Annotated in this window: 40 protein-coding genes and 5 pseudogenes (1 of these 45 running past the window's edge); 27 read left to right on the top strand and 18 right to left on the bottom strand. The window is 69.4% G+C overall.

Going from position 1 to position 48,964, the window contains the following annotated elements; genetic code table 11:
- Positions 1-255: 255 nt before the first annotated feature.
- Entirely contained in the window at positions 256-2,115 is a 1,860-nt protein-coding gene (locus CRP56_RS42970; protein WP_179851273.1) for a right-handed parallel beta-helix repeat-containing protein, read from the bottom strand.
- Positions 2,116-2,284: 169 nt separating this feature from the next.
- Between CRP56_RS42970 and CRP56_RS42965 the strand changes: the two genes are divergently transcribed.
- Both CRP56_RS42965 and CRP56_RS42960 read left to right on the top strand, forming a co-directional pair.
- The gene (locus tag CRP56_RS42965) at positions 2,285-3,058 is read left to right on the top strand and encodes a FadR/GntR family transcriptional regulator (RefSeq protein WP_179851272.1); all 774 of its coding nucleotides are present in this window, start codon (positions 2,285-2,287) and stop codon (positions 3,056-3,058) included.
- A gap of 389 nt (positions 3,059-3,447) precedes the next feature.
- A pseudogene (locus CRP56_RS42960) lies at positions 3,448-3,675 on the top strand (VOC family protein); the annotation flags it as partial.
- Between the two features lie 264 nt (positions 3,676-3,939).
- On the opposite strand, the pseudogene CRP56_RS42955 reads toward CRP56_RS42960, so the two are convergent.
- Positions 3,940-4,164, bottom strand: a pseudogene (locus CRP56_RS42955) (MFS transporter); the annotation flags it as partial.
- Between the two features lie 68 nt (positions 4,165-4,232).
- Between CRP56_RS42955 and CRP56_RS42950 the strand changes: the two are divergent.
- Positions 4,233-5,058: pseudogene (locus CRP56_RS42950) on the top strand (IS5 family transposase).
- A gap of 312 nt (positions 5,059-5,370) precedes the next feature.
- Here the strand turns inward: CRP56_RS42950 and CRP56_RS42940 are convergent.
- Positions 5,371-5,679: pseudogene (locus tag CRP56_RS42940) on the bottom strand (transposase); the annotation flags it as partial.
- Between the two features lie 135 nt (positions 5,680-5,814).
- Positions 5,815-6,747 carry a LysR family transcriptional regulator gene (locus tag CRP56_RS42935; RefSeq protein WP_097273523.1) on the bottom strand — a complete coding sequence of 311 codons (933 nt, stop codon included), beginning with the start codon at positions 6,745-6,747 and terminating at the stop codon, positions 5,815-5,817.
- Positions 6,748-6,852: 105 nt separating this feature from the next.
- On the opposite strand from CRP56_RS42935, the gene mdlC reads away from it, so the two are divergent.
- The 3 genes from mdlC to CRP56_RS42920 all read left to right on the top strand — a co-directional run bounded on the left by mdlC (position 6,853) and on the right by CRP56_RS42920 (position 11,309).
- Entirely contained in the window at positions 6,853-8,433 is a 1,581-nt protein-coding gene (gene mdlC / locus CRP56_RS42930; protein ID WP_097273521.1) for a benzoylformate decarboxylase, read from the top strand.
- An 80-nt stretch (positions 8,434-8,513) separates the two neighbouring features.
- Positions 8,514-9,968, top strand: a complete 1,455-nt coding sequence (locus CRP56_RS42925) for a benzaldehyde dehydrogenase (RefSeq protein ID WP_097273519.1) — start codon at positions 8,514-8,516, stop codon at positions 9,966-9,968.
- A gap of 57 nt (positions 9,969-10,025) precedes the next feature.
- Complete coding sequence (locus CRP56_RS42920; RefSeq protein ID WP_097273517.1) at positions 10,026-11,309, top strand: MFS transporter; 1,284 nt, start codon at positions 10,026-10,028, stop codon at positions 11,307-11,309.
- A gap of 4 nt (positions 11,310-11,313) precedes the next feature.
- Here the strand turns inward: CRP56_RS42920 and CRP56_RS48800 are convergent, their stop codons facing one another.
- Both CRP56_RS48800 and CRP56_RS42905 read right to left on the bottom strand, forming a co-directional pair.
- Entirely contained in the window at positions 11,314-12,093 is a 780-nt protein-coding gene (locus CRP56_RS48800) for a transposase family protein (protein ID WP_257041856.1), read from the bottom strand.
- Positions 12,094-12,157: 64 nt separating this feature from the next.
- The gene (locus CRP56_RS42905) at positions 12,158-12,430 is read right to left on the bottom strand and encodes a hypothetical protein (protein ID WP_257041855.1); all 273 of its coding nucleotides are present in this window, start codon (positions 12,428-12,430) and stop codon (positions 12,158-12,160) included.
- A gap of 1,160 nt (positions 12,431-13,590) precedes the next feature.
- Here CRP56_RS42905 and CRP56_RS42900 point away from each other — a divergent pair.
- Together CRP56_RS42900 and CRP56_RS42895 are read left to right on the top strand one after the other, a co-directional pair.
- Positions 13,591-15,810, top strand: a complete 2,220-nt coding sequence (locus tag CRP56_RS42900) for an alpha-L-fucosidase (RefSeq protein WP_097273513.1) — start codon at positions 13,591-13,593, stop codon at positions 15,808-15,810.
- 128 nt (positions 15,811-15,938) lie between these two features.
- Entirely contained in the window at positions 15,939-16,091 is a 153-nt protein-coding gene (locus CRP56_RS42895; RefSeq protein ID WP_257041854.1) for a DUF4177 domain-containing protein, read from the top strand.
- On the opposite strand, the pseudogene CRP56_RS42890 reads toward CRP56_RS42895, so the two are convergent.
- Both CRP56_RS42890 and CRP56_RS42885 read right to left on the bottom strand, forming a co-directional pair.
- Positions 16,072-16,433 (bottom strand): annotated as a pseudogene (locus CRP56_RS42890) (transposase); the annotation flags it as partial. The gene CRP56_RS42895 and the pseudogene CRP56_RS42890 sit on opposite strands and share 20 nt — an antisense overlap.
- Before the next feature lie 150 nt (positions 16,434-16,583).
- Entirely contained in the window at positions 16,584-17,462 is an 879-nt protein-coding gene (locus CRP56_RS42885) for a 3-hydroxyacyl-CoA dehydrogenase family protein (RefSeq protein WP_179851271.1), read from the bottom strand.
- Positions 17,463-17,564: 102 nt separating this feature from the next.
- Here CRP56_RS42885 and CRP56_RS42880 point away from each other — a divergent pair, with 102 nt between their 5' ends.
- The 3 genes from CRP56_RS42880 to CRP56_RS42870 all read left to right on the top strand — a co-directional run bounded on the left by CRP56_RS42880 (position 17,565) and on the right by CRP56_RS42870 (position 20,428).
- Complete coding sequence (locus tag CRP56_RS42880) at positions 17,565-18,362, top strand: acetoacetate decarboxylase (RefSeq protein ID WP_097273510.1); 798 nt, start codon at positions 17,565-17,567, stop codon at positions 18,360-18,362.
- On the top strand, positions 18,359-18,988 hold the full coding sequence (locus tag CRP56_RS42875) for a TetR/AcrR family transcriptional regulator (RefSeq protein WP_007379932.1): 630 nt from the start codon (positions 18,359-18,361) through the stop codon (positions 18,986-18,988). Before CRP56_RS42880 ends, CRP56_RS42875 begins: the two co-directional genes overlap by 4 nt.
- Before the next feature lie 279 nt (positions 18,989-19,267).
- Complete coding sequence (locus CRP56_RS42870) at positions 19,268-20,428, top strand: serine hydrolase domain-containing protein (RefSeq protein WP_097273509.1); 1,161 nt, start codon at positions 19,268-19,270, stop codon at positions 20,426-20,428.
- 483 nt (positions 20,429-20,911) lie between these two features.
- On the opposite strand, the gene CRP56_RS42865 is transcribed toward CRP56_RS42870, so the two are convergent.
- Complete coding sequence (locus CRP56_RS42865; protein ID WP_097273508.1) at positions 20,912-22,132, bottom strand: PucR family transcriptional regulator; 1,221 nt, start codon at positions 22,130-22,132, stop codon at positions 20,912-20,914.
- 292 nt (positions 22,133-22,424) lie between these two features.
- Between CRP56_RS42865 and CRP56_RS42860 the strand changes: the two genes are divergently transcribed.
- Genes CRP56_RS42860 through CRP56_RS42850 form a run of 3 tightly spaced genes read left to right on the top strand, consistent with a single transcriptional unit; the run spans position 22,425 to position 25,110 of the window.
- Positions 22,425-22,631, top strand: coding sequence for a hypothetical protein (locus tag CRP56_RS42860; RefSeq protein ID WP_097273506.1), 207 nt, complete (start codon positions 22,425-22,427; stop codon positions 22,629-22,631).
- Entirely contained in the window at positions 22,628-24,100 is a 1,473-nt protein-coding gene (locus CRP56_RS42855) for an aldehyde dehydrogenase family protein (RefSeq protein WP_257041850.1), read from the top strand. Before CRP56_RS42860 ends, CRP56_RS42855 begins: the two co-directional genes overlap by 4 nt.
- 47 nt (positions 24,101-24,147) lie before the next feature.
- Positions 24,148-25,110 (top strand): oxygenase MpaB family protein, encoded by a 963-nt coding sequence (locus CRP56_RS42850; protein WP_179851270.1) that lies wholly within the window; start codon positions 24,148-24,150, stop codon positions 25,108-25,110.
- Positions 25,111-25,376: 266 nt separating this feature from the next.
- On the opposite strand, the gene CRP56_RS42845 is transcribed toward CRP56_RS42850, so the two are convergent.
- Both CRP56_RS42845 and CRP56_RS42840 read right to left on the bottom strand, forming a co-directional pair.
- A complete protein-coding gene (locus CRP56_RS42845) occupies positions 25,377-25,946 on the bottom strand; it encodes a MarR family winged helix-turn-helix transcriptional regulator (RefSeq protein ID WP_097273502.1) in 570 nt (189 codons plus the stop codon).
- Positions 25,947-26,026: 80 nt separating this feature from the next.
- Complete coding sequence (locus CRP56_RS42840; protein ID WP_097273501.1) at positions 26,027-26,782, bottom strand: SDR family oxidoreductase; 756 nt, start codon at positions 26,780-26,782, stop codon at positions 26,027-26,029.
- Between the two features lie 108 nt (positions 26,783-26,890).
- On the opposite strand from CRP56_RS42840, the gene CRP56_RS42835 reads away from it, so the two are divergent.
- From CRP56_RS42835 to CRP56_RS42800, 8 genes are all read left to right on the top strand, one after another.
- Positions 26,891-27,514, top strand: a complete 624-nt coding sequence (locus CRP56_RS42835) for a hypothetical protein (protein WP_030944704.1) — start codon at positions 26,891-26,893, stop codon at positions 27,512-27,514.
- Positions 27,515-27,594: 80 nt separating this feature from the next.
- A complete protein-coding gene (locus CRP56_RS42830; RefSeq protein ID WP_257041844.1) occupies positions 27,595-29,205 on the top strand; it encodes an FAD-binding oxidoreductase in 1,611 nt (536 codons plus the stop codon).
- Positions 29,206-29,311: 106 nt separating this feature from the next.
- Positions 29,312-30,610 carry an ABC transporter substrate-binding protein gene (locus tag CRP56_RS42825; RefSeq protein ID WP_143664995.1) on the top strand — a complete coding sequence of 433 codons (1,299 nt, stop codon included), beginning with the start codon at positions 29,312-29,314 and terminating at the stop codon, positions 30,608-30,610.
- Between the two features lie 33 nt (positions 30,611-30,643).
- Entirely contained in the window at positions 30,644-31,513 is an 870-nt protein-coding gene (locus CRP56_RS42820) for a branched-chain amino acid ABC transporter permease (RefSeq protein ID WP_093629418.1), read from the top strand.
- A gap of 3 nt (positions 31,514-31,516) precedes the next feature.
- On the top strand, positions 31,517-32,587 hold the full coding sequence (locus CRP56_RS42815) for a branched-chain amino acid ABC transporter permease (protein ID WP_097273496.1): 1,071 nt from the start codon (positions 31,517-31,519) through the stop codon (positions 32,585-32,587).
- Positions 32,584-33,300: an ABC transporter ATP-binding protein gene (locus CRP56_RS42810; protein ID WP_097273495.1), complete on the top strand. Its 717-nt coding sequence runs from the start codon at positions 32,584-32,586 to the stop codon at positions 33,298-33,300. The genes CRP56_RS42815 and CRP56_RS42810 overlap by 4 nt, the downstream gene beginning before the upstream one ends.
- A complete protein-coding gene (locus CRP56_RS42805; protein WP_097273494.1) occupies positions 33,297-34,046 on the top strand; it encodes an ABC transporter ATP-binding protein in 750 nt (249 codons plus the stop codon). Before CRP56_RS42810 ends, CRP56_RS42805 begins: the two co-directional genes overlap by 4 nt.
- A complete protein-coding gene (locus CRP56_RS42800; RefSeq protein WP_257041834.1) occupies positions 34,043-35,653 on the top strand; it encodes an FAD-binding oxidoreductase in 1,611 nt (536 codons plus the stop codon). Before CRP56_RS42805 ends, CRP56_RS42800 begins: the two co-directional genes overlap by 4 nt.
- Before the next feature lie 154 nt (positions 35,654-35,807).
- Here the strand turns inward: CRP56_RS42800 and CRP56_RS42795 are convergent, their stop codons facing one another.
- The 6 genes from CRP56_RS42795 to CRP56_RS42770 form a co-directional block, all read right to left on the bottom strand.
- On the bottom strand, positions 35,808-37,268 hold the full coding sequence (locus CRP56_RS42795; RefSeq protein WP_097273492.1) for an aldehyde dehydrogenase family protein: 1,461 nt from the start codon (positions 37,266-37,268) through the stop codon (positions 35,808-35,810).
- 59 nt (positions 37,269-37,327) lie between these two features.
- Positions 37,328-38,269, bottom strand: coding sequence for a malate dehydrogenase (locus CRP56_RS42790; RefSeq protein ID WP_097273491.1), 942 nt, complete (start codon positions 38,267-38,269; stop codon positions 37,328-37,330).
- Between the two features lie 39 nt (positions 38,270-38,308).
- Complete coding sequence (locus tag CRP56_RS42785; protein WP_097273489.1) at positions 38,309-39,937, bottom strand: thiamine pyrophosphate-dependent enzyme; 1,629 nt, start codon at positions 39,935-39,937, stop codon at positions 38,309-38,311.
- A gap of 105 nt (positions 39,938-40,042) precedes the next feature.
- Positions 40,043-40,777, bottom strand: a complete 735-nt coding sequence (locus CRP56_RS42780; protein WP_097273487.1) for an IclR family transcriptional regulator — start codon at positions 40,775-40,777, stop codon at positions 40,043-40,045.
- Between the two features lie 2 nt (positions 40,778-40,779).
- The gene (locus CRP56_RS42775) at positions 40,780-41,784 is read right to left on the bottom strand and encodes a carbon-nitrogen hydrolase family protein (RefSeq protein WP_079658489.1); all 1,005 of its coding nucleotides are present in this window, start codon (positions 41,782-41,784) and stop codon (positions 40,780-40,782) included.
- Between the two features lie 20 nt (positions 41,785-41,804).
- On the bottom strand, positions 41,805-43,172 hold the full coding sequence (locus CRP56_RS42770; RefSeq protein WP_097273485.1) for an amidase family protein: 1,368 nt from the start codon (positions 43,170-43,172) through the stop codon (positions 41,805-41,807).
- Between the two features lie 286 nt (positions 43,173-43,458).
- Between CRP56_RS42770 and CRP56_RS42765 the strand changes: the two genes are divergently transcribed.
- Genes CRP56_RS42765 through CRP56_RS42745 form a run of 5 tightly spaced genes read left to right on the top strand, consistent with a single transcriptional unit; the run spans position 43,459 to position 48,110 of the window.
- The gene (locus CRP56_RS42765; RefSeq protein WP_159424346.1) at positions 43,459-44,781 is read left to right on the top strand and encodes an ABC transporter substrate-binding protein; all 1,323 of its coding nucleotides are present in this window, start codon (positions 43,459-43,461) and stop codon (positions 44,779-44,781) included.
- Positions 44,778-45,506: an ABC transporter ATP-binding protein gene (locus CRP56_RS42760; protein WP_079658486.1), complete on the top strand. Its 729-nt coding sequence runs from the start codon at positions 44,778-44,780 to the stop codon at positions 45,504-45,506. Before CRP56_RS42765 ends, CRP56_RS42760 begins: the two co-directional genes overlap by 4 nt.
- Positions 45,503-46,231, top strand: coding sequence for an ABC transporter ATP-binding protein (locus CRP56_RS42755; RefSeq protein ID WP_079658485.1), 729 nt, complete (start codon positions 45,503-45,505; stop codon positions 46,229-46,231). The genes CRP56_RS42760 and CRP56_RS42755 overlap by 4 nt, the downstream gene beginning before the upstream one ends.
- Positions 46,228-47,100 carry a branched-chain amino acid ABC transporter permease gene (locus tag CRP56_RS42750; RefSeq protein ID WP_079658484.1) on the top strand — a complete coding sequence of 291 codons (873 nt, stop codon included), beginning with the start codon at positions 46,228-46,230 and terminating at the stop codon, positions 47,098-47,100. Before CRP56_RS42755 ends, CRP56_RS42750 begins: the two co-directional genes overlap by 4 nt.
- Complete coding sequence (locus CRP56_RS42745) at positions 47,097-48,110, top strand: branched-chain amino acid ABC transporter permease (RefSeq protein ID WP_097273483.1); 1,014 nt, start codon at positions 47,097-47,099, stop codon at positions 48,108-48,110. Before CRP56_RS42750 ends, CRP56_RS42745 begins: the two co-directional genes overlap by 4 nt.
- A 416-nt stretch (positions 48,111-48,526) precedes the next feature.
- On the opposite strand, the gene ptsP is transcribed toward CRP56_RS42745, so the two are convergent.
- A protein-coding gene (ptsP, locus tag CRP56_RS42735; RefSeq protein WP_218878030.1) for a phosphoenolpyruvate--protein phosphotransferase crosses the window boundary here: on the bottom strand, positions 48,527-48,964 show its 3' end. Its footprint extends 1,239 nt past the window's final position; 438 of the gene's 1,677 nt are visible here — the last part of the coding sequence; the start codon falls outside the window, past its right edge — the gene reads right to left on this strand; its stop codon occupies positions 48,527-48,529.

The raw sequence follows: 48,964 nt of genomic DNA, 5'->3' as shown, positions 1-48,964 counted from the left end.
GCGTCGGTGACGGTGAAGAAGCCGCGGTCTGTCCGGTGGCGGCGGGGGTGGAGGAGTAGGCGCTGTAGGGGCTGGTGACGGCGCCGGTGGTCACGGCCGGTACTGCGGCTCGATGCCGGCGTTGTTCATGACGGTCTGCGCGCCGGACGGCCAGTTGCCGTTGGTGACAACGACCGGTGCCGCTGACGGTGTCACCGTGGCCGTCGGTGCTGTTGATGTTGGCGTTGTCGTTGTTTGTCCAGTTGTCGGTGGCGGTCAGGGCGCCGGTGTTGTGCGTTGAGCTGACGTGGGCGAAGAGCCACTGGTTGGTGTAGCGCACGACGTTGTTGGTGTCGGTGAAGTTCCGGGAGCCCTCGTCGTGGTAGAGGCCGTAGTAGTTGTTGGTGTGTGGCAGTAGTTCCCCGTGACCGTGCTGCCGGGCGAGGCCGACAGGGTGTACACGCAGCCGCCGTCGGCCATCTGCTGCATGATGTCGTGGATGTGGTGCCCGTGATGGTGTTGTTCTGGGCCGTGGTGGGCGTCGAGTAGATGGGCTGGTAGTCGTACAGGCCGCGGTTCGCGTAGTCCGGGCTGCCGCCGGGTCGTTGACGCCCCAGCCGTAGCCGATGGCGAGGCGGAGTAGGGCAGGTTGTACACCTCGTTGTGCGAGACACTCGCGCCGTTGACGTAGGTGACGAGGAGGCCCGTCATGTCGCGGTAGTCGATCGCCACGTCGTGGATGACGTTGTCGTTCAGGGTGATGTTCTTGTTGGTCATCCGGCTGTCACTGGGGTGGTGCGCGTCCGCTTGGAGCCCGCCGACGACGATGCCGCCGCCCGCGTCCTGGGCGAAGACGTTCCCGGTGGCGGTGATGGTGTCGGCACCGAGTCCGACACCGGTGGCGTGTGCGTTGGCGTCCTGGCCGATGCCGAGGGCGAGCTGGCCGAGGTCGGTGAACCGGTTGCCGGTGAAGGCGATGTGGTCGGCGGCCGAGACCTGGACGGCGGCCGGCATCTGGTTCCAGTGCGGGCGGGTCGCCTCGAACAACTTGCAGCCGTGACCATTGCAGGAGGTCAGCCAGTCCGACGGGGTGGACCAGGTGCCGGCCAGGTAGGTCCCGGTCTGCTGGGCGGCGTACCCGTTGCTGCCGCTCGGACCCGTCCAGCTGGTGCCCGAGAACTGCAGTCCGGAGAACGTGATGTGGGTGGCGGGAGAGGCGTAGCTTCCCCCGACGTCGACGAGCGAGTCGAGCTTCGGCACCTCGACGTCCGCGGTGCTCATGCTCTGCCCCGGCAGCGGCTTGTAGTACAGGGTGCCGGTGGTGGTGTCGAGGTACCACTCACCGGCGGTGTCGAGGAATTCGTAGGCGTTCTCGATGTAGAGCGGGCCGACCCGGAGCGGCTGGGGCAGGGTGTCCCAGCCGAATGTGTTGTTGGTCCATGAGGGCTCGGTCATGGTGATGGTGCCGTTGCTGATGCCGGACACCGGGGCGTAGCGGTCGGTCCAGGACCCTATGCCGTGGATCTCGGTCCGGCCGGGGTTCGCAAGGCTGTTGAGGTAGCTCAGCGAGCTGCTGGTGAACGTGTAGCCGCTCGTGGTCATTGTCAGGTCCGAGCGGGTGACCGTGGAGCGGGCCCGCTGCGCCAGGACACCGTCGACGTACAGTTGCCGGGTGTCGAACCCGGTGCCGACGTTGGCCTTCCAGATGTTCTTCGCCGAGTCCTGCACGGTCCAGCCCGTGGCCCGCTGCGCGCCGGTGATGACGGGATGCGCGCCCAGCGCGGCCTTCCAGATCACCGTGTGGCCGCCGGTGCCGGAGTCGGCGGCGGTGAAGGTGAGCGGAGCGGAGAGTCGGTAGGTGCCGTCCGCCAGCTGCACGACGATGTCGCCGGTCATGCCGGAGTTGATCGCACGCACCGAGGTCTTCGCCTGGGTGATCGAACACGGCTGGCTCACGGAGCATGCGGTGCCGGTGCCCGAGGGGGACGCGTAGAGCGTCGTCATGGTCGCGGCCTGCGCCCATCCGGCGGAGGCAACCGTGGAGAGCAGGGCGCCGACGAGCGCCGTCGCCGCGGCCGCGGCACGTATCCGCAGCCCGGGGCGGTGTGAGGGGATTGTTCTTCGGAGTGACAGCACGAGGGCTCCTTCGGTGATGCGACACCGTGCCTGGTCCCATCCCGGTCGCGACCCGGCGGACTTCGGCCATGTTTCACCGGCGTTTCGCCGGGCGGACGAACTTCATCATACGAATGACATAATCCACAAGGTGTACGCTGTGGTATTTACCGATCACAAGGAGCCGCACGTGCCCCGGACCCCGGCCAACCATCAACGCCTGGCGCCTGCACCCTCGGAGGGGTCGCTGGGAGCCGTTCCCCGACGGCAGAGCGGCCGGCTCAGCGACACCGTGGTCACCTATCTCGTCGACCGGATCGTGGGCGGGGCCTACCCGCCGGACTCCGCGCTGCCCATCGAGGCGGTGCTGTGCGAGGAGTTCGGCGTCAGCCGGACCGTCGTGCGCGAGTCGGTGAAGGTGCTCGAAGAAAAGGGGCTGATCAGGGCGGCGCCCGGGCGCGGTACACGGGTGCGCGAGCCACAGGAGTGGAATCTTCTGGACCCTGTCGTCCTGGAGGCTCAGGTCCGTCACGACCGGACGCTGACGATCCTCGACCAGCTGGTCAGTGTGCGGATCGCCCTGGAGGCCGAGATGGCCGCCGACGCGGCCGGCCGCATCACCGACCTCGAACTCGCCCAACTCGAGGAGCAGGCCACCGCGCTGCGGGAGGCACTGGACGACCCGGTGCGCTACGCCGAGGAAGACGCCGCCTTCCACGAGATCATCATGAAGGCTTCCGGGAACCACCTGGGCCAGGCGATCATCCGCAGCGTTCACGGTAAGGCCCGCCTGTCACGCCTCTACAACGGTCACTCGACCCGCGACGGCTTGACCATGTCACTGGGCGAGCACCTGGCAATACTCGAACTGCTCCGCCATCGTGACGCCGACGGAGCCGCCCGCGCGATGCGCGAGCACATCGCCCGGGCATGGGCGAGCCGCCGACCGACCCCGCAGCCCTGACGGCACCGACGGGCCCCACGCCCGCCCGCACCGGCACGTTGGACACATCCGGTCATGCCGCCGGCCGACCCCTACACTGCGGCGTCAGCCCGCGCGAGTACCGCAAAGACCACTGCACTCCTCTGCAGGCCCGCCTCACAAACCTCACGGTGGCAGGTGCAGACGGGAAGACGGCGTGCCGCTTTCTCGTCGTCCTCAAGGTTTCGTCCCCGCGGGGCCCAAATCGTCGCAGGCGGGCCACCGAAGCCCCCTCTCCCAGAGGGTGCGTCGCGGCCCGCAGGCCCTCCAGCATCCTGAGCCGGGATCGCGCCGCACCACCCCCCACTCTCCATGGGAACGACGGCAGCAGCGGGCACTGACTCAAGATCGGCCTCGGCTCGCCCCGCTCGCTGACCACTGGTTTCCAAAGGGTCGACGACTACCGGGCTCCGAGCTGGCCCGACCAGATCGTTCCCCAGCAACTTCACCTCTGCTTCAAGGTCGATGAGGACTTGACCGTGGCCAAGGCCCGGCTGCTGGAGCTGGGGGCGGGCAAGCCGGATCTCCAGCCGCACGGGGACAAGGCGCGGGTCCTCACCGATCCGGTTGGGCATCCCTTCTGCATCAGCCTGCGCTGATCGGCGCCCTGCCTGGGACGCGTTGGCCGGGCTGTCCCGCTGGGGCGAGGTTCGGCATGTGCCGGCGAGGAGCCGGGGTCAGCAGAGACGCCCTTGACGAGCCAGGATCTGGATTCCGCGTCTCACTCAACTCCGGGCAAGTGCGCCTGGTTCTCATTGACTTGGGCTGTGGGTTCCTTGATCTCGGCGGACTTGATGGCCAGTTCGACGCGCCATGCGGTCATGATCATCTCGGTGAGAAACCAGTGCCTTGCGGTGGTGCGAAGAGAGCGTTCTTGGGGCCGCACCGAACAGGCCCTGCAGGGCGCGGGCTCCGAACATCGTCGCGCCGGTGGTGGCCACGCCCCCAAGTGCGGAGGCGGAGCCGAAGCCGATGAGGCCGATGAGGAAGGCGCGCCTGCGGCACCACAGGTCGGCGATCCGGCCGCCGAACAGGAGCAGACCGCCGAAGGCCAGGGCGTAGGCGCTGACGACCCTCCCCCACTGCCTTAGTACTTCAAACAGAATGCGACAACTCGCCTTGGAATGTTGGTGTCTGATGGGTTGTTAGCCTGCGCATGAGAAAGGGTGAGCAGCCGCCGTGGATCGTGCCGGATGGGCTGTGGGCGCGCATCGAGCCGTTGCTGCCGGTTGTGCCGCGCCTGAACGGATCACCCCGGCCGTAAGCGTCTGGACGACCGGTAGGTGCTGTCAGGCATCCTGTGCGTGCTGTACACCGGCATTCCGTGGGACTTCCTGCCTCAGGAGCTGGGCTTCGGCTCCGGCATGACCTGCTGGCGGCGTCTGCGTGACTGGAACGACGCGGGAGTCTGGCAGCATCTGCACGAGTCATTCCTGGCCGAGCTGAACGCCGCCGGCGCGCTGAACTGGTCGAGGGCGGTGATCGACGGCTCGCACGTCAGGGCGCGTGAAGGCGGCCCAAAACAGGACCGAGCCCGGTCGACCGTGCCCGAACAGGCTCCGAGCACGATCTGATCACCGACGGGCACGGCATCCCGCTGGCGGTATCGCTGACCGGCGGAAACCGCAACGACGTCACCCAGCTCATCCCCCTGCTCCAGGCCGTCCCGCCCGTACGCGGCCGACGCGGACGGCCCCGACAACGACCGGTCGCGCTCTACGCCGACCGCGGCCGACCACGACAAGTACCGCAAGCAGGTGCGGGCCCTGGGGATCACCCCGGTCATCGCGCGGCGCGGAGTCGAGCACGGTTCCGGACTGGGCGTGCACCGCTGGGTGGACGAGCAGAGTTTTGCACTGCTGCGCTGGTTCCGCAGACTGCGCATCCGCTGGGAGATCCGCGACGACATCCACGAAGGCTTGCTCAGCCTGGCCTGCAGCATCATCTGCTGGCGCCGACTGGTCAACCTGTCACTCTGTTAGGAGTTCTCAGGCAGGGCTGCGAGCGTTCGACGTGCCCAACGAACCATTCGTCGACGCAGCCCGGGCGCTCATCAGCGGCGAGCGGTTTCCGCCCCTCATCCTCGTCGGCGAAAGGCAGGACAACCTGGTCTGCCTTGAGGGCCATCTGCGTCTGACCGCCTACGCCCTCGTCGGCTTCCCGACCGGCATCGAGTCAGCGGTGTGCATCGTGAAGCCGCAGGTCAAGTGTCTGGTGTGCGCGGGGTTCGGGGTGCTCGGGCTGGTCGTGGGCGGATGACTACGGCGAAGATCATCGGTCACCGGGAGACTTCGCCGCGCGGTGGTGGAGTCGACGCTGACCAGGGACAGATCGATCTCGCCCCGCTTCGCGGCTTCCGCGATCAGGCCCTCCAGCAGGGCCCCGAAGACACCGGCGTCACGCCACTGTCGGAAGCGGTGGTGGACGGTCGGCCAGGCACCGAACTCCTGCGGCATCTCCCGCCACTGGCCGCCAGCCTTGAACCGCCAGATCACCCCCTCGAACTGCTGCCGCAGCCGCTCGGGATACGGGCCGTACTCACCGATCGGCAGGTACGGCTCGATGAACTCCCATTCCTCGTCCGTCAGTTGCACGCGTGTCACACAGGAAGGTCTACCGCTCCAGGCCCCGCCACGACGGCGAATCCCGCAGATAGATCACGACTCAATACGCGCCCTAGGCCGCCCGGCAAAGCACGACCGGCGCGTTTTGCGCATGGCGAGAGCGCGGCCGACCGCTCAGCCAGCACTCGGCGGCAGCTGTGCAGGGCTGACCAGCTCCCCCAGAACATCAGCCATGAACTGCACCAGCCACCGCTGGGACGGACTGCGTGATGCCTCGTGCCCGGCGTAGAGCGCCACTTCGATCGGTTCCGTGTCGAACGGGAGCCTCACGAGGCGCAGGCGGTGGGAGGAGGTGAACACCTCGCCGACGTATTCGGGGACGATCGCGATGAGGTCGGTGTGTTCCAGCAGGTAGGGCAGCACCGTGAAGCGCGTGGCGTCGACGGCGACGCGCTCCAGGAGGCCGTGCGTGGCGAGGAGCAAGCGGGGCACGTCGTGGCCGTGGGGGCCGTACACCGTCGCGTGGTGTTCGGCCGCGAGGTCCGCCAGCGTGACGGAGGCGCCGCGGATGCGGGGGTGGTCGGCGGCGACCATACCGACGTAGCGCTCGTGGAAGAGCGGGATGCGGACGGTGCGGTGGGACGTGAGGACCGGCGTGGCGACGAAGGCGTCGAGTTCACCGCGGCGTAGCTGGCTCTCGACGGAGTCCACGTCCAACGGGCGGACAGTGAAGGACACTCCGGGAGCCCGCTCGCGGGCCGCGGCGGCCAGCCGGGGCAGCAGGGTGACCTGGCCCAGGTCGGAGAGAGCGATGGTGAAACGCCCTGACATGGCGGTCAGGTCGAAGTCGTTTTCCTGGCGGATCACGGCGTCCATGCCGGCCAGCGCACGCTGCAAGGGCTCGTAGAGGCGCTGGGCGCCGGCGGTCGGGGTCAGGCCGCGGCCGGTGCGCCGGAAGAGCTCGTCGTCGAAGTGCCGGCGCAACTTGGCCAGGCTGTAGCTCACCGTGGGCTGAGTGACGTGCAGCGTCTCCGCCGTCGCCGTGACGCTGCCGGTCTCGTAGAGCAGCACGAAGACGCGGGCGAGGTTGAGATCGAAGCTGCTCATATCGAACAAGTCTATATCGCAGCCAGCCAACATCTATTAGTCCGAAAGTCGTGCGGTGCCTAGCGTGGCCTGCATCACTTCGGCGTCGCCGCGAAAGGAACGTCTGTGCCATCCGTGCGCCGTGTCTGCCATGAGTTCCTCCAACGGCAGGAGCTCACCACCGTCTTCGGGAATCCCGGCTCCAACGAGCTGCCCTTCCTCGCCGACCTGCCGGACGGCTTCCGGTACGTCCTGGGGCTGCACGAGGGCGCCGTGGCGGGCATGGCGGACGGCTACGCACAGGCCACGGGACGTCCGGTGCTCGTCAACCTGCATGCCGCGTCCGGCTCCGGCAACGCGATGGGCGCGCTCACCAACGCCGTGGCCTCGCGCACTCCGCTGGTCGTCGTGGCCGGCCAGCAGGTGCGGCCGGCCATCGGACCGGAGGCCAACCTCGCCAACGTCGACGCCCCGTCGCTGATGAAGCCGCTCGTCGGCTGGGCCGCCGAACCGGCCTGCGCCCAGGACGTGCCCCGGGCCCTCGCCCAGGCCGTCTTCGAGGCGCGGTTGCAGCGCCGGCCCACCTACCTCTCCGTCCCCTATGACGACTGGGCGGTGGACGCGGGCGAGAACGCGTCAGCCGTGCTGGACCGGCAGGTGCACCGCGCCGGAATGCCCGGCGCGGAGCAGGGACGCCGGCTGACCGATGCGGTGACCGCCGCGCGCAGGCCCGCGCTGGTGCTGGGCGGTGACATCGACTCCGACGGTCTCTTCGACGACGCGGTGCGGCTCGCGGAGCGGCTCGGCGCTCCGGTGTGGGCGGCACCGTCGCTGTTCCGGCTGCCCTTCCCCAACCGCCACCCGCAGTTCCGCGGGGTGCTGCCGGCGGGGATCGAACCAGTCTCCCAGGCTTTCGAGGGTCATGACCTCGTGCTGGTGCTCGGGGCACCGGTCTTCCGCTATCACGAGTACCTGCCCGGCCGGTATCTGCCCGAGGGCACCCGGTTGATCCAGGTCACCGAGGACGCCTCCGCCGCCGCCCGCGCGCCGATGGGCGAGGCTCTGGTCGCCGACCCGGCCGCCGTCATCGACCTGCTGCTCAAGGAGCTCGACGCGGCGACGGAGCCGACGGGCGACTACCGGCCCACCCCCACGCCGGCCACCGGGCAGGGGACGCGGCTGCATCCCGAGGAGGTCTTCGCCTCCCTCCGGGACGAACTGCCCGACGACACGGCGTACGTGGTGGAGTCGACCTCGACGACCTCCTCGTGGTGGCGCCAGATGGACCTGCGGCGGCCCGGCTCCTACTACTTCCCGGCAGCGGGCGGACTCGGCTTCGGCCTGCCCGGCGCCGTCGGGGTCGCCATGGCCCAGCCCGACCGGCCGGTCGTCGGCGTGATCGGGGACGGCTCGGCCAACTACGGCATCACCGCCCTGTGGACGGCCGCCCAGCACCGCCTGCCCGTGACCGTGGTGCTGCTGCGCAACGGAACCTACGGCGCGCTGCGCTGGTTCAGCGGCCTGCTGGGTGTCCCGGACGCACCGGGCATGGACATCCCGGGCCTGGACTTCACCCGCATCGCGGAGGGCTACGGCGTCTCCGCCCAACACGTCGAGAGCGTGGACGAACTACGGGCGGTGCTGTCCCAACGCTCGGACGGCCCCCGGCTCGTCCAGGTCGACACAGCGCTCACGACACCGTCCTGACCACGACGCCCACCCAACGAACACACCTCACGAACACACCTCACAGAAGTCATCCCCCTCAGACAACGCAAGGAAGACCGATGACACTCCTGGACAACGACGTCTGGAGCAAGAAATTCCTCAGCAACGGCTGGCAGGACGCCACCCGCGAGCACCAGGTCACCGAGCCGGCGACCGGCGCGCAGCTCGGCACCGCCGGCCTTGCCACACCCGAGGACGTGCGCCGCGCCGCTACCCGGGCCGCCGAGGCGCAGCGGTCCTGGGCGGCCACGCCCCCGCAGCAGCGGGCGGCCGTACTGCGCCGCGCGGGCGAGCTGTTCACCGAGCACGCCGCCGAGATCGAGGACTGGCTGATACGCGAGGCGGGCTCGGTACGGGCCAAGGCCGCGTTCGAGGTGCAGCTTGCGATCGGCGAGTCATTCGAGTGCGCGGCACTGCCCACGCACCCTCAGGGAGAAGTACTGACGTCCGAGGAGGTTCGCTGGTCGTTCGCCCGGCGCCGCCCCGCCGGCGTCGTGAGCGTGATCGCGCCGTTCAACTTCCCGCTCGCCCTCGGCCTGCGTTCGGTGGCACCCGCGCTGGCGCTCGGCAACGCGGTCCTGCTGAAGCCCGATCCGCGTACGGCGGTGAGCGGTGGCGTGGTCATCGCCCGGATCTTCGAGGAGGCCGGGCTGCCCTCCGGACTGCTGCACCTGCTGCCGGGCGACAGCGCGGTCGGCCAGGCGGTCGTCGAAGCACCCGAGGTACGGGTCATCTCCTTCACCGGCTCCACTCCGGTCGGCCGTGCGATCGGTGCGCAGGCGGGCCGTCTGCTCAAGCGCGCCCACCTCGAACTCGGCGGGAACAACGCGCTGGTGGTGCTGCCGGGCGCGGACGTGCAGAAGGCGGCCTCCGCCGGTGCGTTCGGCTCGTATCTGCATCAAGGACAGATCTGCATGACCACCGGCCGCCACATCGTGCACGAGTCGCTGCTCGACGAGTACAGCGCCGCGCTGGCCTCGAAGGCCCGGGCGCTGCCCGTCGGCGACCCCGCCCGCGAGGACGTGGCGCTCGGCCCGATCATCGACCGGCGGCAGCTGGAGCGGGTGCACCGCATCGTCACCGACAGCGTCGCTGCGGGCGCGACGCTGGCCGCGGGCGGCGAGATCGACGGCGCCGGCTACCCGGCCACCGTCCTGACCGGCCTCACCACCGACATGCGGGCATGGCGCGAGGAGATCTTCGGCCCCGTCGCACCCGTCATCGGCTTCACCACGCTCGAGGAAGCCGCCCGGATCGTCAACGACTGCGAGTACGGCCTGTCCGTCGGCATCCTCGGCGACGTCGGTACGGCGATGAAGCTCGCCGACCAGATCGACTCCGGCAAGATCCACATCAACGAGCAGACCGTCAACGACGAGCCCAACGCCCCGTTCGGCGGAGTCAAGGCATCCGGCACCGGGTCCCGCTTCGGTGGAGCCGCCGCCAACGTCGAGGCCTTCACCGAGGCCCAGTGGCTCACCGTCCGCCCGGACATCGCCGACTACCCGTTCTGATCCCCGCTCCCCCGTCCCCATCCTGTCCCCCGTAGCCGCTACAAAGGGAACCCAGCCATGACACCCATCACCTCACCGAACACCACCGACGCCGCCTCGAGAACAGGCACGTCCGACCGCAACGTCTGGACCGTGGTCCTGTGCTGGATCACCGTCATGCTCGAGGGGTACGACCTCGTCGTCCTCGGCGCCATCATCCCCACCCTGCTCAAGACCCATCACCTGGGCATGACAGCCGCGGACGCCACCACGGTCGCCACGCTTTCACTCGTAGGCGTCGCCATCGGCGCCATCCTGGTCGGCCCGCTCGCCGACCGCTTCGGACGACGCCTGCTGCTCATCGGCTCGGTGGTGGAGTTCTCCGTCTTCACCCTCCTGTTGCCCCAGGCCACCTCCGTCGGGATGTTCGCCGCGCTCAGGCTCGTCGCCGGTATCGGTCTCGGCGCCTGCATGCCGGCGTCGCTGACCATGATGGCCGAGCACATGCCCGCCGCACGCCGGGCTCGCGCCAGCACCCTGACCATGACCGGCTACCACACCGGTGCCGTGATCACGTCCCTGCTGGCCCTGCAGGTCACCGACAACTGGCAGGTCCTCTTCTACGTCCTCGGCATCGCCGGACTCGTCATCGCGGTCATCCAGTGGTTCCGCCTGCCGGAGTCCGAGGCGTTCGTCCGCACCAAGGAAGCGCCCGCCTCCCAGCGCGTCGCATTCGGCGAACTCCTCAAGCCGGCCTACCTCCGCGCCGGCATCGGCATCTGGGTCGCATCCTTCATGGGCCTGCTCCTGGTCTACGGCCTCAACACCTGGCTGCCCAAGCTCATGAACGAGGCCGGCTACCCCATCCCCACGGCGGTCACCCAACTGCTCATCCTCAACGTCGGCGGGGTCGCCGGCCTGGTGCTGGGCGGCTTCGTTGCCGACCGGCGCGGCATCAAGCCCACCACGCTCGGCTGGTTCGCGATATCGGTGGCCATGCTGGCCTGCCTCAGCATCAGGATGCACAGCAATCTGCTCCTCGACACCGTCGTCTTCCTCACCGGCGTGTTCGTCTTCTCCGCCCAGGTGCTGATCTACGCGTACGTGACGAACTACTATCCGGCCTCGGTCCGCAGCACCGCCCTCGGCTCGGCCTCGGGCATCGGCCGTATCGGCTCCATCGTCGGCCCGACGATCACCGGTGCCCTCGTGGCGGCAGGCATCGGCCACCCCTGGGGCTTCTACTTCTTCGCCGCCGTGGCGGTCGCCGGATTCCTGGCCGTGCTCACCCTGCCCGGCCGGGCCGCCGCGCCACAGGCGGAGGCAACCGCGGCCGCGCCGGCCGCCGAACCCGCCGTCTGACCCATCACGGAAGGGCGGTACGGCACCGAACGGGCCGTACCGCCCTGTGCTCGATGCGGTGAAGAACCCCGACAGCCACACTGAACCCATGGAACACGTCGGCCGGATACCCGCTCCGCCGCTCGACCAGTTCATCGACGACATCTACTGTCTGACCGGGGTGCCGCCCCACCGGCTGATGAACGTCCCGCCGATGCCGTCGGCGCACTTCTTCCTGCACCTGAGCAAACCCGTCCGGCTGGGGGACTCCGACCGTGCGTGGTTCATGGGTGTGTGGACGGAGGCGCTTCCTCTTCGAGTACCCCCCGCATGCGCGGCTCGTCGGCGTGCACTTCAAAAGCGCGATCACGAGCAGGCCGTGGCATTTGTTCCTGCCCGAGTGGTTCTTGCGGTTCTCGACCCCGGTGCGCCGCACGGTACGTATCACCGAGCCGTCCAGCAGCACCACACCGCCACCCTTTCGGGCGATCTTCTTCAGGGCCCGGTTCAGGCGCGGGGCGCGGGCGGCCAGCAGCCCGACGACCTCCCGCATCCAGCGAGTGACGGTGGTGCGATGGATGCCGTTGCCGCCTGCCAGGTCGCCGGGCCGCTGGTCACAACGCAGTACCGCCAGCACGATGCCGGCGATCTTCCCCGCGGGCAGGGCCCGCCACCTGGAGCCGATCTTCTTGAAGTGGCCGCGTAACAGGTCGGCGAGCCAGTTCAGGGTGGCACTCGACAGCGGCAGGCGGGCGATGTGGACAAGACCGTCAGAGCCCTCGACGGGATGGTTGTTTTTCTTCACACCAAACTCAACTGCCGTCGGGGGCCCGCCGGTTACGCCCTCTTGTCGCCCCGGTCCGCAGCTACTACAGGCGTGCGGTGAACTTCCCGTCAGGCCGCTTGTGCAGCCGGCCCCGATCGGCGAGCTTGGTCATCTCCGCCCGCAGCGGCTCCAGCCTCCCGCGCACCCCCACCTCAAGCCCCAGCTCCTCACCCACCCCCTTGACCTGCACCGGACCGCCAGCGGCCCGCACGATCGCCAGGATCCGGCGGTAGTCGGCGGGCAGCGCGGCCTCGTCGCCAGTCTCACCGCGGTGCGGGATCAGCAGCACCGCACGCCCCGCCACCTGCGCTTTCACCGGAACCGCCGCCCACCCTCCCCACGATCCCCGGCGTATCGACACGGTGACGGATCATAGGCGGCCCGCTCACGCAGGCGCAGCAGAACCAGAGAACCCTCCCGACCGACCGGTCAGACGATCTTCACCATGGTCACCCGCCGCCCACCAGCCCGAGCACCCCCGACCCCGCGCACACCAGCCCGCCCGACCTGCACCTTTCACGATGCACACTACTCAGTGCCTGATCGGCACCGCGCCGACCATGGGACGCTGGGCGCAATAGACCAGTCACCTCGGGCTACGTGGCCTGATGGTGCTGCGTGGCGGAGTTGCGCGGGCGAGCGCCTTTCTCTTCCCGCGCTGCTCAGTAGACCCTCTCGAGCAGCGCCTACTGCTGAAGTCTCCTCGACTGCAACCGACGGACTCGAACAGGCCCGCCGGCGCGCGTCGACGCCGGCCAACTCAGCAGCCCCGAAGGGCCGGTCTGAATGTCAGGGCGCACCAAAGAGCAGATGTCCTGCCCGGCGCAAGACGATCCCACAGCCGCGACGAGGTCGAGCACAGTGAGCCGCGCGTACGTCGCTCCCCCACGTCGCCGTCCATCGCTCGTACTGCCGGGTCGCGTTGGGCCATGCCGGGGCTGACCGGCGTCCTCCCGGCACCGCAACCGGTCTGGGACCACTAACTCCTGACGGTTAAACATACCATGTCTATCGAGGGATAGATCAGCAGAATCTCAAATAAAAGGAACAAAAGCCCAGTTGGCGAGGTGCTTTCATCCCTGCACGACCATTGACATAGGCAGGGTGAGTGCCGCAATTTCATGCGTGACATCCGGCACCACGCGGCTCAGGGGTCCCCAAGAAGTCCCGGAGCCGAAACGGTCACGCGGCGCTGCTGCCGTACGGGAACGGAGTGAGGACATGTCGTCAGGAACCTGCTCTGCCACGAGCTCCCTGGAGTCCGCACAGTCCGTTGCCGTTCGCAGCCGGTGAAGCGCTCCATCCACCCGCTTGTGCCGCGGACTTCGTCGCCCGTAGGCCGGGGCGCCGAGTCAGTCACCTGCCGACCGTGTCCGGTCCGGGGTGCGTCGCGCACGTCGTGCTCCCGCCACCGGAAGTGCTCGCAACTGACCACCGGCCCTGGCCTCCCACCACTGCTCTGACGGAGGTACCACCATGATCAACAGACGCCAGTTCCTGGCGAGTGCCACGGGTGTCGCGGCGATTGCGGTCGCAGGCAACGTCCTCGCCGCCGGCACCGCCCGGGCCGCGACCCCGTACACCCCCACGTGGGCCTCGGTCGACCAGCACACCGCGGCTCCCGAGTGGTTCAAGGACGCCAAGTTCGGCATCTACTACCACTGGGGTGTGTTCAGCGTTCCGGCCTATGGGAACGAGTGGTATCCGCGCCGCATGTACATCAGCGGCGATACGTGCAACCAGCACCACATCGCCACGTTCGGCGACCCGTCGGCGTGGCCGTACCACAACTTCATCAACGGCGCGAAGGACCTGAACGGCAACTTCAACAAGTTCGCCCCGAAACTGAAGTCCGCGGGCGGGAACTTCGACCCGGACGAGTGGGCGCAGCTCTTCGTCGACGCCGGCGCCCGGTTCGCCGGCCCGGTCGCCGAGCACCACGACGGATTCTCCATGTGGAACAGCTCGGTCAACGAGTGGAACTCGGCCGCCAAGGGCCCCCAGCTCAACCTGCTCCAGTTGTTCACCGACTCCATCCGCGCCAAGGGGCTGAAGCTCCTTGTGGCCATGCACCACGCGTTCAACTTCAACGGCTACTACGACCACGTGCCCGCGCAGTCCGACCCGAGCCTGCAGAAGCTGTACGGGCAGTTGGGCACCACGGCCGAGAACCAGCTGTGGTACGACAAGCTCAAGGAGGTCATCGACCTCGCCAAGCCCGACATCATCTGGCAGGACTTCGACCTCAACAAGGTCGACCAGACGCAACTCCTGAACTTCCTGTCGTACTACTACAACCAGGCCCAGGCGTGGGGCCGCGAAGTCGTCGCCACCTACAAGGACGGCCTGAACGGCCACGGCGAGGTCTTCGACTACGAGCGCGGCGGCCCCGGGGACATCACCGCCCCCTACTGGCTCACCGACGACAGCATCTCCAGCTCAAGCTGGTGCTACACGAACGGCATCGGCTACTACAGCACCCAGCAGATGCTGCACTCACTGATCGACCGGGTCAGCAAGAACGGCAACATGCTGCTCAACATCGCCCCGATGGCGGACGGCACCATCCCCCAGGCTCAGAAGGACGTCCTCCTCGGCATCGGCGACTACCTGCGCCGCTTCGGCGAGTCGGTCTACTCGACCCGGGCCTGGACCACGTACGGCGAAGGCCCCACACATATGGGCGGCGGCGCCTTCACCGCCCCGCAGGTCGGAACGGCACAGGACATCCGCTTCACCCGGAACAAGAACAACACCGTCCTGTACGCCACGGTCCTCGGCTGGCCGGGAAGCACGCTGACCATATCGACGCTCAACTCGGCCCGGATCAACGTCAGTTCCCTGACCTCGGCGAAGCTGCTGAACTCCACCGCCGGCACCTACACGGACCTGCCCACGCCGACGCAGGACTCGACCGGGCTGCACGTGACCCTGCCGTCGTCGGCGCCGTTCTCCGCCCTGGCCTACGTCGTGAAGCTGACCTTCTCCGGCCAGATCCCCGCCGTGCAGCCGCTGTCCGGGGCCGTGGTCTACCAGGACGTCAACTACTCGGGCGGCTCCTCGCGGCTCCAGATCGGCTCCTACACCGCCGACCAGTTGTCGCTCGCCGGCCTGCCCAGCCGCAGCCTGTCCTCGCTGAAGCCGGCCCCCGGCTACCAGATCATCGGCTACTCCGGTGACAACTTCACCGGCACCGCCTGGACCTTCGACGCCGACAACGCCGACCTGCGCGTCACCGGCAACAACGACACCGTCGTATCGATGAAGGTGCAGCTCGCCCCCTCGGCATGGTTCAGGATCACCAACGTCACCGACGGGCTGGTGCTGGACAGCGGCGGGAACGTCCCCAGCGGCTCCAACCTCAAGCAGTGGACCTGGAACGGCAGCACCAACCTGCAGTGGCAGGCCGTAGAACTCGGCAACGGCTACTACAAGCTGGTCAACCGCGCCAACGGCATGGTCGCCGACGGCGGGGGCGCCACCACGAACGGCTCCCCAGCCCTGGAGGCGACCTGGACCGGTGGCAACAGCCAGCAGTGGCAGCTCAAGTACCAGGGCGGCAACAGGTACTGGATCGTCAACCGCACCACCGGCCTCGTCCTCGACGGCGGCGGCGACGTGCCCTCGGGCTCCGTGACCAAGCAGTGGTCCGGAAACAGCAGTACCAACGTGCAGTGGACCTTCACCAAGGTCTGAGCGGGTGGACGGGTGGAGGCCGGAGCAGCCGCTCCGGCCCCCGCTGGCGCGCACGCAGGTGTGACCTGCCTCGCAGCATGATTGGCCGGCCCTGGGCAGTGCAACAACACACCGGAGGGCACGCAGGCATGAGCAACGGCCACACCTACGAGTACAAGGTCGTCAGTTTCAGGGAGTCGCTGATCGGTGACGCACTGGACAGCGACAAACTGGAGAAGGTTCTCAACAAGCATGCCGAGGACGGCTGGGGCCTGAGAACTCTTAACAAAGTGACAGGTTGACCAGTCGGCGCCAGCAGATGATGCTGCAGGCCAGGCTGAGGAAGGCTTCGTGGATGTCGTCGCGGATCTCCCAGCGGATGCGCAGTCTGCGGAACCAGCGCAGCAGTGCAAAACTCTGCTCGACCACCCAGCGGTGCACGCCCAGTCCGGGACCGTGCTCGACTCTGCGCCGCGCGATGACCGGGGTGATCCCCAGGGCCCGCACCTGCTTGCGGTACTTGTCGTGGTCGTAGCCGCGGTCGGCGTAGAGCGCGACCGGTCGTTGTCGGGGCCGTCCGCGTCGGCCACGTACGGGCGGGACGGCCTGGAGCAGGGGATGAGCTGGGTGACGTCGTTGCGGTTTCCGCGGTGCTTGAAGAACTGGTTGAAAAGGGACTCACAGCTGCCGGTTCGGTCGAGCGTCGCGACCTCGCCCACGGCTACGTCGCACCCGAAGCCGCATGAGGTGTCACGGGTGCGAGTAGTGAGGCCCGACGTGATGCGGACGGTGCGTCAGGCGTCGCTCGCCGCGGTGGCGTAGTCGTCGTAGAAGCCGCGGCCGGTCTTCACGCCGAGGCGGCCGGTGTCGACGTACTCGTGCAGCAGTCGGCGGGGTCCCTCGGGCAGGTGCGGATTCTCCGCGGCGTAGTGGTTTTCGATGTCGAGGACGACGTCCAGGCCGACCTGGTCCATCATCCGGAACACCCCGAGCTTCACGCCGGTGTTCACCTGGAACATCGCGTCGAAATCCTCCGGCGTGGTCACCCCTTCGGCCACGACCTCCAGTGCCTCGCGCTTGATCGCGGCCCAGACCCGGTTGAAGATGAAGCCGGTGCTCTCCCGGTGGGCCTCGAAGGGGTGCACTCCGTAGCGCGGCAGCTCGGCCTTGAGCCGCTCGATGATCGCGGGGTCGGTGGCCCCGTCGCTCATCAGGTCGACCGCGTTCTGCGCCGGCGGCATGTAGAAGTGCATGTTCAGTACCCGCTCCTTGTGCTCCACCTGGTCGACGAACAGGCGGGAGGCGTAGGAGGAGGAGTTGCTGGCCAGGATGGTGTCGGCCGGGGCGATCCGGTCCAGATCGGCGAACAGGCTGCGCTTGAGGTCGAGCCGCTCGGGCACCGCCTCGATGACCAGCCACGCGTCGTCCAGCGCGGCTTCCAGTGTGTCGACGCCGACCACGTGGCCCTCGGTGGCGCCGGGCCGGGAGGCGACCACCTCCGGCAGCTCTGCTGCGACGTAGTCCAGGGCCGCGGTCCGGACGTCGGCTGACAGGTCGTACAGGCGTACCAGCCCACCGTCGGAGGCGAACATCATCGCGATGCGGCGGCCGAGGGTGCCTGCGCCGATCACCGCGACCGGGCGGGCAGCGAGCTGACGAGAAGTGTGGGTCATCACGGGACTCCTTTGTGCACGTTCGGTCCGGCTGGTTGCCCGACACGCGAACTCGATGCAAACTGTACTCAATACGTTTTGTATCGCAAGGAGAGTGGAGCAGTGCGCGAGTCCGAGGTGGCGCGTCAGGCGCTCACGCCGCTGGGGGTACCGGTTTATCCGGTGCGCGCGACCCGGTTCACCGACCGGGAGTACTTCAACATCGTCTACCGCACCGACCCCGATGCCCTGCGCGCAGTCGTGCCCGAGCCGCTGACCGTGCCCGAGCCGCTGGTGCGGTTCGAAGTGATGAAAATGGGTGACGTCGAGGGCTTCGGCCCCTACCTGGAGAGCGGGCAGGCGATCGCCGTGGAGTTCGACGGCGAGGTGGGCGAGTACCTGCACGCCATGTATCTGGACAGCTTCGCCGCCACGGCTGCGGGCCGCGAGCTGAGTGCCTACCCGAAGGTGGCCGGCAGCCCGGCACTGTTCACCGACACCGGTGCGCTGGTCGGCACCCTGGACCGCGGCGGCCAGCGGGTGGCCACCGCGACCATGCCCTACAAGTGGCAGCCCCTCGACCTCGATGCGGCCCGGCAGCAGATCACCGTGCCCACCTTCGCGCTCAAGCAGGTGCCCAACGTGTTCACCGGGCAGTTGCGCGCCTCGGACCTGGTCCGCACCGAGATCACCGACATCGTGGTCAAGGAGGCCTGGACCGGGCCCGCCCGCCTGCAGCTGTTCGAGCACGCGATGGCCCCCCTGGCCGATCTGCCGGTGCTCGAGGTCGTCTCCGCCAGCCACATCCTCACCGACCTGACCCTCAGCCCGGTCACCTCCGTGCACGACTATCTGAACAGCGGCTCGCCCCTCAGCCAGGAGGCAGGCTCGCAGCTGCCGACGGAGAGGATGGCCCGATGAATCACCCGACCACCCCCGCGCCCGCACGTCCACCCCGCCAGCGCAAGGCGACCCGCGCGCAGCTGATCGCCGCGGCCGCCGACCTGTTCGCCGAGCATGGCACCACCAACGTCAGCATCGGGGCGATCTGTGAGCGCGCCGGGTTCACCCGCGGCGCGTTCTACTCCAACTTCAAGACCGTCGACGACGTCTTCTTCGCCCTGTACGAACAGCGCAACGACGAGGTTCAGCAGCGACTGGAGGCGCTCGCCGCCGACGCACCGTTTTCTGAGCAGGCTCACTGTTCCCTGGAGTCCGTCGTGGCCACGATATTGCGGGCGCTGCCGATGGATCCGCAGTGGGTTGCTATCCGCACCAGTTTCGCGGGGCAGGCCCAGCACCGGCCAGAGGTCGCGGCCGCACTGCGCGAGCATGCCGAGCAGCTCCGTCGGCATCTCCAGCCGCTGCTGTTGCATGTCCTGGAGCTCACCGGCCGTCGACCGCTGGACTCCGTAGAGGATTTCACCCGAGCCGTCATCACCGCGCACGTCGGCGCGATCACTCAGTCACCACTCCACGACGACCCCGAAGCCGTCCGCGAAGCCGTCGTCCGCGGCATCATTCTCGGCCTGACCACCGAGCAGTGAGCAAGAGCACCTCCGCTCAGCTCAGCAGTCCTGGCTGTGGACGTGAGGGCGGGCCACGCTGCGCGGGTCGCGGACGACGCACGCGACAGCCTCTCGATCCGATCGTTCACACGGGCCGGGGGCGCTTCAAAACCCGTTCCACTCCAGCGGCTCAGCCGCCAAGGCGACCGTGCCTGCACGACGCGAGGCCCGTTCAGCCCTTTTAGTAAGCATCAGTCGTTTCGTTCTTCTGGGCTCAGCGCTGCTGAGACATTCAAAACACGAAGGGAAAAGCTCAGGATGAAAGAGATCTCGGGTCAGTGCGACGACCGGTTCGCCGCAGTGAGGAAAGCCTTCGAGCAGGCCCTGGACGAGAGCCAGGGCGGGGCATCGACGGCGGTGTTCCTGGACGGCGAGCCGGTGGTCGATTTGTGGGGCGGCTACGCCGACCGTGCGCAGACCCGGCCCTGGACCCGCGACACCCTGGTCAACGTCTGGTCGGTCACCAAGACCATGACCAACCTCTGCGCGCTGGTGCTTGCCGACCGCGGGGAGCTGGACCTGTACGCACCCGTGGCGCGGTACTGGCCGGAGTTCGCCGCCGAGGGAAAGGACTCGGTCGAGGTCAGGCATCTGCTGTCCCACACCGCCGGACTGGCGGGCTGGGACGTGCCGCTGGCGGCTCCCGACGAGCTGTATGACTGGGACAGGTGCACCGACCTGCTCGCCGCGCAGAAGCCCTGGTGGCAACCAGGCACCGCCTCCGGCTACCATGCCGTGACCCAGGGCTATCTCGTCGGTGAGGTGGTTCGCCGGATCACCGGGCAGAGCGTGGGGCAGTTCTTCGCCGAGCAGGTGGCCACCCCGCTGGGCGCCGACTTCCACATCGGCCTGCCCGCCGAGGCCGACGATCGTGTCTCGAATGTCTTCAACATCGATGGCCTCCCCTTCCCGCCCGAGCTGGAGGAAACGGCTGCCAAGGTGTTCGGGCGCCCCAACGTGCTGGCCGACCCCGAGTCGTTCGCGGCCACGCGCGCCTGGCGGGCTGCGGAGATCCCTGCCGCCAACGGCCAGGGCAATGCGCGCTCGGTGGCCGCCGTGCACTCGGTGATCGCCTGCGGCGGCGAGGCACGCGGTGTGCGAGTGCTGTCCGAGAAGGGCGTCCAGGCCCTCTTCGATCAGCAGTCGGACGGCGCCGACCTGCTCCTGGGAAAGCACGTGAAGTTCGGTATGGGCTGGGGGCTGGGCAACGACGATCTGCCCATGGCCGGACCTCGTACCTGCTACTGGGGCGGCGCTGGGGGCGGCATGGTCATCGCGGACTGCGACAACCGCCTGACCGTGGCGTTCACCATGAACCACATGAAGATGGGCGGCAGTGACGGCAGCATCAACACCGGCGGCGACGAGCGGTTCCACCGCATCGCAGAAGCCGTCTATCAGAGCCTCGGCCGCCCGTAAACGCCCGCACCGACCACAGCAAGCGTGCTCGACGGATCCGTCGAGCACGCTCCAGACCTAGGACCAACGCACAGCGTGATCTTGAGCTGTGTGCCTCGAACGGGAGCCTCGATCGGGAGATCACCGCAGGCCGTGAGCATGAAGCAAAGCCGCTCCGCGATGTCCAGCATCGCGGATGGCGCTCTTCCTGTCTTGCGACCGACACTGCGCAGTAGTTGCGGCCAGGCCGAGGCCCCACCTCTGGCCTGGCCCGCTGAACTGCGAGCGGACGGCGGAGGGATGGACGGGCCAACGGCACGAGCGCACGCCGTTCCGCCCGGATTCCCTTCGGTACGCCGGGCGAGGTCGTCGGCCAACGTTCCGGCTTCCGCGTCGACGAAGCCCGGACTGCTGGGGCGTTGGCGCTTGTGCCCTTTGACCATCTCCCGCAGCGGGCGGACCGCTGGAGAGTGTGGCGTCCCCGGCCCGGATGATGGGCTGCATCTACTCGTCCTGGAGGTTCAGCCAGTGCATCGCGTCCAGGGCGATGCCGACATTGGTGCCGTGCCGGTCCAGAGTGACGGGCAGGCGTTCTTCGGCGCGGCGAATGCGTTGCAGGATGGTGTTTCGGTGGGTGAACAGCAGCTCTGCTGTCCGGGATGCGTTGTACCGCTGGTGGATAAACATGCGCAGCGTGTCACGTAGGTCCTGTGGGCCTGTGGCCAACGGGCCGAGAGTCGCGTAGATGAATTCGCGTAGCCGGGCTTCATCTCGGGCCAGCAATATGACGGCGGCGACGTCGTCATAGAAGGCGACCCGGTGCGCGTTGTTGCTCTGCACCAGCCGTTGGGTCTCCACCGCGCGGTCGTGGGTGCGTCGGAACCCGTCCACTCCCTCGTCCAATGAACCGATCGCAAGCCTGACGTCGCGGTGCGGGGCTAGAGCGGTCTCGAGCGCCTCGGCCGAAACTGGGATTCCGGGCGTCAGCCACAGCCACAGCGACGAAGCGCTGGCATGAACGAGCAGCCGGCTTCTGGACTCCGCGATCCGGCTGAGCGCGCTCGCCACCTGCACGAGTGCCGCGCGATCGGCGAACTGTGGTGGTGCCCAGAGGATTACCCCCAGATGTCTGGCTGAGAGCGGGTATCCGAGACTCTGATCAACACCGGTCACAGGAACCGGTGTTCCACCCAGGACGAGATTGACCAGCTCGAGGCGTCTTACGTGCTCGTCGCCCGACAGAGCTGCGCGCTCCTGCTCCAGAATGTCGATCACGGCAGTGACTGTGCGGTCGACCCAGAGCGACAGTGAGCGCGAGGCCCGGTCAAGCGCGGGCTGCAGGACGGCGGTTTCATCGCACAGTGAAAATGCGATCCGCATCAAGATGGACCACATCGCCTGTTGAGCGGCGTAGTTGGAAGCGCGGAAGGTGTCCTCCTCACCCCAGCGATACCCGTCGCGCGAGATGTTGACGATCTGGCTCGTCAGGAGGGGCTCCACGTCCCGCCACGGGTCCTCGTACATCGAGCGTGCCCAATGATGCGAGTAGGCCCGGGTCGCCTCACCGATCGCCTCAGAAATGGAGGGGTCCGATCCGAAGCGGGCATCGATTGCGTTGACAAGTGCGTCCTGGATCGGACCCAAGACGGAGGGATCGGCCAGGAATTCCTTGCACATGGTGCGTAGCAATTTTTCGGAGTCGCCCCGCAAACCGGCGCCATGCATAGCGCTCACACTACCCCTCCTTCCTGCGCCTTGTGCTGTGCACTGTGCACTGTTCTCTCGGTCAATGCTGTGCACCACAACATTGAGTGGCGCCTGTCACAGGTCGACCATGAGTGCGTCGGTGCGCTCGCCGACCCCGCGATCGGACAAAGGCGAACGGCGATGGGAGCGTCAGGTGACTCGTGTGTCAGGGCCCCGGACTGAAGCGCGATTCAGGTCCGGTGATGGCGAGTGTGAAGCAACGATCTTCCGTCCCGCCGTTTCCCACGATCGAGGGGCCCTACCGATCATCGTGCTCACGCACGGAATCTCCGGGGTCAAGAGCCACCCGCGAGTCGAGACCCCCGCGCTGCTCTCGCTCTACCAGGCCGGCCGGTTGAACCTCGACGAGCTGATCACCACCACGTACCGGTTCGAAGACATCAATGAGGGGTGCCAGGACATGAAAGAAGCCAAGAACATTCGCGGCATGGTGATCTACACGGACGCCGACCGTTGAGCGCCCCGGCCTACACCGGCACCCCCGCAGGCGGCCAGGTGCTGGACCGGACGTCCCTGTACATCGACGGTGAGTGGGTGGCCTCGGCCGGGACCGACCGGATCGAGGTGCTGAACCCGGCCACCGAGGAAGTGATCGCCCAGGTCGCGGCCGGGACACCGGCGGACGTGGATCGCGCGGTGGCCGCTGCGCGCCGGGCGCTGCCGGCCTGGTCGGCCCGGCCCCCGGGCGAGCGGGCGGACTACCTGGAGAAAGCCCACGAGGCGCTGGTGGCCCGGACCGACGAGATCGCGGCGCTGATCTCCCGGGACATGGGGATGCCGCTGCAGGCCGCCGCGTCCATACAGGTCGGTCTGCCTGCCTTCAACCTGGCGAACTTCGCCCGGCTGGCCCGGAGCTTCACGTTCGACGGCCCCGAGGTCGGCAACTCCCTGATCGTGCGGGAACCGATCGGTGTGGTCGGCTGCATCACCCCCTGGAACTTCCCGCTGCACCAGATCGTGCTGAAGGTGGCGGCTGCGCTCGCGGCCGGCTGCACGGTGGTCGTCAAGCCGACCGAGGTGGCTCCGCTCGCGGGTCATGCGATGGCCGCGATCTTCGACGACGTCGGCCTGCCTGCCGGGGTTTTCAACCTGCTCAGCGGGTTCGGCCCGGTGGTCGGCGAGACGCTGGCGGCGCATCCGGGGGTCGACATGGTGTCGTTCACCGGCTCCACCCGAGCCGGCAAGCGGGTCGCGGTGGTGGCGGCCGAGACGGTCAAGCGGGTCGCTCTGGAACTCGGCGGGAAGTCCGCCAACGTGCTGCTCGACGATGCCGACTTCGAGCGGGCGGTAGCCGACGGCCTGGCCAAGTGTTACGTCAATTCCGGTCAGACCTGCTCGGCGCTGACCCGGATGCTGGTGCCGGTCGACCGGCTGGCCGAGGCGGAGCAGATCGCCGCCCGGGTGGCCGGCGAATACCAGCACGGCGATCCGTCCGCCCCGGGGACCCGGCTGGGGCCGCTGGTCAGCTCGGTCCAGCTGGAGCGAGTCCGGTCGTACATCCAGAAGGGCATTGACGAGGGCGCAACCCTGGTCGTCGGCGGGGTGGAGAGCGGGCGCGACCCTGCCGACCCGGGCCGCGGGTACTACGTGCCGGCCACCGTGTTCTCCGGCGTCACCCCGGAGATGACGATCGCCCGCGAGGAGATCTTCGGCCCGGTCCTGTCGATCATGCCGTACCAGGATGAGGACGACGCCGTCCGGATCGCCAACGACACCGAGTACGGCCTGGCCGGCGGGGTCTGGTCGGCCGATCCGGAACGAGCGCTGCGGGTGGCCCGGCGTCTGCGGGCAGGTCAGATCGAGGTGAACGGGGGCGCGTACAACCCGGGCGCGCCGTTCGGCGGGTACAAGCAGTCCGGCGTGGGCCGTGAGGGCGGCGTCCAGGGGCTGGAGGAGTTTCTGGAGACCAAGGCGATCCAGCGCTGATGCGTGACGACATCACCAGACCCGATTCAGGAACCCGAGGAGGACACGTGACCACCAGGGAGAAACCGCGCAAGTGGATCAACGCCGAGATCGAGGCGCTCGACCCGGACGTCGACCACGCCCGGATCTGGCAGCTCGGCAACGCCTACCGGACCAGCCCGATGATCCTCAACATGGCGGTGTGCCAGGGCTTCCTGCGGCTCGTCGGGCCGGGCAGCGGCGCACGCACACTCGTCCGCGGCGGCAAGGGCAAGGTCGTCCTGCACCAGCAGCGTCGTATAGAGGGCACAATGCACGCGGTGTGGACCTGGTACCTCGGCGAGGGTGCGCACGACCCGACCGTGCGTGAGTCCGTCGAACGGGTCAACCGGCAGCACGACGCCTGGGCGGGGAAGTACCCCGACGCGATCCTGGACGTACGCCAGTACACGTACACGATCTGCATCCTCGCCGCCGAGCCGCACCGGGTGATGCAGCGGCTCGGTCTGCCCGGCTTCAGCGCCAACGAGCAGCGGGCCGCCTACCGGCACTGGTCGCAGATCGCCGGGCTGTTCCGTATCGGTTCGGACCAGGGTGTTCCGTTGCCGGCGGACTTCGACGGGATGCTCGCCTTCCTCGCCGACTTCGAGCGCAACGACTACTCGACCGCTCCGGAGAGCAACGTCGTCGCCGAGGCGATGCTGCAGCAGTTCTGCGACCGCTGGTTCCCCCGCCCGTTGCACGGGCTCGGTCGTGCCCTCGTGCTGTCCCTTGCCACCCCGGACCTGCTCGCCGTCCACGGGCTCAAGGGCCCGCGGCCGCTCGTGGTCCGGACCCTGCGGCGGACACTGCGCACGCTCATCACCGTCCAGGTCCGGTGGGCGCCCGACCCGGTCGAGGTGGCGCCGATCCGCGCCGCGTTCGCTGAGCCCCGCCCGGAGACCCCGATGGGCGGCCGGCTGAAGGCCGCTCTGTCCGGCATGAGGGAACAACGGCCCGTGCCGGACGGGTCGACGAGTACGGACGTCTGACCTGTCGGCGGGGACCGGTACACGGTCGTCGGGATCCTCGCCCCGTCCGCACCGGGTCCCGAACTCGACCCCGCGGCGGTCGTCGGCCGGCTACCGTCCCCAGCCGGGCGGGTCGCGGGCGGCCTCGCCTCGACCCTTGTGAGGGGCCGCGGCCGGCCTCTACCCGGCGGTCCGTGCTGCCGGGGTCGCTCCGACCGAGGCGCCGGCGACGCCGTCAGCCGACACCGCGCGGCCCGCCGCCTCACCCACCGGTTCGTTGCGAAGGCTCACGGCGTGCCGACGTCACCGTTCACCACTCGGGTGGCGTCCGTGATGGTGCTGACCTCATGCCGACGGATCTTCTGCAGCAGCCGGATCAGGGTGCCGCGCTCGCGGGCGGTCAGGGCTCGGGCCCATTCGGCCTCGCGGGCGTTGTTGCGTGCGAAGAGCTCACCGACCACGTCGTGTCCGTAGTCGGTGAGCTGGATGGTGACGGACCGGCCGTCCTTGTCCGACCTGCTGCGCTGGATGAGTCCCTTGCGTTCCAGGGTGTTGAGCACCGCCGAAACGCTGGCCTGGGAGACGTTGGTCAGCCGGGCGAGCTGCAGCGGGGTCAGTTCGCCGACCGTCTTGACCGCGAACAGGGCACGAAAGCCCGCCCAGGTGAGGCCGGCCGGGCGCTGGACGCTGACCTCGAAGTCCTGCTGGAGTCGTTCAGCCGCTCTTACCAGTCCGAAGATCATGAGCATGGCGTCGATGTCCGCGTCCGGCGCGAAGGATCGTGCGGCCTCGGCGGCCTGGGCGTCGGCCTCGGCCGGATCGCCGGGGATCGGGAGCTGGGACTGGCTCGGCTGCATGAAGGGACTCTGTCCTCACCATTAGGAGAAGTTACTGAGAGGTCTCAGCATATCGCCGGCTCACCGCACATCCTGCCCGGTTACGACGCGGTGGCCCCGGCGTCCACAGGCAGAGCGGTCCCCGTCACGAAGGAGCACGCGTCGGAGCAGAGCCAGAGCACGGCATCGGCGATCTCCTCCGGTTCGGCGAACCGCTTGATCACCTGGGGGGCTACGGCCTGCGCCTGGAGTTCGGGCGGCAGGGCGGCGGTCATGTCGGTGCGGACCGCCGCCGGGCAGACCGCGTTGACCCGGATGTTGCGGTCCGCGCACTCGACGGCGGCGGTCTTGGTCAGACCGATGACGGCATGCTTGCTCGCGGAGTAGGCGGCGCCCTGCGGAAGGCCGATGAGCCCGGCGAGCGACGCGGTGTTGACGATCGCACCGCCACCCGACGCGGCCATGAGGGGGATCTGCGCCCGCAGACCGTGCCAGACCCCTTTCAGGTTCACGGCGAGGCAACGGTCGAAGGCCGCCTCGTCGGTGTCGGTGACGCTGCCCTGCACGGCGATACCCGCGTTGTTGTGCGCGAAGTCCAGCCGCCCGTACGTCTCTGCCACGGCCGCCGCGAGTGCGGTGCACTCGTCGGCCTCGGTGACGTCGCACGCGACGAACAGTGCCCGCCCGCCGGCCTGCTCGACCAGCCGCACGGTCTCCAGTCCGGCGGCGCGTCGGCTGCCCAGATCGGCGACGACGACCGCTGCCCCGGCGCGCCCGAAGGCCACGGCGGCGGCTCGTCCGATGCCGCCTGCCGCGCCGGTGACCAGCCCGGCCTTGCCCTTCATAGTGATCTCCATGCCTCCGAGACTAGCTCGATGTCTCAGTAATTCACACCCGCGCAGTACCTAGACCTCTAATTAATTGGTTGCTACGTTGAGGCCGCTTCAGAGTGAGAGGAGCGCACCGTGCGCCTCATTCCGGCCGTCGTGCCGCGACTGGACGTCCTGAACGTCCCGCGCGAGGCAGAGCGCCAGCTCGGCCTCGCGACCGATCCCCGTCAACGGGCGATCCTGACCAACTTCCGCCGCCACGCCATGCTGGAGGTGTCCGGCCGGTGGCCGGAGATCCTCGACCCGGATCTGACCGTGCCCCACCCCGTCTACCGCATCGCCGAAGGCGACAACACCGCCGTCTTCGACGGCCATGACGCCGTCGCCGACTTCTACCGCACGATGACCGAAGCCGGACTGAACGTGCTCGTCCCGCTCACCGAGCGCATCGCGGTCGCGGACTGGGGACTGGCCATCGAGTCACTACTGGGGCAGATCGTCCCGGGTGCGCTGATGAAGCCCGCGATGGGCGAGGACGTCGACGACCTCGACGCCCACTACCTCGTCACCCACAAAGTGGCAAACATCTGGCCCTATGACGAGGCCGTCAAGCTGCTCGGCGAACACGTCTACATCGACCGCGCCTCACGCGAGGTCCACCGCATGGATCCAGCGGACGTCGTCACGCCGCAGCAGGCCGCTGACCTGCTGGCGCCGTTGCTCGACCCACCTATTGACGTGGGTGTGACCCCGGCGTAGCTTCCAGAAATCGGTTAGATCTCTCAGTATTTTTCTGCATCCGCGGGTCCGAGCCGGCCCGCATGTACGGGAGGCCCGACGTGCCTTTCCAACCACCCTCCAACACCACCGCCCGTCCGCTCCCCGACGCCGCCGCCAACGCCTTCGTCGCGGCGCTCGGCACGGACGCGGTCCTCACCGCCCCCGAAACCGTCGACGACTACCGGGACCCCTTCTCCCACCCGGGCTGGAGCGACCACACCGCGGCCGCCGTCGTCATGCCGGCCACCGTCGAAGAGGTCCAGGCGGTCGTCCGCATCGCCGGCGAGCACCGCGTCCCGCTGTGGACCTTCTCCCAGGGCCGCAACAACGCCTACGGCGGACCCGCCCCCCGCGTCCCCGGATCAGTGCAGGTCAGCCTGCGCCGCATGAACCGAGTCCTCGAAGTGAACGAGGAACTGGCCTACGCGGTCGTCGAGCCCGGTGTGCGCTTCTTCGACCTGTACGACCACCTGCGCGCCGGCGGTCACAAGGTCTGGTCCTCCGCCCCCGACCTCGGCTGGGGCAGCGTCATCGGCAACGCCCTCGACCACGGGATCGGCTACACCGTCGACGGCGACCACGCCGCCCGGCTGTGCGGCCTGGAGGTCGTCCTGCCCGACGGGAGTCTGCTGCGCACCGGCATGGGCGCGATGTCCGGCAACCGTGCCTGGCACGCCTACCCCCGTGGCTTCGGTCCCACGGCCGACGGTCTGTTCAAGCAGTCCGGACTCTCCATCGTCACCCGGGCGGGAGTGTGGTTGATGCCCGAGCCGGAGTGCTATCTCTCCGGCGGCGTCCAAGTGCCCCGCAAGGAGGACCTGCCCGTCCTCATCGACGCACTTCGCCCCCTCCTGCTGGACCGCACCATCCAGAACCACCCCGCCATCGGCCATCCGCTCTTCATCGCCTCCGTCATGGACGGCGCACCCACCCGTGCCGAGGTGTACGACGGTCCCGGCCCCGTACCCGAGGAGGCGGTTCTCCGGCTCGCCCGGCAGATGGGCCTCGGCCGCTGGAACATGCGCTTCGCGCTGTACGGCACCGAGGGCATCGTCGACGCCCGCCTCGCCCGGATCAGAAAGGCACTGTCGGTCATCCCCGGCATCCACGTCGTCGGCGAGAAGTTCGCCGGACACGCCGTACACGACACCGCCCGCGATCAGAACGCCCAGGTCCAGGCGGGCATCCCCAGCCTGGACCTGATGCGGGCACTGTCCTGGTACAGCGGCGAGGGAGGCGGCCATCTCGACTTCTCCACCGTCTCACCCCTGCGCGGGGAGGACGTCGTACGGGTGCACGCCCTGCTGGACGACCATCTGAGCGGCAGCGGGCTCGACTACGACCCCGCCATGATCCTTGGCCAGCGGCACGTCACCAACGTCGCCCAGCTCTACTTCAACCCCTGCGACGAGAAGCAGACCGGCGACGCCTACCGGCTCTACCCCGAACTGGTCCGCGCCTTCGCCGGGGTCGGCTACGGCGTCTACCGCACACACGTCGACTTCATGGACGCCGTCGCCGACACCTTCGACTTCGGCGATCACGCGCTGCGCCGCTTCAACGAGCGGCTCAAGGACGCGCTCGACCCACACGGCATTCTCTCCCCCGGCAAGCAGGGTGTCTGGCCTTCCGCACTGCGCCACCTGCGCGACGTGTCGCCCAGCCGCTGACCCGCTTCCGCCCGCGCGCCCTGTCTCCCTTCCCCTTTGCCCGAGCCGACCACTGTGAGCAACGGAGCCCATTGTGAAGATCAACGGCAATCGCCCGCACAAATCCATGAGCGCCCGTGTGCTCACCGTCGCCGCCTGCGCACCCCTCCTGGCCCTGCTGGCCACCGGCTGCGCCTCCACCGACACCGGCGCCGCCGCGGCCTCCTCCGCGAAGCCGTCCAAGGCCTCCAAGTGCGGCCTCGGCAACGGCAAGACGGCCACCGGGCCGGCCATCAAGCTCGGTGCCATCGTCTCCGACACCCCCGGGCTGAGCTTCACCGACGTCACCGACATGGCGAACGCGTACTTCTCCTGCGTCAACGCCAACGGCGGCATCAACGGCCGCCCCGTGAAACTCGTCGTGGAAAAGGACGCCCTCGACCCGCAGTTGACCGCGTCCCTGGCGACCAAGCTGATCGACACCGAGAAGATCGTCGGCTTCACCGCCAGCAGCAGCGTCCTGGACTGCTCGGTCAACGCCAAGACCTACGAGAAGAAGGCCATCTACGGCATCGACGCGGGCCTGGCCCTCGACTGCTTCAACTCCCCCGCCATAGCGCCGATCAACGTCGGCGCCAGTTACAGCGCGCTGGCCACCGCCCAGTACCTGCTCGACAAGGGCGCCAAGAAGCTGGTCATCTTCACCAGCAACACACCCGGCTCCAACGCCATCAACGCCAGCATCAAGGAGCTCGGCAAGAAGGCCGGCGTCCCGGTCACCGCCTGGGTGGAGAACGTCCCGGTCGCCGACGCCAACGGGCTCGCGCTCAAGGCCGCCCAGGCCGCGGGCACCGGCGGCGGTGTCGTGGTGAACCTCAACGCCGGTGAGGCACTGAAGGTGTTCAAGGCCATCGAGCAGCAGGGCCTGATCGACCAGGCCACATGGGGCTGCCCGGCGGGCTGCAACGACCAGTCCATGCTCCAGCAACTGGGCAGCGCCTGGGACGGCAAGCTCGGCGTCAACGCCGAAATGAACCTGGCCAGCTCGCCCGGTCCGGACAACCAGCTCTATCTCCAGCTACGCAAGAAGTACGCCCCGAAGACCCAGCTCGGAAACTTCGGCCAGCTCGGCTTCACCGCCGCACGGATCACCGTCCAGGCGCTGCTGAGCATCAAGTCCGGCGACTACACCACCGCCACCGTGGGCGCGGCGTTCAAGGGTGTCAAGGACTACCGGTCCGACCTGTACTGCAAGCCCTGGTACTTCGGCACCCAGGCGTTCCACACCGCCAACAACACCACCCGGACCATCACTCCGAAGAGCGGTCAGTGGACGCAGACCCAGGACTGCTCCGAGATGCCCGCCCTCCCGAACAACAACTTCGCCAAGATCCGCGCATACGAGAAGCAGATCGGTCTCGGCTGACCGCCGGCGGCTGATCGGAACCGGACGTCTCCCATGCCAAGCCTTCTGCCCTTCCTCGTTCTCGGACTGGCTCTCGGTGGTGTGTTCTCGCTCTCCGGCGTCGGCATCGTGGTCCTGTACCGCACCACCGGAGTGCTCTATCTGGCGGGCGGAGCGGTCGGCGCCGTCGGTGCCTTCACCGCCTGCTCCCTGGCCACCACCGCGGGCCTGTCCGTCTGGCCCGCGGCCGCACTCGGCGTGGCGCTGTCGGCGGCGATCACCCTGCTGTACGGCCTGCTCCTCGGTCCCCGCCTCGCCCAGCGCGAACCGCTGGTCAAGGCCGCGGCCACGCTCGGACTGACGCTCGGCCTGCTGGGCACCATGTCCTGGATCTGGGGCGCGCAGACCTACTCCCTCTCCCTGCCCACGACCGCCTGGGGCATCGTCCTCGGCACCGTCCACGTCAACGGCACCCAGCTGATCAGCCTGGCGCTCGGCCTGCTGCTCACCGCCGTCACCGCGGTGTTCCTGGACCGCACGGCGCTGGGCACGGCGATGCGCGCGCTGGCCGACGACCGGGAGAGCAGCGCGCTGCTGGGCGTACCGGTGCGCCGGGTGGAGGCGGCCGCCTGGCTGGGTTCCGGCGTCGTCTTCGGCGTGGCGGGGATCGTGCTGTCCAACCTGGTCGGCCTCGACATCAACGGTCTGACGTTCCTGATCATCTCCGGGCTGGCCGCCGCCCTCGTCGGACGGCTGGAGTCGCTGTGGACCACGCTGGCTGCCGGCCTCGTCATCGGGGTCGCCCAGTCCCTGCTCACTCCCGTGGCGAGCCTGTCCTCCTACCGATCCATGACGCCGTTCCTGGTGGCGATAGCGGTCGTGCTGGTCATGGCCGTCCGCCGCCCGTCACAGACAAGGGTCTGACGAATGAACGTCCTCGAAGACGCGCACCGCACCACCGCACCGGACCATGCGCGGCACCCGACGGCGGCCATCGGGCACAGGCTGCGGCAGCCCCTGTCGGCGGCGGCCTGGCCGGCCGCTGTGGCGGCGGCCGCGCTCATGCTGCCGCTGTTCACCAGCCCGTACTGGATCCAGGTTCTCACCGCCGCGGCGGTGTTCTCGGTCGCGGCCCTGGGTCTGAGCGTGCTGTACGGGCGGGTCGGGCTGATCTCACTGGGCCAGATCGCGATGCTCGCAGTCGGCGGCTGGACCGCGGAACGGCTGGGCCAGACCGGTGCGTTGCCGTTCTGGCTGGTACTGCTGGCCACCGGTGTGGTGACCGGACTGATCGGAATCGTCATCGGGCTCCCCGCCCTGCGGCTGTCCGGCCTGTACCTGGCCCTGATCACCCTCATGCTGGCCGCTGCGGTCACCATCGTGCTGACCAACACCAACTTCCCCAACGGCGGACCCGGCTTCCTCGGCTACGACCCCGTGAAATCCGGCACCGTGCCGCTGACCCGGCCCGCCGTCGCCGCCGGCGACACCGCGTACTTCCGCTACACGGTCGTGGTCTGTGCCCTGATGTTCCTGCTGGCCATCGCCCATACCCGGGGCAGGCCGGGCAGGGCCTGGGCGGCGATCCGACAGAGTGAGCACGCGGCGGTGGCCGCCGGGATCAACGTCACCCTGTACAAGCTGTGGGCCTTCGCCCTGGCGTGCTTCATGACCGGTGTGGCCGGGGCCCTGCTGGCGGCCAGCGCGGGCGGGCTGACGGTCTACCAGTTCCCCCCACAGGAGTCGATCACTCTGCTGGCCGCCCTGCTGATGGCGGGCATGTACCACTTCGCCGGAGCCGTCGTGACCGGGCTGATGCTGAAGGCGATGCCCGCCCTGCTCGACACCTGGGGGGTCAGCGGCAACGTCCTGCTGATCGTCTTCGGGGTCGGCCTCGTGCAAACGCTGGTCGCCTCGCCGGAGGGAATCGCCGGCCAGATGAGCCGGGACCTGGCCCGGCTGGGCGCCCGGGTCCGGATGCGGAGGACCACGTCATGATCGAGATCAGGGAGCTGACCGTACGCTTCGGCGGCGTCACCCCCATCCAGGCCATGGATCTGACGCTGCCCGGCGGCGCCTGCGGCCTGATCGGCCCCAACGGCGCCGGCAAGACCACCTTCTTCAACGTACTCAGCGGCTTCGTCACCCCGGCGACCGGTCGCGTCCTGGCATTCGGTGACGACCTGCTGGCCCTGCCGGGCCACCGCCGAGCCCGCTGGGGGCTGCGCCGCACCTTCCAGACCGAGCAGGCGATCGAGCAACTGTCGGTGTACGACAACGTGGCCATGGTCCACGAGCACACCGGTGGCCACCGCCGCGACCGCCACCGCGACGTGCTCACCGCCCTGGACTTCGTCGGCCTTTCCGTCAGCCCCACGGGCCCGGTCGCCGCCCTGGGCGCGGGGGAACGACGGCTGGTCGAGCTCGCCCGTGCGGTCGTCGGCCGCCCCCGCGTGGTCCTGCTCGACGAGCCCGCCGCGGGGCTGCCGGACGAGGAGACGGGCCGGATCGGTGCCGTGATCCGCCGCATCCCGGCGGAGCTGGACGCCATGACCGTACTGGTCGACCACGACATGAGCCTGGTGTCTGCCTGCTGCGACGTCACCGCCGTGCTCGACTTCGGCCGGCTCATCGCCGCCGGTCCCACCCAGGAGGTCCTGCGCGACGAGCATGTCGTGCGGGCCTACCTCGGTACCGAGGAGGTCGCATGACCGTCACCACCGCGCCCGGGCTGCACGTCGAAGAGCTCCGTGTCGCACGCGGCACCCGCACCGTGCTGCACGACGTACGTCTCGACATCCCCGCCGGAGAGGTCACCGCTCTCCTCGGCCCCAACGGCGCGGGCAAGTCCACCCTGGTCCTCGCGCTCGGCGGCATCCTGCGCCCCACCGGCGGGCGCCTCCTGCTCGGCGAACACGAGCTGACGGGACGCCGACCCGAGAAGGTGCGGGCGGCCGGGGTGGCAGTCGTACCCGAAGGACGGCGGCTGCTGCCCAGCCTGACCGTCCGTGACAACCTGCACGCCGCGGTCTACTCCCTCGGCCGCGAGGCCCGCCGGACCGGAGTCGAGTACACGCTGGAGCTCTTCCCCGAGCTGAGGCAGCGCTGGCACACCCCCGCCCGTGCCCTGTCCGGCGGGCAGCAGCAGATGGTCGTCCTGGCCCAGGCACTCGCCTCCCGACCGTCCGCGCTGGTCGTGGACGAGCTGTCGCTGGGCCTGGCGCCGGTCGTGGTCAAGCGTCTGATGCCGGTCCTGGCCGACGTCGCCGCCGCCGGAACGGCCGTCCTGCTCATCGAGCAGTTCGCACACGTCGCCCTCGCCCTGGCCACCACCGCCCACATCCTGGAAGGCGGCCGCATCCGCTTCAGCGGCACGGCACAGGACCTCAAGGACAACCCCGACAAGCTGAGCGCCGCGTACCTGCTGCGCACGAACGCCGAGGACTCCCCGTCATGACCCGACCTCCCCTCTCCGCCGACGCTCTGGCCGCTCTCTCCGCCGCCCTCGGCCCCGAGCACGTCCTGCACCGCCCCGAGGACCTGCTGCCGTACCGCGATCCCTACGCCCACGCCTCCTGGCAGGAGCACATCCCCTCCGCGGTCGTCTCGCCCGCCACCGTCGAGGAGGTCCAGGCCGTCGTCCGGATCGCCGGCGAACACAGCCTGCCGCTGTGGACGTTCTCCCAGGGCCGCAACAACGGATACGGCGGTCCGGCCCCGGCCACCACCGGCTCGGTCTCGGTCAGCCTGCGTCGCATGAACCGCATCCTGGAACTGGACGAAGACCTCGCGTACTGCGTGGTCGAGCCCGGTGTGCGCTTCTTCGACCTCTTCGAGGAGATCCGGCGGCGCGACCTCGCCCTGTGGCCCTCCATCCCCGACCTCGGCTGGGGCAGCGTCATCGGCAACTGCCTCGACCACGGCGTCGGCTTCACCCCGCTCGGCGACCACCCCGGCCGCCAGAGCGGCATGGAGGTCGTCCTCGCCGACGGCACCCTGCTGCGTACCGGCATGGGCGCCATGAAGGGCAACACGTCCTGGCCCGTCCGCAAGCCCGGCTTCGGTCCGTCGGCCGACGGGATGTTCATGCAGTCCAACTACGGCATCGTCACCAAGATGGGCTGCTGGCTCGTACCGCAGCCCGAGGTGTACATGTCCTGCGACGTGCGGGTCGAGCGCGAGGAGGACATCGTCGCCCTCGTCGACACCGTCCGCCCGCTACTCCTGGACCGCACCATCCCCAACTACCCCATCGCGTACAACACGATGCTCGTCGGCGGCGCGCTCAGCGGTGTCCCCCGCGAGTACTGGTACCGGGGAGAGGGCGCGCTTCCGGAGGAGGCCATCGACCGTATAGCCCGCGAGACGGACACGGGCCGCTGGTACATGCGCTTCGCCCTGTACGGCCACGCGGAAATCGTGGAGCAGCAGTACGAGATCTGCCGCCGCGCCTTCGAGGCCATCCCCGGCGCCCGCCTCACCGCTCGCGCATACGACGGCGCCACCGCCGTCGACCGGCTCACAGCGCCCGCCGAACCGGTCCCGGACAGGCCGGCCGCCGCCCTGCCACGCATCCGGCACCAGTCCGACACCACCCAGGCCGGCATCCCCACGCTCGACCTACTGGACAACCTGAGCTGGGACGAACACGGCGTGGGCGGCCACCTCGACTACTCCCCCGTCGCCCCGCTCACCGGTGAGGAGGCGCTGGAGCAGAGCCGCTGGCTGCGCTCCGCCCTCGCGGCCGAAGGCCTCGACTACGCCACCTCTCTGATGCTCACCCCGCGCGCCTTCGTCAACATCACCTCGTTGTGGTTCAACACGGCCGACGCGGCGCAGACCCGGCACGCGTACGACGTGATCGGCCGGCTCATCCCGGAAGGCGCCCGCCGCGGCTACGGCGTCTACCGCACGCACCTGCGCCACATGGACGCCGTCGCCGACACCTTCGACTTCGGCGGCCACGCCCAGCGACGCTTCAACGAAGCCGTCAAGGACTGCCTCGACCCGCAGGGCATCTTCTCGCCCGGCAAGCAGGGGATCAGGGCGCGGGCGCTGCGCTGAGCTTAAGTCATCCTTCCCAGCCCGCTCCAGCACCCCTCTGCGCAGGAAGTCACCGCCGGACAGGTCGTTCGTGAAAGTCTCTGGATCGGCGACGACTCCCAGTGCGCAGGGGAACGTTTCCCCAGGCCTACCACAAAGTGACCGACAAGTCGGTTCAGAAGGGGTAGTGCGCTTGCTGGGTGGCGATGGTCACCCAGCGGGTGTTGGAGAACGCCTCGATTCCCCAACGACCGCCGAAGCGCCCGTACCCGGAGGCTTTCGCCCCACCGAACGGGGCTTGCGGCTCGTCGGCCACGGACTGGTCGTTGATGTGCACGATGCCCGTACGGATCCGGCGCGCCACCGTCAGTCCGTGGGTGGCGTTCTCCGTGATGATGCCGCAGGTCAGGCCGTTGTCGGTGTCGTTGGCGAGGGTCACCGCGGTGTCGTCGTCGGTGAAGGTCTCAATGACGCAGACCGGGCCGAACGCCTCCGCGTGGTACAGGTCCGCGTCCCTCGGGACATCGGTGAGGACGGTCGCCGGGTGGACCGCGCCGTCCGGTTCACCACCGCCGACCAGGATCTTCGCACCCTTGGCCACGGCGTCCGCGACCAGGTCGGCCACCCGCTGTGCGGCCTGTGCGCTCACCAGCGGGCCCACGACCGTGTACGGCTCCCCTGGGTCACCGGCCGCCAGCGAGTCCGCCTTCGCGGTGAACTTCCGGGTGAACTCCTCCGCCAGGGACTCGTGGACGAGGATCCGGTCGCCGGACATGCAGATCTGCCCTGCGTTCATGAACACGCTGAACGTCACGGCGTCCACGGCGTAGTCCACATCGGCGTCGTCGAGGACGAGCACCGCGTTCTTGCCGCCCAACTCCAGTACCGCGGGCTTGAGATGGCGGGCCGCCAGTTCGCCGATGACGCGGCCCACACGCGTGGAGCCGGTGAAGTTCACCGCTCGTATCCGCTCGTCGGCGATCAGTGTCTCGGCGACCTCGGCGGCGTCCTCACGGGCGTTCGTGAGGACGTTGAGCACGCCGTCCGGCAGTCCGGCCTCCCGCAGTACGTCGGCGACCAGCAGTCCGCAGGCGATCGGCGCGTCCTCGCTGGCCTTGACGACGACCGTGTTGCCGGCGGCCAAGGGCGCCGCCACGGCGCGCACGCCGAGGATGACGGGTGCGTTCCAGGGCGCGAACGCGGCGACCACGCCCAGCGGTTCACGCACGGCCAGACCCAGCGCGCCACGTTCCTGGGCGCTCAGGACCTCGCCGCGCGGCGCGGTGACGGCCGCGGCCGCCTCGCGCAGGATGTTCGCCGCCAGAGCAACGTTGAAGTACGCCCACGGCCGGGTGCCGCCCGCCTCCTGCGCCATCAGGTCGGCGACGTCGTCACCTCGTCCGTCCAGCAGGTCGGCCGCCTTGAGGAAGACGGCCCGCCGCGCGAAGGGGGTCGTCGACGCCCATGCCTCGAACGCCGCGTGGGCCGCGTCCACGGCCCGCCGCACGTCCTCGGGGCCCGCGGCGGCCACAGTGGCGTACACCTCCCCGGTGTAGGGGTTGATGTCGTCGGTGGTGCGGCCGGAGGCGGCGGGTACGTCTCTGCCGGCGACGTACAGGTCTCGGGTGATGGCCATGGGGTCGTTCTCCTTGCTACGTAGCTTCGTTGATACGTGGTGGTGCGTGGTGAGCGGTGTCAGGACTGCCGGGCCACGGCCTGGTCGGTCAGTTCGGAGGCGCTCGCCTCGACACGGGCCGCGGCCCGGACCATGCCGTCCGCTTCCTCCGCCGGCAGGTCCCAGGCCGCTATGCGGCGTACGCCTTCGGGCCCGAGTTCGACGGGCACGGTGAGGCTGGTGCCGTGCACGCCGTACTCGCCGTCCAGCACGACAGAGGCGGGAACAAGGGTTCCGGAACCGGTGGCGATCGCCTCGATGAGGCGGGCGGTGCCCAGGCCGGTGGTCCAGGTGGAGGTGCGGCCGGAGTCCAGGGCGACGTGCTTGGAGTACCAGGTGTCCACGTACTCCTCGGCGGCCGACCGCTGTTCGTCGCTGAGCACGACGGGTTCCCCGCCGACCGTGACCCGGCTGTACAGCGGGACCTGGCCCTCGCCGTGCTCGCCGAGCATCCAGGCGTCGACGTCTCTCGGCGGCACGCCGAGTGCGAACGCGATCCCGGTGCGCAGCCGGAGGCTGTCGTTGAGGGTGTAGCCGATCAGCCGCTCGCGGGGCAGCCAGCGCTGCCGCTGCACCCAGGTCAGCAGCGGGTCGACGGGGTTGGTGAGCAGGAGCACCAGTCCGCCGAAGTCCGCTCCCGCCTCCCGCAGGGGACGCAGGCACTCGTTCACGATCCGCGCGTTGTCGGCGAGGAAGACGGAACGGGAGGAGTTCAGCCGCAGGGGGACGGCGGCGCTCAGCACGACCACGTCCGCGTCGAGCGCGTCCTCCGGGGTGCCGCCCCGGACGGTGTCGGCGGTGGCGCCGAGGCCGAGGGCGTTCTCCAGGTCCATGGTGTGGCTGGTGATCATGTTCGGGCGGGTGTCGACGAGCACGATCTCGTACGTCCCCTGCGCGGAGAGCAGATTGAACGCGGCGGAGGAGCCGATGCCGCCGGCGCCTCCGATGATGACGACCTTCACGTGTTGTGCCTTCCGTGCTCAGCGGGTCAGTTCAACGGGTCAGGAGGAGTAGTGGGCGTCGGCCTCGACGGTGACCTCGAGCACAAGCGGTTCATGCCGGTCCGCCAGCTTTGGCAGGACCTTGTCCAGGACGGACAGCAACGCGGCGTGGTCCTCGACCCGTTCGGCCGGGCAGCCCAGCCCCCGGGCGAGGGTCGACACGCTCAGCTCGGTGAACGCGGGCCAGGCCGGGGCCGCCGACCCCTCACGCTCGGAGAGGCGGTCCATGATCGCGTAGCGGCCGTTGGCGAGGACGACGAACAGGACGCCGATGCCGTAGTGGGCGGCGCTCCACAGGGCCTGGATCGAGTAGAGGGAGGAGCCGTCGCCGAGCACGGCCACCACGGGCCGGTCCGGGGCGCCGTGGCGGACTCCGATCGCGGCCGGCATGGCGAAGCCCAGCCCGCCCATGGCCGCGCTGAGGAAGCCGAGCGGCGCGCGGGCGGGCAGCAGCCGGTGCAGGTCCGGGCGGCTGGAGGGGGTCTCCTCGACCACCACGGCCTTCGGATCGACCCTCTCCGCGAGGGCGGCCAGTACGTGAGCGGCCCGCAGGGGCTCACCGAGTGCGGGGGGCTGGGGCGTTGTCTGCCGGTTCAGTGTCGAGGAACGCGGCACGTCGGGCATCAGTGGCGCCAACCGGCGTACGGTGTCGGCCGGTTCGGCGAGCAGGACCAGCTCCGCCGGGCTGCGGTGGGCCTCCTCCCGATCGTCCGTGATGACGGCGACCCGGGTGCCCGCCACAGTCAAGTCACCCGGAGCGTAGGTGTATTGACGGAACGCTGCGGCTCCGACGGCCAGGACCGTGTCGTACGGGGCGAGCGCCTCGCGCAGTGCGGGGCGGACCGCGGGGAGGTGGCCGGCAAAGAGACGGTGGTCCTGGGGGAAGCCGGCACGGGCGCCGAACGGCTCCTGGTAGACCGGGCAGTCGAGGCGCTCGGCCAGCGTGACGAGCGCCTGCCAGCCGTCCGCCGAGTCGTTGCCGGCGCCCGCCACGAGACAGGGCGATTCGGCGGCCGTCAAGAGCGCGCCGAGGTCGGCCAGAGCGTCGTCGGAGGCCGTACGACTGCCTCGTACCGCGAGCGGCCCGCGCGGCGCGGCCGGAGCGACATCCTCCTCGGCCTCGGCGAACCAGTCGTCCATCGGGACCACGACGACCGCCGGACCACGGCCTTCCTGGGCCTCGTGCCAGGCGCGGGCCACGGCGCCGGGGACATCCTGCGGACGGGCCGGCGTGTGCTGCCATACCGGGTACTCCCCCGCCAGGCCGTCCAACCTGCCGGCCAGGAAGGGCTCGTGGGCCAGGTGCCGGCGGTCCTGCTGGCCCACGATCACCACCAGGGGCGCGCGGTTCGCGCGGGCGGTGGCCAGGGCGCTGACGGCGTTGCCGTATCCGGCGGTGGTGTGCAGCAGGACGAGCGCGGGGCGACCGGTGGCCAGGGCGCTGCCGGAGGCCATCCCGACGACCGAGCCCTCGTGCAGGCCGAGCACGAAGGAGATGTCGGCCGGCAGGTCGGCGAGGAAGCCGACCTCGGTGGAGCCCGGATTGCTGAAGAGGGTGGTGAGGTCGTACGCGCGCAGGACGTCGAAGGTCTGTTCCTTGACGGTCCTGGCGTGGGCGGCCGTGGTCATCTCTGGTCCCCTTTCTGACAGGACGGGACGCTAGGCCGTGCATCCTCCGCGAACCACAGGCACGTTCGCTATGCGAAACGAGTCGTACCCGCGTAAGCGGACACGTCAGTCGACCCCGGGCAGAACCGCCCCGGTGGACAGTTCGCCGCGCAACCGGCCGGTGATGCGGCGGGCTGTGTCGAGGACGGCCTCGATCTGTGGCGGGCCGGGGTGTTCGACGGTGAAGGCGATCGACACGGCGGCGACGGCGTGGCCGGGCGCCGACACGACCGGCGCCGACACTGTCCCGAGGCCGCGCACGACCTCGTTGCGTGTGGTGGCGTACCCGCTGGCCCGCGCCCGGCTGATCTCCGGTCGCTCACCGAGCAGTTGGGGCTCGGCGGACAGCATGGCAATGCCCGGGGAGCCCAGGGTCAGCGGATGCCGGTCGCCGGGGCTGTAGACGGTGCGCGAGCGCGTGCTCTCGACCTCGACGGAGACCAGCGTCACCGCTTCTTCGCCGTCCCGGACGACGAAGAAGGAGGTCAGGCCCACCCGCGCGGCCAGCCTGGCGATCTCCGGTTTGGCGATCCGCTGGAGCATGGGCAGGGTGCGCCGGCCCAGTGACTGGGCGCGGGTGCCGATGACGTACCCGTGGGTGGTGTGCGCGACCAGGTGGTGGTCCTGGAGGGTGCGCAGCAGCCGGTAGACGATCGAGCGGTGCAGCCCCATCTGCTGGCTCAGTTCGGCCAGCGTCAGCGGCACGTCCGACAACGCGATCACTTCCAGGAGCCTGAGCCCCCGGTCCAGGGTCTGGACGGAGGGCCGGCTCGGCGGGGGGTCTTCGGCGGGTCGGGTCATGGTCAGGTGATCTCGTCGTCCAGCGCCGGGAACGCGCTCTCGGCGGGAACCGCCTCCCCGAGCACGGGGCGGCGGGCTTCGCGCCGGTGAACGAGGTACGTGGCGTCGGCGCGTGCGTAGTGCCCGGCCGGGTCGTATGCGTTCTTCGCGAGGTCGATCTCGTCGAGGTCGATGTCGGCGTACACCAGTGCCTCCTCGCCCTCGTCGACGTCCTTGGTGAGGGTACGTCCGTCGGGGCCGAAGATCCGTGAGCACCCGCCGCCGGCGGTGAGCAGGCGGCGCTGCTCGGGCGTGGACGCGAAGACGTCGATGCCGGCCGGGGAGATGACCTGCGTGGCCATCAGGACGAAGGCGCTGCCCTCGATGGCGTAGACCTGGGACGCGGCGATGTTGGCCTCGGCGCTGAGCTGGAAGGCGAGGTCGCGGTAGAGCCCGAAGCACGGCCAACTGGCCACGTGCACCTGCTCGTTCTGCGCGTACAGGGCGTACTTGCTGAGCGGCTGGACATGCTCGGCGCAGTTCAGGGCGCCGAGCCGGCCGAGCGCGCTGTCGACGACCTTCAGGTCGCTGCCGTCGCCCTCGCCGAACAAGGTGCGCTCGACGTGGGTCGGCTTGAGCTTGCGGCGGTGCAGCAGCACGCTGCCGTCGGCGGCGATCACGGTCTGGGTGATGTAGAGGGTGCCGTGGTCCTTCTCGCTGTATCCGAGCGCGACAGTGATGCCGTGCTGCCGGGCGGCGCGGCGGATCGTGGTCAGTCCGTCGCCGTCGGGGGCGAGCGAGGCGGCGTGGTAGCGGCCGACGAAGGGGACCTGGTCGGCGACCGCGCCCAGCCACAGGAAGTGCGGATAGCCGGGGATCCACACTTCCGGGAAGGCGATGAGTGAGGCACCGCCCCGGGCCGCTTCCGCGATCAGGTCGACGGTCTTGGCGACCCCGGCCTCCGCGTCGAGCCAGGCGGGCTCTGCCTGGACGGCCGCGGCCTTGAAGCGGCGGATGGTGTCTGTCATGTCCGGTCGTCTCCTTCTCTTCATGCTCCCGCTTCCAGGAGCTTTTCGACCAGCAGGCCGAGGCCCAGGAGCCGTCGGTCGGTGTTCCAGGGCGCGTCGAGCGCCGCCCCCACCGGAAGTCCCGGGCCCGCCGACCGGACGGGCACGGTGAGGCCGGGAAGAGCGGCGACGCTGCCGGGTCCCGTGTTGCGGATGTAGGTGGGGAAGGACGGACGCAGGACACCGTCGAGCCGTACACGCTCGGTGTCGGTGTCGATGCGTCCGGCGGGCAGGGGGGTGGTGGGGAAGAGCACGGCATGGGCTCCGGTTTCGCGGAAGATCCGCCGGTAGCCGTCCACGAGGACACGGTCGCGGACCTCGAGGGCGGCCTTGTACGCCGTCTCGGTGACCGCCTGCGGGAACACGACCCTCTCCATGGTCGTGCGTACGTCCGGGTGGGTGATGCGGGTCAGGAGTTCCGCCGGATCGATGCCGCCCGTCGCCGTGCTCAGATACTCGGGCAGCTGCCGGGCCGCCTCGTACAGGGTGATCGGGAATCCGGCCCGTTCCTCGGCCGTCTCGACCTCCGGCAGCCGTACCGGCACGAGCCTGACCCCGGCGGTCCTCAGGACGTCCAGGGAGTGCTCCCACACCTCGGCGGTACGGGGATGCAGGGGCTCGGTGAAGTGGTGCTCGGGTACTGCGAGCACGACATCGCGCGGGTCGGGTTCCTCGGCCGGGTCGTGGTCGGCGGCGAGGACGGCATCCAGCAGGACCAGGTCCGCGACGGTCGGGGCCATGGGTCCGATGGTGTCGCGGGTCCACGACAGCGGGGTCACTCCCCCGGCCGGGTAACGGCCCGTGGTCGGGCGGAGACCGGCGATGCCGGTGAGCGCGGCCGGGACGCGGACCGAGCCGCCGGTGTCGGTGCCCAGCCCGGCCGGGGCCAGACCCGCGGCGACGGCCGTGGCGGTGCCGCCGCTGCTTCCGCCCGCGAAACGGCCGGGGTCGGCCGGATTGCGGGCGGGACCGTACGGGCCGCCCGCGGTGGTGGCTCCCAGGGCGAGCTCGTGCATGTTGGTCTTGCCCAGCACGATCGCGCCTGCGGCGCGCAGCCGGGTGATCGCCTGCGCGTCGCGGTCCGGGAGGAATCCGGCGAGCGCCTCGCAGCCCGCGGTGTTGGGGAGTCCGGCGACATGGATGTTGTCCTTGACCGCGATCGGCAGCCCGTGCAGCGGGCCCCGCGCGGGGCCACGGTCCGCCGCTGCGGCCTCGGCGAGAGCGCGGTCGGCGTCGAGGGTGACGTAGGCCCCCAGGTCGCCGGCCCGCTCGGCACGTGTGAGGAGTTCCTCGGTGAGCGAGACGCTGGTGGGCGTCCCGGCGGCGAGCCGGGAGAGGGCGGTGTGCATGGGCGGACCATAAGGGCCTCGCCGCTGCCGGTGAACAGGGCTGTTTCGCAATGCGAGACTCCAGACAGGTCTCCGGGAGCCCTCGCGACCCCGTGATGGACGTGTCGTATCCCCTCCACGTCCCCTGCCTGCAACTGGACGTCTCATTGAGGTCACCGACGGCTCAGCTGTCTCGCATATCGAATCCATGCCCTGTCCAGGCTCCGACGGCGGGCCTACGTTCGCGGCCACTTCCTCCACCCGCCGCAGTCCGCGACCTGCGGCTCAAGGCCCTCCGGAGCCCGCAATGGAACACCCCGCGATCAAGCCCTCCCGCCGCAGCGTCCTCAGAGGCCTCGGAGCCACTGCCGTGGCGGCCTCCCCGATCCTCTCCGCCTGTTCCTCCGGCCTCAAGGGCTCGGGCACCTCGACCGGCGACACCATCAAGATCGGCTACGTCAGTCCGCGCACCGGCGCCTACGCGGCCTTCGCCGAGTCCGACGCCTACATCCTCCAGCAGATGCGTGCCTTCTTCGCCAAGGGGATCACCCACGACGGCAAGAACTACGACGTGAAGATCCTGGACCGCGACACCGGCTCGGACCCCCAGCAGGCGGCCACCATTGCGGACGAGCTGATCTCCCGGCAGCAGGTCGACCTGGTCCTCGTCACCGCGACGCCGGACACGATCCACCCGGTGGCGGCCAAGTGCGAGAGCGAGGGCGTGCCCTGCGTCTCGACCATCGAGCCCTGGCAGGCCTGGTTCTTCGGACGCGGCGGCACGCCGAAGAAGACCTTCACGTACACGTTCCACTTCTTCGACGGCATCGAGCACGTGGCCAGGGTCGAGAGCGACATGTGGCGGCAGCACGCCACCAACAAGAAGGTCGGCGTGCTGTGGCCCAACGACTCCGACGGCAACGCCTTCCGCGACAAGACCACCGGTTACCGCGCGCAGCCCCCGACCAAGGGCTTCACCTTCGTCGACCCCGGTTCCTACGAGCCCGGCACCAAGGACTTCTCGTCGATCATCGCGGACTTCAAGAAGGAGGGCGTCGAGATCCTCGCCGGCGTGCCCTCGCCGCCCGACTTCGCGACGTTCTGGACCCAGGCCGCGCAGCAGAACTTCAAGCCCAAGATCGCCACCATCTCCAAGGCCATCCTCTTCGAGTCGACGGTGGCCTCCCTGCCGAACAACCTCGGCAACGGCCTCTGCACGGCGAGCTGGTGGGTGCCGCAGTTCCCGTTCACCTCCACGATCACCGGTCAGACGGCCACCGCGCTCGCCGACGACTACGAGAAGTCCCCGCTGTCCAAGGGCCGTTCGTGGAACCAGGGGCTCGGCCCCAACCACGCGCTGTTCGAGGTCGCCAACCACGTCCTGCGCAACGCGAACCCCAAGGACCGCGAGGCCGTCGCCGCCCAGATCGCGAAGACCAGCCTCGACACCGTCCTCGGCCACCTCTCCTGGACCGGCGGCGGTGCGGCCAACCCGGTCAAGAACGTCGCCACCATCCCCATGGTCGGCACCCAGTGGGTCAAGGGCAGCGGTGAGGCGTACGAACTGAAGGTCATCAGCAACAGCTTGCTGCCCGAGGTCAAGCCCGACGCCAAGGCGGCGGAACTGTGACCGGCCCCCTGCTCGAAGTGGACCATCTCGCCGTGCACTTCGGGGAGTTGCGGGTCCTGGAGGACGTCGAGCTGACCGTACCCCGGGGGCAGGCCGTCGGCATCGTCGGCCCGAACGGCGCGGGCAAGTCGACCCTGCTCAGTGCGATCTCGGGCGTCGAGCGCGCGACCGCGGGTTCCGTGCGGCTGGCGGGCCGCGATGTCACCCGCACCTCCGCGGCGCAGCGATGTCGGCTCGGCGTCGGCCGCTCCTTCCAGATACCGCGCCCCTTCGGCGACCTGACCGTGTTCGAGAACGCCCTGGTCGGGGCCGAGCGGGGAGCCCGGCTGCGCGGCGCCCCCGCCCGCGAGCAGGCCCTGCGCGCGCTGGAGACCGCCGGGCTGCTCCACCTCGCCAACAAACCCGCCGGTTCACTGCCCCTCCTCGGCCGCAAACGGCTGGAGCTGGCGCGGGCGCTCGCCACCGGCCCCGACCTGCTCCTCCTCGACGAGATCGCGGGCGGCCTCACCGAGGCCGAGGCGGAGGAACTCGTCACCACCGTGCTGTCCCTGAAGGAGTCCGGCGTGACGATCCTGTGGATCGAGCATGTCGTCAAGGCCCTGGTCCAGGTCGTCGACCGGCTGGTCTGCCTCGCCTACGGCCGGATCCGCGTCGACGGCGACCCGCACGAGGTACTGGCCAGCGACGAGGTCGCGGAGGTCTATCTGGGAGGTGCGGCGGCATGAGCACGCTGCTGCGAGTCGACTCCGTCGATGCCGGATACGGCGACTTCCAGGCCCTGTTCGGCATCGACCTCGACGTGGCCGAGGGTGAGCTGCTCGCCCTTGTCGGCGCCAACGGCGCAGGGAAATCAACTCTGTTGAAAACCGTCGCGGGAGCCCTGAAGCCCTTTCGCGGCACCATCGGCCTGGCCGGTGACGACGTCACCGCCGAGCCGGACATCCGCCGGGCCCGCAAGGGTGTCTGTCTGGTCCCGGAGGGCCGCCGGCTCTTCCCGTCGCTCACCGTGGAGGAGAACCTCCAGGTGGGCGCCGCCACCGGGCGCAAGGGCCCCTGGAACCTGGCCAAGGTGTACGAGGCGATCCCGCTCGTCGCCGACCGCCGTACCCGCAAGGCAGCCCGGCTCTCCGGCGGTGAGCAGCAGGCCGTCGCCATCGGCCGCGCCCTGATGGGCAATCCGCGTCTGCTGCTCCTCGACGAGGTCTCCCTGGGCCTGGCCCCGCTCGTCGTGGACCAGCTCTACACGGCGCTGCCCGGTATCCGTGCCGAGGGCGCGACCGTGATCCTGGTCGAGCAGGACCTGAACCGCACATTCGCCGTGGCGGACCGCATCGCGTGTGTCCTGGAGGGCCGGATCGTGCTGACCGGCACGACGGCCGGACTCACCCGCGACGAGGTGACCGCCGCGTACTTCGGCACCGGTGCCTTCCCGGAGGTGAAGACCCCATGAACTGGCTCAACGCAATCCTGCAGGGCGTCCTGCTCGGCGGCATCTTCGCCATGGCCGCCGCGGGACTTTCCCTCGTCTTCGGCGTGATGCGGATCGCCAACCTCGCCCACGGGGACCTGATGATCCTCGGCGGTTATGTGGCCTCGGTGACCGCTGCCCACTACGGCGTCCCGGTCCCCGTCACCGTCGTGGTGTCGATGATCGCGGTGGGCGGGCTCGGCTACCTGGTCCAACGCTCCCTGCTGGACCGGGCGATGGGCCTCGGCGAACTCGCCCCGATGCTGGTCACCTTCGGCATCTCGGTGATCATCCCGAACGTCCTGGTCCAGGTGTTCAGCAGCGACGCGCAGCCCCTGCCCATCGGCTCGCTCGGCACCGCGAGCATCGACCTCGGCGGTGGCCTGGCCATCGGCTGGTTCCCCCTGATCACGGTGGGCGCGGCGGTGGCGGTCCTTTCCTCCCTCCACCTCTTCCTCTTCCGCACGCAGCCCGGCCGCATAGTCCGGGCCACGTCCGACGACCGCGCGGTGGTCCGCCTCATGGGCGTCGACAACCGCCGCGTGTACGCCCTGACTTCGGTCATCGCCTTCGCGACGGTGGCCCTGGCCGGTGTCCTGTACACGATGCGACAGGGCGGCGTCACCCCCTTCGAGGGTCAGCTCACCGTCCTGTTCGCCTTCGAGACGGTCATCATCGGCGGTCTCGGCTCGCTGTGGGGCACGCTCGCGGGTGGTGTGGTGCTCGGTGTGGCGCAGTCCGTCGGCGCCCAGATCTCCCCGGACCTTCCCCTGCTCACGGGGCACGTGGTCTTCCTCCTGGTCCTGGTGTTCCGCCCGCAGGGCCTGTTCGGCAGGAGTGTCCTCGCATGACCGTCCAAACAGCACCCGCCGAGGCGACCGTACTGCCGGCCGTACACCGCGGTGGCCGCGCTACCGTCCTGGGCCTGGCAGGAACGGCCGTCGTCCTCCTGACGATGGCGGCCCTCCCCTACGTCGTCGAATCGGGGGTGACGGCCCAACTGGTCAAGCTCTGCTACCTGGTGGCCCTGGCCTCCATGTGGAACCTGCTCGCGGGGTACGCGGGCATGATGTCGATGGGCCAGCAGGCGTTCATCGGCCTGGGCGCCTACCTGCTGTTCGTCGTCAACGACCACGGCGTGAACGTCTACGCCGGCACGCTCGTCGTCTCCGCCGCGGTGGCTCTGCTCGCCTGGCCGGTGTCGTACCTCGCCTTCCGGCTGCGCGGCGGCTACTTCGCCGTCGGCACCTGGGTGATCGCCGAGGTCGTCCGCCTGATCGTGGTCCGCTTCGACTCCCTGGGTGCTGCAAGTGGACGCACCCTCTCGGACGTCACCACCGATCCGGTGCTGCGGCGCGCCTTCACCTACTGGCTGGCGCTCGCCGTGATGGCCACGGCCGTGCTCGGCACCTACGCCGTCCTGCGCAGCCGACTCGGCCTGAGCCTCCAGGCCATCCGTGACGACGACACGGCCGCCGCTTCCCTCGGCGTGAACGTCACACGCGGCAAGCGGATCATTTACATCACAGCGGCCGCCGGATGTGCCGCCGCCGGTGCGGTGATCTGCGTCAACAGCCTGGGGGTGGCGTCGCCGACGCAGATCTTCGGGGTGCAGTACTCGGCCCTGATGGTCTTCATGGTGATCATCGGTGGCATCGGCACGATCGAGGGCCCCGTCGTCGGCGCGATCACGTACTTCCTCCTCGACAAGTACTTCGCGCAGAGCGGTGTCTGGTACCTGATCGTGGTGGGCGCGGCCGCGATCGTGGTCTCCCTGTATCTGCCACGGGGGTTGTGGGGGACGCTGGCGCACCGCACGGGCATCGCCGTCTTCCCGGTGCGCCATACGGTCCGGTCGTAGATCGGCCTCGGCGAGGCCCTCGTGCTCGACGGAGAGCTCGTCGTACCGCAGCTTCGGTGAACTTTCGAAACCGCGCCGTCGCAGCGCCGTCCGGGCTGCGCCTGTCCGCCCTGCCCAGTTGATCGATTTCGACGTGCTTGAGGCCGCGGGAACCGAGTGGGAGGACCTCTTCGCCCGCGAAGTGCTCGCCGCCCCGTTCACCCTGTGCCCGTCCACGACCGACCGGGCGACCGCGTGGGCCGGCTGGACCCGGTCTGGGGCACGGTCGGCATCGAGGGCGTCGTGGTCAGGGCAGCCCATGCCAAGCGGCCGGCCAGGACCCGGGATGGGTGATCCGCGGGCAACGCGCGTCCGCACACGTCCCTGGAAGACCGGCGGACCCGGGCAGCCGGCTCTCGCCCTGCCCGGGTCCGCGGTCACGCCGGCGCGAGGACCGCGCGGGCGAGTTCGCGCGCTTCCTGCGGATCGACGGCCCTCATGACGTTCTCGGCCGCCGCCCGGCACTGCTCGGCGGTCACGCTCTCCACTTGGACGCCGACGGACGGTACGGCCGCGGGTGCCATGGACAGAGAGGTGACGCCCAGGCCGACAAGGACGCAGGCGAGGAGAGGGTCGGCGGCAGCTTCACCGCACACCCCCACAGGCTTGCCGAGCCGCCGGCCGGCTTCGGCCGTCATCGCCACCAGCCGCAGGACTGCCGGCTGCCAGGGGTCGGTGAGGTGCGCGAGGTCCGCGGCCAGGCGATCGGCGGCCATGGCGTACTGGGTGAGGTCGTTGGTGCCGATGGAGACGAAGTCGACGACGTCTAGGATCCGGTCGGCCAGAAGTGCCGCCGCGGGTGTCTCGACCATGAT

This window comes from Streptomyces sp. TLI_55 (genome assembly GCF_900206255.1).
In the GTDB taxonomy this organism is placed as follows: domain Bacteria; phylum Actinomycetota; class Actinomycetes; order Streptomycetales; family Streptomycetaceae; genus Streptomyces; species Streptomyces aquilus.
The sequence above is the reverse complement of the archived record's forward strand: the minus strand, read 5'-3'. Positions and strand labels throughout refer to the sequence as shown.

What these genes read in the sequence shown, in the direction of transcription:
- CRP56_RS42900 (WP_097273513.1), top strand. Translation starts at nt 13,591, where the DNA reads ATGATCAACAGACGCCAGTTCCTGGCGAGTGCCACGGGTGTCGCGGCG.
- CRP56_RS42820 (WP_093629418.1), top strand. Translation starts at nt 30,644, where the DNA reads ATGCCAAGCCTTCTGCCCTTCCTCGTTCTCGGACTGGCTCTCGGTGGT.
- CRP56_RS42865 (WP_097273508.1), bottom strand. Translation starts at nt 22,132, where the DNA reads ATGCATGGCGCCGGTTTGCGGGGCGACTCCGAAAAATTGCTACGCACC.
- CRP56_RS42805 (WP_097273494.1), top strand. Translation starts at nt 33,297, where the DNA reads ATGACCGTCACCACCGCGCCCGGGCTGCACGTCGAAGAGCTCCGTGTC.
- CRP56_RS42810 (WP_097273495.1), top strand. Translation starts at nt 32,584, where the DNA reads ATGATCGAGATCAGGGAGCTGACCGTACGCTTCGGCGGCGTCACCCCC.
- CRP56_RS42895 (WP_257041854.1), top strand. Translation starts at nt 15,939, where the DNA reads ATGAGCAACGGCCACACCTACGAGTACAAGGTCGTCAGTTTCAGGGAG.
- CRP56_RS42825 (WP_143664995.1), top strand. Translation starts at nt 29,312, where the DNA reads ATGAGCGCCCGTGTGCTCACCGTCGCCGCCTGCGCACCCCTCCTGGCC.
- CRP56_RS42780 (WP_097273487.1), bottom strand. Translation starts at nt 40,777, where the DNA reads ATGACCCGACCCGCCGAAGACCCCCCGCCGAGCCGGCCCTCCGTCCAG.
- CRP56_RS42745 (WP_097273483.1), top strand. Translation starts at nt 47,097, where the DNA reads ATGACCGTCCAAACAGCACCCGCCGAGGCGACCGTACTGCCGGCCGTA.
- CRP56_RS42935 (WP_097273523.1), bottom strand. Translation starts at nt 6,747, where the DNA reads ATGAGCAGCTTCGATCTCAACCTCGCCCGCGTCTTCGTGCTGCTCTAC.
- CRP56_RS42840 (WP_097273501.1), bottom strand. Translation starts at nt 26,782, where the DNA reads ATGGAGATCACTATGAAGGGCAAGGCCGGGCTGGTCACCGGCGCGGCA.
- CRP56_RS42885 (WP_179851271.1), bottom strand. Translation starts at nt 17,462, where the DNA reads ATGACCCACACTTCTCGTCAGCTCGCTGCCCGCCCGGTCGCGGTGATC.
- CRP56_RS42845 (WP_097273502.1), bottom strand. Translation starts at nt 25,946, where the DNA reads ATGCAGCCGAGCCAGTCCCAGCTCCCGATCCCCGGCGATCCGGCCGAG.
- CRP56_RS42795 (WP_097273492.1), bottom strand. Translation starts at nt 37,268, where the DNA reads ATGGCCATCACCCGAGACCTGTACGTCGCCGGCAGAGACGTACCCGCC.
- CRP56_RS42765 (WP_159424346.1), top strand. Translation starts at nt 43,459, where the DNA reads ATGGAACACCCCGCGATCAAGCCCTCCCGCCGCAGCGTCCTCAGAGGC.
- CRP56_RS42775 (WP_079658489.1), bottom strand. Translation starts at nt 41,784, where the DNA reads ATGACAGACACCATCCGCCGCTTCAAGGCCGCGGCCGTCCAGGCAGAG.
- CRP56_RS42815 (WP_097273496.1), top strand. Translation starts at nt 31,517, where the DNA reads ATGAACGTCCTCGAAGACGCGCACCGCACCACCGCACCGGACCATGCG.
- CRP56_RS42770 (WP_097273485.1), bottom strand. Translation starts at nt 43,172, where the DNA reads ATGCACACCGCCCTCTCCCGGCTCGCCGCCGGGACGCCCACCAGCGTC.
- CRP56_RS42800 (WP_257041834.1), top strand. Translation starts at nt 34,043, where the DNA reads ATGACCCGACCTCCCCTCTCCGCCGACGCTCTGGCCGCTCTCTCCGCC.
- CRP56_RS42870 (WP_097273509.1), top strand. Translation starts at nt 19,268, where the DNA reads ATGAAAGAGATCTCGGGTCAGTGCGACGACCGGTTCGCCGCAGTGAGG.
- CRP56_RS42755 (WP_079658485.1), top strand. Translation starts at nt 45,503, where the DNA reads ATGAGCACGCTGCTGCGAGTCGACTCCGTCGATGCCGGATACGGCGAC.
- CRP56_RS42920 (WP_097273517.1), top strand. Translation starts at nt 10,026, where the DNA reads ATGACACCCATCACCTCACCGAACACCACCGACGCCGCCTCGAGAACA.
- CRP56_RS42875 (WP_007379932.1), top strand. Translation starts at nt 18,359, where the DNA reads ATGAATCACCCGACCACCCCCGCGCCCGCACGTCCACCCCGCCAGCGC.
- CRP56_RS42925 (WP_097273519.1), top strand. Translation starts at nt 8,514, where the DNA reads ATGACACTCCTGGACAACGACGTCTGGAGCAAGAAATTCCTCAGCAAC.
- CRP56_RS42750 (WP_079658484.1), top strand. Translation starts at nt 46,228, where the DNA reads ATGAACTGGCTCAACGCAATCCTGCAGGGCGTCCTGCTCGGCGGCATC.
- CRP56_RS42785 (WP_097273489.1), bottom strand. Translation starts at nt 39,937, where the DNA reads ATGACCACGGCCGCCCACGCCAGGACCGTCAAGGAACAGACCTTCGAC.